The following is a 57531-nucleotide window of genomic DNA, read 5'->3' on the forward strand; positions in this document are numbered from 1 at the left end:
GACTCGGCCGAGTCGTAGTCCATCCCGGCGTCCTGCAACGCGGTGCGGACGGCGACCATGTCGTTCGGCTCGCTGACCACCTCGAAGGTGTCGCCGAGGTCGTTGACCTCCTCGGCGCCGGCCTCCAGCACCGCGGCGAGCACGTCGTCCTCGGTGAGGCCGTCCTTGGCGACGATCACCACTCCCTTGCGGCTGAACAGGTAGGACACCGAGCCCGGATCGGCCATGTTGCCGCCGTTGCGGGTCATCGCGGTCCGCACCTCGCTGGCCGCCCGGTTGCGGTTGTCGGTCAGGCACTCGATGAGCACGGCCACGCCGGAGGGTCCGTAGCCCTCGTACATGATGGTCTGCCAGTCGGCCCCGCCGGCCTCGGCGCCCGAGCCGCGCTTGACCGCGCGCTCGATGTTGTCCAGCGGCACCGAGGTCTTGCGGGCCTTCTGGATCGCGTCGAAGAGGGTCGGGTTGCCGGTCGGGTCACCACCACCGGTACGGGCGGCGACCTCGATGTTCTTGATCAGCTTGGCGAACATCTTGCCGCGCTTGGCGTCGACGACAGCCTTCTTGTGCTTGGTGGTGGCCCACTTGGAATGGCCGCTCATGCCCACTCATCTCTACTCTTCGCGCAAGCGCTCATCGCGTGTTCGCTCCGCTCCTCGGCGCCAGCGCGCCTGCGATGCTCACTCACTGCTCGTCCCTGCTCGTGGCGGGCGGCTGATCGGCCTCCCGCACCATCTCCAGAAAGTACCCGTGCACTCGCGCGTCACCGGTGAGCTCAGGGTGGAAAGACGTGGCCAGCAGGTGCTGCTGGCGAATCCCGACGACTCTACCCGCCGCCGGTCCGGACTTCACGCGAGCGAGGACGCGCGCCTGCGGGCCGACGTCCTCGACCCAGGGCGCGCGGATGAACACCGCGGTCACCGGGCCGCCCGGGATGCCCTCGACCGGCACCGGCTCCTCGAAGGACTCCACCTGCCTGCCGAAGGCGTTACGCCGCACGGTCATGTCGATGCCGCCGAAGGTGTCCTGGTCAGCGGCGCCGTCGAGGATCCGATCAGCCAGCAGGATCATCCCGGCGCACGAGCCGTAGGTGGGCATCCCGGCTGCGATCCGCTTGTGCAGCGGCTCGAACAGCTCGAAGGAGTGAGCCAGCTTGACGATCGTGGTCGACTCGCCGCCCGGTATCACCAGGCCGTCGACGGCTTCGAGCTCGGACAGGCGCCGGACCGGCAGCGCCCGCGCGCCGACCGCGCGCAGCGCGGCCAGGTGCTCGCGGACGTCGCCCTGCAGTGCCAGTACGCCGATCAGTGGCCCGGAATCGCTCACTCGTTATCGACTGGCCGTGGCGCGTGCCGGCAGCACCAGGCTGGCCAGCAACTCATCAGTGACCGCCGCGATCTGGGCCACCGCCGCGTCGAAGGCCTCGTGGTTGGCCTTGGACGGACTGCGCATCCCGGCGACCTTGCGCACGTACTGCAATGCCGCCGCTCGGCTGTCCTCGGAGGTGGCGTCCTCGGTGTAGGGCGGACGAAGCGTCTTGATGCTGCGGCACATGAGCGCTGCTCCCTGATCCTTGTCGCTGGTGGTCTCTACCAGCCGCGCTCGGCGAGCCGGTGCGGCTGTGGGATGTCCTCGACGTTGATGCCGACCATGGCCTCGCCCAGCCCCCGCGAGACCTTGGCCAGCACGTCCGGGTCGTCGAAGAAGGTCGTCGCCTTGACGATCGCCTCGGCGCGCTGGGCCGGATTGCCGGACTTGAAGATGCCCGAGCCGACGAAGACCCCCTCAGCGCCCAGCTGCATCATCATGGCGGCGTCGGCCGGCGTCGCGATGCCGCCGGCGGTGAACAGCACCACCGGCAGCTTGCCCAGCTTGGCGACCTCGGCGACCAGCTCGTACGGCGCCTGCAGCTCCTTGGCCGCGACGAACAGCTCGTCGGGCGACAACGACGTCAGCCGCCTGATCTCACCGCCGATCTTGCGCATGTGAGTGGTGGCGTTGGACACGTCGCCGGTGCCGGCCTCACCCTTGGACCGGATCATGGCCGCGCCCTCGGTGATCCGCCGCAGCGCCTCGCCCAGGTTGGTGGCGCCGCAGACGAAGGGAACCGTGAACCGCCACTTGTCGATGTGGTTGGCGTAGTCAGCCGGGGTCAGGACCTCGGACTCGTCGACGTAGTCCACGCCGAGCGCCTGCAGCACCTGCGCCTCGACGAAATGCCCGATCCGGGCCTTGGCCATCACCGGGATCGAGACCGCCGAGATGATCGAGTCGATCATGTCGGGGTCGCTCATCCGGGACACCCCGCCCTGAGCGCGGATGTCGGCCGGCACCCGCTCGAGCGCCATCACCGCCACCGCGCCGGAGTCTTCGGCGATCTTGGCCTGCTCGGCCGTGACGACGTCCATGATGACGCCGCCCTTGAGCATCTCTGCCATGCCGCGCTTGACGCGCGCGGTGCCAACGGAGGGGGTGCCCGGTGACGAGGTGCTGCTGTCGGCGCTGCCGTGCTGAGAAGTCATGCCCCGCATTCTACGGCCCCACGAGCCGGGTCACCGAGCGCTCCTTGCCACATCCGGCCTTTGGGCCGGGCCGGAGCCGCTCCCGCGCCGGGCCGGGCCGGGCCGGGCCGGCCTAAACCGGCGCCCCCTTGGCCGCGAGCACGACGTAGGCGCCGCCGGGCGCCAGCAGCAACGGCTTGCCCTTCAGGTCGGTGAACCTGGTCGGCGCGCCGGCTGAGGGCCGCGACCACTTGCCCTCGATCCGGTGCCCTCCTCGAAACAGCACCACCCGGCCGGATCCGACCGTCTTGGTGTGCTGCGAGGGATTTCCGGCCGTGTCGATGTTGCCGTAGTTGACCTCGACCTCGCACAGCTGCACCAGCACGTTGGGGGTGGCCACCAAAGCTCCGTCAGCGGTGTGGACGTGCCCGCCGCCTATCGTCCGGGCGTACTTGCCGATCGTCGGCTCCCAGTCGAAGCTGACCGGCGTGTTGCCGACCACGGTGCGCACGCCTGCCGTGGCGGGCGCCGTCCTCACCCGGGGGTCGGTCCTGGCCCACCTGAAGCCGACGTCACGAGAACCAGCGGTGCGCACCGCCGCGGCGACCTGGGCCAGGTTGGACTGCACGTTGTACGGGGCCGGCCGGTTGGCGTCGCGGGAGAAGCCCGGGGCCCCGCGGTCGAGGATGACGCCCTCGACGAGCGAGGCGTCCAGTCTGGCCACGGAGTCGGCGGAGCCACCGGAGGCGACCAGTGAGATGGCGCCGTACTGGCTGAGCAGCTCGGCGTCGTTGGGCCGGACGCTGCGGACGGGTTCCACCACCGGCTTGTGGGTGCCGAACACCGCGATCATCCGGGTCAGGCCGCCCTCGACCTGCTCGATGTAGACCACGTCGGCCTTGTCCAGGCCCACCGCGGGCCGGCCGTTGCCGGTGTCATCGATCTTGACCGCCAGGATCGGGCCCGCCGGCGGCTTGCCGACGCCGGTCAGCGGGTTGACCGCCGCCGCCGGCTTGGCGCTCGGCTTGGCGCTGGGCTTGGCGCTGGGCGTGCCGGTCGCCGTCGCAGTGGCGGAGGCCGAGCTGGACGCGGGCGCCGAGCTGACCGGCGCGACGCTGTCACCGCCGCGCAGCGCCATGGCCGACGCGCCGCCGATCACCAGGACCGCGACGGCGCCCCCGGCGGTCAGGGCTTGAGCCTTGGACAGTCCGGCGATCATTTCGGTGCTCCCTGCGGTCGAGGCTGGTTGTTCAGCCGTCATGGGACAAGTCAGGCGGTCAGGCGGTCAGGCGGTCAGGCGGTCGGTCGGTGATCGGTCGGTCGGTGATCGGTCGGTGGTCGGTCGGTGATCGGTGGGTCTGAGGGCCTGAGTCCGGTCGTGGGTCAGGGGGTGGCGCCCGGCCGCTGGTCGGGCGTCGGGCTCTCTGCGAACATGCTGGTGTCGTCGATGTCGAAGAACAACGGCAGTTCCCGGCGACCAGCCAGGTGTAACAACCGGGGCATTCTGCGCGCCCGCAGCGTACGAGTGTCGCGGACCGCGTCGTTGAAGAACCGCCGTGCGATCATCACCCGGGTCGCCGCCTCGGCCAGTTCGGTGACCGCCTCGAGCGGCAGCCGCGGGCGGTCCTGCTGCAAGCCGGCGATGGCGCGCCCGACCTGGTTCTCCACGACACCGCGGTCGGACTCCTGCCATTGCCGCACCGCCAAGGCCGACCGAGCCGTGTCGATCAGCTCCTCCGCCCGCCCGGGCGCCAGGCCGGAGTCCGGCCGCTCGGCCAGGTGCAGCAGCGCCGCGGCCCGCCGGACGAGCTGGGCGTCCAGCGCCGCCTGCGCCGCGTCCACCCGAGCGTGCAACCGATCCAGCCGGGTCAGCGTGAGGGTGACCCAGGCAGTCAGCAAGATCGCGACGAGGACCGCCGCGATCAGCCAGCCCGCCGATAGCACGGGGCCAGGTTACAAACTTCGACCCAAGCGCGCCGGGAGGCTCGCTAACAGCGGGTTTACGCCGCTCAGGTTCGGACGGTCGCGGCGATCGCGATCTCGTACACCCGCAGGATCTGGGCGGCGACCAGCTGCCAGTCATAGGGCCGGACCACCTCGGCGCCGGCGGCGGCAAGCTGGGAGCGCAGCGCCTGGTCTGACAGCGCGCGTTCCAGTGCCCGAGCCAGCCCGTCGGCGTCCCGGTTGCGAAACAGCAACCCGGCTCGCACGAGCTGGCCATCGGCCCGGTCCTCACCGCGGCGCCGCGGCGAGGACGCCCCGGAGCGCCAATCGGCCCGAGCCTGGCTGCCAGGCCGGGGCACTCCGGCCTGATCGGAGTCGGCTGGGTCGGCGGGGTCGAGCACCCGGCGAAACGCGGGCAGGTCGCTGGCCACGATCGCCGCGCCGGCGGCAAGCGCCTCCAGCAGGATGATGCCGAAGCTCTCGCCGCCGGTGTTCGGAGCGACATAGACGTCCACGCTGCGCAGCAACGCCGCCTTGTCCTGCTCGCTCACCATACCCAGCATCACCACCGAACCGCGCAGCGAGTCCGGCAGCTTGTCGAGAAAGTCCTGATCCTGCCCGCGGCCGGCCACCAGCAGCCGCACGCCCGGGCGGTGGCTGACCAGCTCGGTCATCGCCGCCAGCAGCACCGACATCCCCTTGCGGGGCTCGTCGTAGCGGCCGATGAAGCCGATGACACCGCCCAGCGCCGGGTCACGCGGATAGCCCGGCAGCGGCTGGGCTCGGGCGTAGGCGCTCACCGACACCCCGTTGGGGATCACCACGGCGTCCGACCCGAGGTGCTCCATGATCATCTTGCGGGCCGCCTGGGACACCGCGATCCGTCCCGACAGGCGCTCCAGCAGGGCCTGCACCGCGCTGTCGAACATCGTCAGGAACCGGGAGCGGCTGGAAGCGGCGTGAAAGGTGGCCACCAGCGGGGCGTCAGCGAGCAGCACCGTCAGCAGCGACAGGCTCGGCGGGGCCGGCTCGTGCACGTGCACCACGTCGAACTCGCCCTGGCGCAGCCAGCGGCGCACCCGGGTGGCCGAGACCAGCCCGAACTGCAGCCGGGCCACCGAGCCGTTGTACGGGATGGGCACGGTCTTGCCGGCCGCCACCACGTACCCGGGCAGGCTCGGCGAGTCCTCCTCCCCCGGCGCCAGCACCGACACCTGGTGACCCAGCCCGATCAGGGTCTCCGCCAGATCCCGCACGTGCGCCTGGACGCCGCCGGGGATGTCCCACAGGTAGGGGCAGACGATGCCGATCCTCATGCCGCGGCGGTCCTCACGACCGGCCGGCGACGAGCCGGGCCTGATCCAGGTCGGCGAGCCAGAGCCGTTGCAGCATGTGCCAGTCCTCAGGGCGCCGGGCGATGCGGGACTCGAAGGCGCTGGCCAGCGCCTGGGTGCCACGGTGCACCCTGGTTCGCAGCGACCCCTCACCGAGCTCGATCGGCTGGCCGATCCACTGCCCCCAACCGTCGCCGTCGAAGTACAGGTGCACCGGAATCAGCGCCGCGCCGGTGGTCGCGGCCAGCAGCGCCGGCCCGGCCGGCATCCGGGTCGGCTCGCCGAAGAACTGGACGTCGATCCCGTTCCTGGACAGGTCCCGGTCAGCGACCAGGCACACCGCCTCACCGGCCCGCAACCGCTCGGCCAGCACCTGCATCGGCGGCCGCGGCCCCCCGGTCAGGGGCAGCACCCGCATTCCCAGGCTCTCCCGGTAGGCCACGAACCGGTCGAACAGCGACTCGGGCTTGAGCCGTTCGGCCACCGTGCTGAACGGGTAGCCGCGCTGCACCAGCCACAGCCCGGCGATGTCCCAGTTACCGCTGTGCGGCAGCGCGAAGACCGCGCCCTGACCGGCGGCCATGGCCTGGTCGACGTTGGCCGCCCCGTCGGTGCGCACCCCGGCGATGATCCGGTCGACATCCATGCTGGGCAGCCGGAAGGTCTCTAACCAGTAGCGGGCATAGGAACGCATGCCGGCCCGGACCAGCCGGTCCAGCTCCGCCGGGCCTGCCTCAGGTCCGGCCACCCGGGCCAGGTTGCTGCGCAGTTGCCGCACCGACCGCCCGTTGCGGCGTACCGCCAGGTCCGCGGCCGCGGCGAACAACCGGCCGGCCAGTGGCGCCGGCAGCGCCCTGACCACTCGCCATCCGGCGGCGTAGCCGGCGGTGCTCAGCCAGCCACCGGCCGCCTTCACGCCGGCTGCGTCCGGGACTGCCGCCACACGGTCGCCAGCCGCTGGCCGACGGTGACCGCCGAGGCCGCCGCGAGCACCCAGAGGGCGATCGCCTGGGCGTAGGGCACCCCGAATGGCCACCCGGTCAGGCCGGTGCCCACCAGCACGATGATCAGCCGCTCGGTCCGCTCGGCGATGCCGACATCGCAGGTGAAACCGGCGCCCTCGGCCCGGGCTTTGATGTAGGAGGTCAGCGACCCCAGCACCAGGCACAGCAGCGACGCCGCAAGCAACGCCGGCTGGTCGTGCCGGGCGAACCACCAGGCCAACGTCGAGAACACCGCCGCGTCGGCGACCCGGTCGCAACTGGAGTCGAGCACGGCGCCGAAGCGGCTGCCGCGCCCGCCGGCCCGGGCCACCGCGCCGTCGACCATGTCGAACATCACGAAGGCCCAGACGAACAGCGTGCCGACGAAGAAATATCCCTGGGGGTAGAAGACCAGCGCCGACGCGGTGACGCCGATGGTGCCGACCACCGTGACCATGTCGGGGGTCACGCCGGCTTGCGCCAGTGACCGGCCCAGTGGCGCGATGGCCTTGCCGATCGGGGCTCGCAGCAGGTTCAGCACCGCTCAACTCTAACGGGCGCCCCGGCCAGAGCCCGGCGCCACCGCGAGCGGGCCGTCCCGGGCCTTGCCCGGCCGGCGGCGGCGGGTGTCAAATGCAAGCAGGGCCGCGCTTAGAGATCACTCCGCCCAGGCCCGGCCGGAGTCTTCGCCGCCCGGAAGAGGGGCTGTGAAGATGACAGTCAAGACAGCGGCCAGGACCCAGAGCCGGCTCGCCGCGGTGAGGGCAGACAGTGTCGAGCAGATCCGCAACGTCGCGCTGGTCGGCCATAGCGGAGTCGGCAAGACCACCCTCACCGAGCATCTGCTGGTCACAGCCGGAGCGATCCCGCGAGCAGGCGCGGTGGCCGAGGGCAACACCGTCTCCGACGCCGATCCGGTCGAGATAAGCCAGCAGCGCTCGGCCTTCCTGTCGGTCTGCCCGCTGCGCTATCGCGACGTGGTGCTCAACCTGCTCGACACCCCCGGCTCGCCGGACTTCGTCGGTGAGCTGCGCGCCGGGCTGCGGGGCGCGGACGCGGCGCTGTTCGTCGTCTCGGCCGCCGACGAGCTGGATGAGAGCACTCTGGCGCTGTGGGAGGAGTGCGCCGCGTTGGGGACCCCGCGCGCGGTGGTGATCAACCGGCTGGACGCCCCGCGTGCTGACCTGGCGCGGACGCTGGCGGCCTGCCGGCAGGCCTTCGGCGGAGTGGACGGCAACGCGGTGCTGCCGCTGTGCCTGCCGGCCGATCCGGCGCGACCGCTGGCGGGCGGGCTGGTCCAGCTGCTGGAGGCTGCCGACCCGGTCCATCAGCAGGACCGGTCGGCTCTGATCGAGGCGATCATCGCCGAGAGCGAGGACGAGTCACTGCTGGAGCGCTACCTGTCCGGTGATGACCTGGACCCCGCCGTGCTGGCCGCCGACCTGCACACCGCGGTGGGCCGCGGGCACTTTCACCCGGTGGTGCCGGTCTGCGGGGGCGGCGAGTCCGGCGCCTTCGGGCTGAGCGAGCTGCTGGATCTGATCGTCCGGGGCTTTCCCAGCCCGACCGAGCGCCCGCTGCCCGACTGCTGGACGCCGATCGGCGCGCCCGGTCCCACGCTGTCGTGCGACCCGGCCGGCCCGCTGGCCGCCGAGGTGGTGCGGACCTGGGTCGATCCCTATCTGGGCCGGGTGTCACTGGCCCGGGTGTTCTCCGGCGCCATCACCGGCGACACCGCGCTGCACGTCTCCGGCCACGGCGCCGCCGATCGGGGCCATCCCGATCACGACGCCGACGAGAAGGGCGCGACCCTGCTGGGCCCGACGCTGGCCCCGATCAACTCGGCGTTCGCCGGCGACTTCTGCGTGGTGGCCAGGCTGGCCAGCGCCGAGACCGGCGACACGATCTCCGAGCAGCGCCAGCCGCTGGTGATCCTGCCCTGGCAACTGCCCGAGCCGCTGCTGCCGATCGCCGTGCGCGGCGCCACCCGCAACGACGAGGACGCGCTGGGCAAGGCGCTGACCCGGCTGTCGGCGTCGGACCCGGCCGTCCGGATCGAGCGCAACGCCGGCACCGGCCAGCTGGTGCTGTGGTGTCTGGGCGAGGCGCATGCCGAGGTGGCGCTGGCCCGATTGCGCTCCGGCGGCGCCACCATCGCCACCGAGCCGGTCCGGGTGCCGCTGCTGGCGACCTTCACCGCGTCGGCGCGCGGGCACGGCCGGCAGGTCAAGCAGTCCGGCGGCCACGGCCAGTACGCCGTCTGCGACGTGACGGTGGAACCGCTGCCGCGCGGCTCGGGCGTGCGGTTTTCCGACCGGGTGGTCGGCGGGGCGGTGCCCAGCCAGTTCATCGGCTCGGTCGAGAAGGGCGTCCGCGCCCAACTGGCCCGGGGCGTGCAGGCGGGGGTGCCAGTGGTCGACGTGCAGGTGACGCTGCTGGACGGCAAGGCGCACAGTGTGGACTCCTCCGACGCCGCGTTCCAGATGGCCGGGGCGCTGGCGGTCAAGGACGCGGCCTCGGCGGGCGGGATCCAGCTGCTGGAACCGGTGGACTCGGTCCGGATCACGGTCGCCGAGCACCACATCGGAGCGGTGCTGTCAGACCTGTCCGGGCGGCGGGCTCGGGTCACCGGAACCGAACCGCTGACCTCAGACCGCCCGGGCAACCGCAGCGTGATCTCGGCAGAGGTGCCGGCGGTGGAGCTGTTGCGCTATCCGGCGGTGCTGCGGTCGCTGACCGGCGGGGCAGGCAGCTTCACCCGTGGCTACCTGCGCCATGACCCGGCCCCCGCGGCGGTGGCCGCCGCGCTGCTCGGCTGAGCCGAATCCGAGCACAGCCGAGGCGAAGCCGCGTAACCCCGGCAATCGTTCTTCGTTGGACGCCATGACGTGGCCGCCCATGAGGAAGCAGACCATGACCCAGCCGGAGAACCGCACCGCCGCCGAAGGTGAGCCCATGCCTCAGGGGCGCCACCGGGCGCCACACCTGCCGGTGCCCGCTCCAGCGCTGCCCTCCTGGCTGCCCCGCGCCGGCCTGGCCGCCGCGGTGGCCCTCGCGCTCGGGCTGGGCGTGCTGGTCACCAACGCCACCGGCGCCCCCACCCGGCAAGGCGCCCAGCCCACCGTCACAGCCGCCCAGGCGCCGGCGGTCAGCGGACCTGCCCGGCTGTCTCTGGGCGCGCCCAAGGGCGCGAAGCTGCTGCCGGCCCGACCTCGGCATGTCGCGCAGCCGGCGGCTGCCACCCCGGCTGCGATCAGCGGGCTGGCAGCCAACGGCATTCCCGCGGTGGCGTTGAACGCCTACCGCCTCGCGGCTGCCCGGCTGGCCTCGGCCCAACCCGGCTGCGGCCTGCAATGGTGGCTGCTGGCCGGGATCGGCCGGGTCGAGTCCAACCACGGCAGGTACGGCGGGGCGAGCCTGGACGCCAGCGGCGAGTCGAGGCCCCACATCATCGGCCTGGCCCTCGACGGCGTCGTCTATGACTACATCGCCGACACCGACGGCGGCCGGCTGGACGCCGACACCCGGTATGACCGCGCAGTCGGGCCGATGCAGTTCATCCCGTCGACCTGGGCCGCCTATGGCATCGACGGCAACGGCGACGGGATCACCAGCCCGTTCAACATCAACGACGCCGCCCTGGCCGCGGGCCGGTACCTGTGCGCCGCCGGCGGTGACCTTCGGACGGCGGCCGGGCGCACCCGCGCGGTGCTGGCCTACAACCACTCAGACGAGTACCTGGCGCTCGTGCTGGGCACCGCGGCCGCCTATGCCGCCGGCACGGCTGTCGACGCCCCGATCCAGGGCGTCACCGCCGGCGGGCTGCCGCCGGTCGACACTAGTTGGCTGCCCCCGGTGAACCCGGGCGCCCCGATCGGAGCCGGCTCGGGGCCGGTGACCAGTTCGCGCGGCGCGGGTTCCACGCCTGGCCGGTCGCCGGTCGCGGGCTCGCCGGGCGCCGGTCCCGCCAGCTCGTCAAGCCGGTCGCCTAGCCCTGGCTCCTCGGCTCCGGGCTCCTCAGGTCCGGGTTCCTCAGCTCCGGGCTCCTCGGCGGGCTCCTCAGGCCCGATCCGACCGGCGCCGACCAGCTCAGCGCCTGCCCAGCCCGGCGGTTCGTCCGCGCCCAGCAGCCCACCGGCGCCGACGCGGCCGCAGTTGCCGACGCTGAGCCCCCTGCCGACGTTGCCGGCGCCGACCGCGACCGCGGTGTGCGTCAAGACCGTGCTGGGCGTGGTGGTCACGGTTCCCTGCTCCACGCCCTGACCCCGCTGCTCGATCGATTCGCCCTGACACCGTGCGCATCACCTCGAACTGGTGTTTTCTCCTTATTCTGTAAGTTAAGTGAGCCATCGGACGATGCGATGCGACCCCTTCCGCTGGGTGCACGCAGGCGGTAGCGTCCGCGCATCGCTTGGCTCCCACGTCGGGGATAGGAACTATGGGCGCCGGACGAATCACGTGTGCCGTGCTGCCCATTCGTTCTCACCCCAGGAGAAGACCCGATGAAGAATGCTCTGAAGCGCTCACCCCTGGCCACCGTGGTGAAGGGAGCCGCAGTCGTCGCAGCCAGCGCCGTCCTCGCCTTCTCCAACACCACTCCCGCGCTGGGCGAGACCGGTTGGATCTACGTGCACGGCGGCAAGGCGCGGTGGGACAGCCTCAACCGGCTCCAATACTGCGACACCCTGGTGGACGGCAACCGGGTGCGGGTGCAGCTAGCCGCTTATGTGGGAGCGACTGTCTACTACAGCGGCTGGGCGCCGAGCGGGGGTTGCTACACCGAGGGTCACCCGACGTCGATCCAGGTGTTCCGGGTCTGCGCCGAGAACAACGGCTGCTCGGCCTGGTACCACCGCTGACGAGCCCTGCGCAGCTGCTGACGCGAGCTGGAAGTCATGGCTGGAAGTCCCGTCGGGCTGGCCGTCTCGTCGGGCTGGAAGTCCCATGAGTGAGACTTCGCACGGTGGCGCTGTCGCCGATGACGGCGTCACCGTGCGCATCCACGCCGCAGGCCTCGGACGAGGTGGGCGGGTTCGGGCCTAGGCCACCGAGTCGATGAACCGCAGGATCAGCCGGTCGTCCCGCGCTCGGAAGCCGATCCGCTGATAGATGGCGACCGGGTCGCGTCGTCGACGGCGCCGATCACGTCCGGCACGGCGACGCCGCGCTCGCGCAGCCCGGCGGCCAACTCGGTCTCGCTGCCCGGCGGCAGCTCCCCCAGCACCGCGGCGCGACCCGGCAGGCGCCGCCGATCGCCTTCCGGGCGGGCGCGGCGTGAAGCCGCGCGAGTCGTGGTCGCGAGCGTGCGAGTGCCGTCCAGGCTGGCGCGGCGTCTCGGAATCATGGCCGCCCGGGCCGGTTGGGACGTCTTTCGGTAAGTTCTACCCGCACGGTCCACCTGACTCCTCAACCCGAATGGAGCTACTCCGTGATCACACGTGACACCCGGTCGGAGGTCGCTGACGCTCTGCAGTCAGTGACCGGATCCGCCAAGTCTGCCGGCACGGCCGTGACCCTGAGTGCCAAGTCGGCCGGCACGGCCGTCACCGAGAACGCCAAGGTCGCGGCCACCAGCGCGGGGCAGGCGCTCAGCACAGCCGTAGGGGCAGCCAGCGGCGTCGTCACTGACGCCGTCGAGGCGGTCAGCGGCGCTGTGGAAACCGCCGGCGCTGCCGTCGAAGCGGGCGCCGCGGCGCTGGCGGCTCGTGGCCGGCAGGCTCGCAAGAGCGCCAAGGCAGAAGCCGCGGCCCGCCGCAAGCAGGCCCGCAAGGCCCGCCGGCGCGGCGGCCGGGCATTGGCCGGCGCGAAGGCTCAGGCAGTCGGACGGGCCGGCGCCGCGATGGCGGCGGTGCGGCTGGAGAAGCCGGCGCCCAGCAAGAAGCACAAGGCCGCGCGGCGGCTGCTGCTGCTCGTCGGCGGCGCGGCCGGTGTGGCCCACCTGATACGCCTCAACAGCAAGGTGGCGGCGACCAACCCGTTCACCAGCCAGCCCTCCACCCCACCCGCCGGCCAGTCGTCCAACCTCTGGAGCCAGCCGGCCCCCGAACCACCGACCCACGTCACTCTCAAGCCGGCGGTCGAGACCTCCACCCATGTCGCCCCGGGTCCCTCGGCCGAGCCGTCGACCCACCCGGCGGCCGGAGCGGGCACCGACCCCAGCTGAGCTGGGGTTCGTCGGCAGTCGCCCTCAGGCCACGCCTCAGGCCCGCGGCCAGTGCTCGGCTAACTGGTCGCGGGCCTCGGACAGCAACTGGGGAAGCACTCGGGTGTGGCCGATCACCGGCATGAAGTTCATGTCACCGCCCCACCGCGGGACGACGTGCTGGTGCAGGTGCGCCGCGATGCCGGCGCCGCCGACAGCGCCCTGATTCATCCCGATGTTGAAGCCCTGCGGACGGGTGGCGGCCCGCAACGCCGCCATCGCGCGTTGGGTGAACAGGGCGACCTCGGCCGCTTCAGCGGCAGTAAGGTCGGTGTAGTCACCGACGTGCCGGTAGGGCACCACCATCAGGTGACCCGGGTTGTAGGGGTAGAGGTTGAGCACGGCGAAGGCCAACTCGCCGCGGCTGATGATCAGCGCGTCGGCGTCTGAGCGGGCCGGCAGCTCGCAGAACGGGCAGTGCTTCGCGGCGTCAGAGACCGGCTTGCCCTCACCGCCGATGTACACCATCCGGTGCGGCGTCCACAGCCGCTGGAAGGCGTCCGGAGTGCCGGCGTAATTGTCCGCGGCCTCCAGCTCCGGACCCGTCACGGCTGCTCGGCAACCGTCGAGCCGTCCGCTTCCGCGACAGCGAAGTCGGCGAGCGAGGGCGAGTGGTTGGCCCGGCTCGCCACGAACGCCGCGATCTGATCCGCCGCCCGTTCGACCTTGACGCCGTTGAGCTGCTCGCCGTCTCGGAACCGGAACGACACCGCGCCGTCCTCGGCGTCCTTGCCCCCGGCGATCAGCATGAAGGGCGTCTTGGCCTGCTGCGCCGTCCGGATCTTCTTCTGCATCCGATCGGAGCTGGCATCCACCTCGACCCTGATCCCGCGGGTCTTGAGCAACGCCGCGATCCCGTGCAGGTAGCCGACCTGCTCGTCGCTCACCGGGATCGCGATGACCTGCACGGGCGCCAGCCATGCGGGGAAGGCGCCCGCGTAGTGCTCGATCAGCACGCCGATGAATCGCTCCACCGAGCCGAACTTCGCCGAGTGGATCATCACCGGCTGATGCCGGGTGCCGTCGGCGGCCTGGTACTCCAACCCGAAACCGGCCGGTTGGTTGAAGTCGTACTGGATGGTCGACATCTGCCAGGTGCGGCCGATCGCATCCCTGGCCTGCACCGAGATCTTGGGCCCGTAGTAAGCGGCGCCGCCAGGATCGGGGACGAGGTCGAGCCCGGACTCGGCCGCGACCACGTTGAGGATCGACGTCGCCGCTTCCCATTGCTCGTCGGTGCCGATGAACTTGTCCGGCTTGGAGTCGTCACGGGTGGACAGCTCCAGGTAGAAGTCCTCCAGCCCGAAGTCGCGGAACAGGCCGAGGCAGAAGTCGAGCAGGTGCTTGATCTCGGCCGGCGCCTGCTCAGGAGTGCAGTAGCTGTGCGAGTCGTCCATGGTGAGCCCGCGTACCCGGGTCAGCCCGTGCACCACGCCTGACTTCTCGAAGCGGTACACGTTGCCCAGCTCGAACAGCCGCAGCGGCAGCTCGCGGTAGGACCGCCCGCGTGCCCGGTAGATCAGGTTGTGCATCGGGCAGTTCATCGCCTTGAGCCGGTAGGCGGCATTCTCCAGCTCCATCGGCGGGAACATGCTGTCGGCGTAGTACGGCAGGTGGCCCGAGGTGTGGAACAGGCCTTCCTTGCTGATGTGCGGGGTGCTGACGAACTCGAAACCCTCCTCGGCGTGCCGCTGCCGGACGTAGTCCTCCATCACGCGGCGCAGGATGCCGCCCTTGGGGTGGAACACCGCCAGGCCCGACCCGAGCTCGTCGGGGAAGCTGAACAGGTCGAGCTCGGCGCCGAGCCTGCGGTGGTCGCGCTTGGCTGCCTCCTCCAGCAGCACCAGGTAGGCCTTGAGGGCGTCCTTGCTCGGCCAGGCCGTGCCGTAGATCCGCTGCAGTTGCTCGTTGTCCTGGTCACCGCGCCAGTACGCCGCGGCGGTGCGCATCAGCTTGAACGCCGGAATCCGCCGGGTCGTGGGCAGGTGCGGTCCGCGGCACAGGTCGGTCCAGGCCAGCTCGCCGTCGCGGTCGAGGTTGTCATACATCGTCAGCGCGCCGCCGCCGACCTGGGACATCTCCTCGGCGTCCAGCTCGGTCCCGGTGTGACTTGCGGCCTCCGAGCCCGAGTCGCCGGCCGCGCCGCCCTTGAGGCCGATCAACTCCAGCTTGAACTTCTCGCCGGCCAGCTCCGCGCGCGCCTGGGAGTCGCTGATCTCGCGTCGGGAGAAGCGCTGCGCTGCCTTGATGATCTCGGTCATCTTCTTCTCGATCGCCCCGAGGTCCTCCGGGGTGAACGGCCGGTCGGGCAGGAAGTCGTAGTAGAAGCCGTTCTCGATCGGCGGCCCGATGCCCAGCAGCGTGCCGGGGAACAGCTGCTGCACCGCCTGGGCCATCACGTGGGCGGTGGAGTGCCGCAGCACCGCCAGCCCGTCGGGTGAGTCGATCGCGACCGGCTCGACGTCGTCGGCGGCGGCGAAGGGCACGTCCAGGTCGCGCAGCTCACCGCGCGAGTCGCGCACCACCACCGCTCCGGAGGGCCCGTTGAGGTCGACGCCGGCCGCTTCGAGCGCGGCGCGCGGAGTCGTTCCGGCGGCGACCGCAACCGACGGCCGATCGGCCTGGACGGTGGACTGCGACACGACGCTGGACACGGATTGATCTCCTTCAGAGGGGTGGCTGTCGAGGTGTTAGGCGGGCCTGTTGAGGGATGCGACGCACTGCACCGTGCATGCTAGTGCGATGCTCCTGAACTCCCGAGGCGATATGGCCCTGGCCCTCACCGGCGCCGCCGGCCTAGTGCTACTGGCCGCGTGCAGCGGCTCGTCCACGCCGTCGAACTCGGCTTCGGTCAGCGCGAGCCAGCCCGGCTCGGCCTCGGTCAGCGCGAGCCAGTCCGGCTCGACTCCATCCGGCTCGGCCGGCCAGTCCGGTTCAGCCAGCCAGTCCGGTTCAGCCGGCCAGTCCGGTTCAGCCAGCGCGTCCAGCTCGGCGGCCGGCGGGGTCGTGCGGATCGGCTTGGCCGGCGACGTGCACTTCGCACTGCGCACCGCTGACCGGTTGGCCGCCAACCCGGCGAGCGTGTTCGGCCCGGCCGTGAAGGGGCTGTCCGCTCCTGATCTGACCATGGTCAACCTCGAGACGGCGATAGCGGTGGGCGGCGCCCCGGAGAACAAGAGCTTCACCTTCCAGGCGCCACCGTCGGCGTTCACGGCGCTCAACGCCGCTGGCATCGACCTGGTCTCGATGGCCAACAACCACGCCGCCGACTACGGCGCCGACGGCCTGGCCCAGACCCTGGACGCCATCAAGCGGACCCGCTTTCCGGTGGTCGGTCTCGGCGCCAACGCGACTGCGGCCTACGCGCCGTACTATATCGAGATCAACGGCGTGCGGCTGGCCTTCATCGCCGCCCACCAGGTGCGGGAGGAGACGCTGGCCAACTTCTCAGCCACCAGCACCAGTCCTGGCGTGGCCAGCGCCTACTCCGAACTGCTGCCGCTGGCGGTGCGCGCGGCCAAGGCACGCGCGGACGCGGTGATCGTGTACCTGCACTGGGGCACCGAGTACGTCCACTGCCCGAACACCGACCAGGTGGGGCTGGCGGACCGGCTGGCCGCCGAGGGCGCCAGCGCCGTGGTCGGCACCCACGCCCACGGCCTGCAGGGCGCCGGCTGGCGTCCGGACGGCGCCTACGTCGCCTACGGCCTGGGCAACTACCTGTGGTGGTACTCCTTCGGCGACGGGCGCGACGACACCGGCGTGCTTACTCTGACGCTGACCGGCAGCAAGGTCACCGCCGCGTCCTTCGCTCCGGCCAGGCTGGACGAGCGGGGCATCGCGGCGCCGGCCACCGGTGAGACGGCGAGCCGGATCAGGTCTGAGTTCGAGCAGTTCCGCCAGTGCGCCGACCTGCTGCCGGCGCCGCCTCGCTAGGCGGCGCAGCCGGGGTCGGGCTCATCCCCCCAGCGTCTGAGTCAGCCGCCGGCTCCCCCGCTCGCGCCCGGTCCTCGGCCGGAACCACGTGCGTTCCGGCGACGAGGTCGTGCAGCGCTCGGCCGTCCGAGCGACTCATCGCCAGCCCCACCGATGCCCCCGCCAGGGCCAGCGACAGCCCGAACCCGGCGGCCGCCAGCTTCGGCGCCCGGGCCACCCCGACTCCCACAGCGCGATTCACCGCCAGATGCGCCAGTTGCCAGGGCAGCAGTTTGACCGCTGTCCGGGCCAGCACACGACGGCGCCCGGGCCAGGTCTGGTTCGGCCCCAGGACCACCAGCCCGGCGGACCGCTTGCCCCGGCTGGCGTGCGCGCCGCCGGCTTCACCCGCCGCCAGATAGAGCACCGCCGGTAGCACCCCGGTGATGAACTGCGCGGCGTCGGCGGTGGCCCGACGGCGGAACAGCGCGGCATAACCGGTGCGCCGCAGCGCCGGAATCCGGGACAACGCCGCAATCGCGGCGAGCCAGGCCCAGATCGCCAGGAGGTCGACGGCCGAGGCCCGCATCCGGGCTGCCGGCGGCGCGCAGGGATGAGACAGCGGCAGGGCAGCAAGCGTGCGCGACGCGGATCGAGCGGTGGGTTCAAAATCCATGAGGGTCACAATGCCCGCATCGACGGGCAGAACTCTACGTATGACGAATTTTCGATCAAATGGTAGACACGCCTCACAGTGACTGCTAATTTCGCCCAAACCCCCACTTCTCCCACCGTTATTTCACATGGTTCACCCACGCCCTTCCCCACTCATTCCGTAGGGACAGTCATGCCATCTCCGAGCTCCCCGCTCGCCAACATCCGCCCCAGGCTGCGCAACGACGTCGTGTTCCTTCGGGTTGACACCGGCATCTACCTCCGGAGCTCGCAGATGTCGTGCGTCCTGAAGGGCCAGGGCGTCTATGACTGGATGGCCGCGCTCGGCCCCCGGATGACCGGCGAGTGGACGGTCGCCGAGCTGTGCGAGGGACTCGACGAGGCCCGGCGCCGCACCGCCGAGGGCCTCGTGCGCACGCTGCTGGACCGCGGCTTCGCGCGCGACGCCGTCGCGTCGGTGGACGCCGAGCTGTCCGAGCAGGTGCTGCGCCGGTTCGCTTCGCAGATCAACTTCGTGGAGCACTTCATGCACGCCACCGACCGCTCGCCCCAGGCGTGGTTCAGCCAGTTCCGGTCCTCGCGGGTGCTCGTGCTCGGGCCGATGACCGGCATCACCGACGCGGCCGTGCGCGGCCTGCTGCGCAACGGCCTCGCCGAGGTCTCGGTGACCGGCGGGCACACGGAGGCGGACTTCGCAGAGGATCTGGCCGAACTCGCCGCGGCGGGCACTGCGGCCGAGGTGGTGTCGCTGCCGCAGACGCCGCACGACGTGGGCGACTACGACGTGGTGATCTCCGCGGTGGACAGCGCGCACAGCGCGAGCCTGCTCGAGCTGACCCGGCGGGTGGTCGGCGCCGACCGGCCGAGCCCCCGGGTGTTGCCGGTGGTCATCCACGACGGGCGCGCGACCCTCGGCCCGGTCTGCGGGCCCGCGGAGCTTCCGTGCTGGGTCTGCGCCCAGCTTCGGCTGGCGGCCAACTCCGATCCGCGCAGCACTGCCGACTTTTGGCGTGGGCTGGCCCTGGGCGGACCGGCCGCGGCAGAGGCGCTCGACGATCCGGCCGCGACCGGCGGCGCCAGCCTGATCGCGCAACGCATGATCGGCAACGCGCTCGCCTTCGAGGTCTTCCGACTGCGCACCGGCCAGCTCGGCCCGCAGGAGGAGAACCACGCCGTGGTCCAGGACCTGACCATCCTGGAATCCAGTCGCGACCGGGTGCTGCCGCATCCGCAGTGCCCGCTGCCGCACGCGGTGCCCGCGTCGGCGGCCGAGCCGCTGACCCAGCAGGAGACCTTGGCCCGCGCCGGCGTCCTGGTGTCGCCGAAGCTGGGCCTGCTCGCCGGCTGGACCGACGAGACGGTGAAGCAGATCCCTGTCAAGACCGGACGGGTCCGGCTGGGCTACCCCGGATCGTTGGCCGCCGGCAGCAGGCAGATCGCGGCGTTCGACACCGACGTCATCCTGGACGCGCGGGCTCAGGCGGTGCTCGCCGCCGTCTCCACCTACATCGGCCGGCTCGGGCCGCTGCCCGGCTCCGGGTGGCACGGCGAGGAGGGCGCCGGGGACGGCGCCGAGGCGCCGCTCATCGAGGCACGCAGCCTCGACACGCACAGCGGGACCGAGCTGCCGGCAGGCCTGCGCTCGCTCCGATCGCTGCCGGTCACGTCGATGCACGGCGACGGCCCGCGGCGGGCGCCAGCGGCTGCGGTCTACCCGTTCTCGGCGGCCAATGCCGACCTGGAGTTCGAGCCGACCTCGGCAGGGTCGGCGGCCGGCTGGAGCGTGGCGGAGGTCCAGGAACGCGGGCTCTGCACAGCGCTGGCCTTCCGGGCCGCGCGCTCGGCGATCCGAGCCGGCGCACCGCTGGACCGGCTCGCCGACCCGGCACTGGCCGCCGACGACGAATCCGCCTTCCTGCTGGACAGCCTGCGTCATCTGGGCCGTCGACCGCGGGTGCTGGTGCTGCCCGGGGCCGGCCCTGCCTTCGCGGTGCTGGTCGTCATCGACGGCGCGAGCCCCGACGAGCCGGGCGAGTGGGCCATCGGTTCGGGGCTGTCACCGCTGGCGGCGGTCCGGACGGGCCTGCGCCAAGCGGTCGGCGCGGCGATGCTACGGCACTACGAGGGCACGCCGGCAGACCTGGGCGATCCCCTGCTCGGCGAGCTCGACCCCCGGGTGTTCGCCGAAGCGGACCCGGCCCCCGGCGGGGCCGCCAGCGACACTGCCTACCTCGATCGCCCGGCCGTGACCGTGGCCGAGGTGCTGACCGGCCTGGCCGCCACCGGCAGCCAGGCCTACTACGCCGACACCACCACGCTCGACTGCCGGTCAGTCGGAGGCCTGGTCGCCGGCGCCGTCCTGCTGGCCGCGCGGTAGTCGTGGCGCACCACGCTGACTCGAGCCGGCCGGATCCGCGGATCGGCCGGACCCCGCGCGGAAGCCTCGGCTCCAGCGCATCGTGACCCTCGGAGAGAAAGGCTTTCCGAGTAGCACAACAACCCAAGAAGGAGATCTGCATGAACAATCTGACCGTCGAGTTGAGCGCTCTCGAGAGCGCCACCTTCGAGATCGAGGAGATGACTGACCCGTCGATCGAGCTGGCCTGGTCGAGCTGCTCCTGTAGCACCAGCAGCTGCTGCTCCTGCAGCACGAGCAGCTGCTGCTCCTGCAGCACCAGCACCAGCTGATCTCAGATCAGCTGATCTCGAACCGGCGGACGCCGAAACCGACGCCCGCCGGCCCTGCACAGTCCATTACCGAACTGTGACGGCTGCGGCTGCTTGCGCTTCCTGCTGGCATGCGGTGCGCGCAAGCAGTCGTGGCAGCCACCTCCACTTTAAGTGAGCGAAGGGCCGAAGTGTCGAGTCTGAAGGCCGATCCCATCCTGGGCAGCGTCGACGTCGTGCGGAACCACCTGGCGAGCCTGCCGATGGGCGGCATCGTCCTCGACCTCGGCGTGCTCGGATTTCCGGGCGGCAACAGCCAGTTCCGCGGCGGTGAGCTGGCCTATCCGATCCGGCTGTACGCAGGCACTGCGGTGCTGGGCCCGCTGTACCGCACCGACGGTTCCAGCGCGCCCTGCGTCGAATGCCTGGAGCGGCGCTGGCTGTCTCTGCGTCCGGTCGAGGAACGCCGGGCGATCGAGGACGGCGCCGACTTCTTCACGCCGCACGAGGACGCGACCTGCGCGCCGTTCGTGCTGGAGCAGCTGGCCCAACTCGTCCTCGCTGAGACGGCCGCGGGCCTGCCGGCCTCCGGCCTGGGCCGGGTCGTGGAGCTGCGCTTCGCCGACCTGGCCGTCACCCGGCACGACCTGCTGCCCGACTCCGAGTGCCAACGGTGCGCCACTCCCGCCGCCGACACCGCCGAGGCGGCGGCGATGCCCTTGCGCTCACGCCCGAAGACGCATGCCAGCGACTACCGCGGCGCGAAGGTCTCGGAGCTGGCGTTGCCGCTCGGGGCCTACGTCAACAAGCTCTGCGGGTCACTGGCCAGGCAGACGGTGCAGGTCTACCAGTGCAGCGCGACGCTGCCGGTCAGTGGCTACTTCCGGGTGCGCAGCAAGTACGACTACCACGAGATGTGGTGGAGCGGGCAGTCCCAGAGCGTGGCCAGCAGCGAGCGGTACGGCGTCCTGGAGGGACTGGAGCGCTACGCCGGCCAGTTCCCGCGCGCGAGACGGACCAGCGTCCAGGGCTCCTACCGTGAACTGCGTTCCGACGCGCTGGATCCCGCCACCGTGGGGACCTACCAACCGGAGTTCTACGCCAACCACACCGAGTACTACGAGCCCTTCGACCAGGACACCCCGATGCGCTGGGTGTGGGGCTACTCCTTCGCCGAGCAGCGTCCGACGCTGGTGCCCGAGCAGCTGGTCTACTACCTCGACCGGCACCCGGACAAGAAGTTCGTCCAGGAGAGCTCCAGCGGTTGCGCCAGCGGCACCAGCGCCGAGGAGGCCCTGCTGCACGGCATGCTCGAGCTGATCGAGCGCGACGCCTTCCTGCTCAGCTGGTACGCCGGGGCCCGGCTGCCCGAGATCGACACCGCGACGTGCGCCGACGAGGAGATCCAGTTCATCCTCGACCGGGTCAGCCGGCTGGGCTATCGGATGCGGCTGTTCGACATGCGCGTCGACATCGGCGTGCCGGCGGTGATGGCCGTCGCCGAGCGGTTGGACGGCGGCCTCGGCCGGCTCTGCTTCGCCGCCGGCGCGAGCATGGATCCGATCGAGGCGGTGCGCTCTGCGATCTCTGAGACCGCCACCTACATCCCCGGGATGGACGAGCGGGTCCAGGCGCGGTTGCCCGAGCTGCAGGCGATGGTGCACGACTACAAGCAGGTGCACGAGCTGGCGCAGCACGCCCTGCTGTACGGGCTGCCCGAGATGGCGTCCGCGGCGGACTTCCTGCTCAACGCCGAGCCCGCGCGGTCGATGCAGTCGCTGTACGCGGACTGGCTCGAGCAGCGTCCGGCCACGCTGGACCTGGCCGACGACGTGCGGTTCCTGCTGGACCGACTCGCCGCGGTCGGCAGCGACGTCCTCGTCGTGGACCAGACCTGCCCTGAGCAGCATGGCGCCGGCGTGCACACGCTGGCGGTGATCACCCCGGGGCTGATCCCGATCGACTTCGGCTGGGAGCGCCAGCGGGCGCTGAGCCACCCGCGCCTGCACGCCTTCGTCGAGGGCCGGCTGGCCGAGATCTCCTCACGTGAGCACGGGTTCGGCCCCACCGGGCTGAACCTGCGTCCGCACCCGTTCCCGTAACCGGCGCCTGGCAGAAAGGAGGATCTGGCGATGACCGAGCAGAGCACCCAGGTGGTGCAGGACTACGTAGAGACCGTGTTCCGGCGCGGTCGGGAGCCGATGGAGCCGGTCGACTTCCAGCCGAACTTCGCTGACCAGCCGTCCCGGCACAAGACCTATCTCGGCGGCGTGGCGCGCTTTCCGCTGCCCGAGGGCGCCGGGGTCCGCCTGCGGCCGACCGCCGACGTGCTGTTCGCGCCGCCACCGGAAGAGGACGGCCAGCCGTGGACGATGGAGTCGCTGGCCACGCTGCTGCGGCTGTCCTACGGCCAGCTGGACCGCCGGCTGCGGGTGAGCTGGAACCAGGACACCGATGCGCGGGTGCTGTATCCGGAATCGCTGTGGGGCCGCGGCACGGCCTCCGGTGGCGGCATGTACCCGCTGGAGATCTACTGGGTGGCCGGCCCCGGCGCCCCCATGACCCCGGGGGTCTATCACTACTCCACCGCCCACCATGGCTTCGAGCGGCTGCTGGTGGGCGACCTGACCGAGGACGTGCGGGCCGCCTGCGACGATCAGCTAGGAACGGGCGTGGGGCCGGCTGACGGCTTCCTGCTCGTCAGCACCCGGTTCTGGAAGAACTCCTTCAAGTACAACAGCTTCTGCTACCACGTGGTCACCCAGGACTGCGGGGCGATCCTCGGCTCGTTCGAAGTGATCGCCCGCGGTCTGGGCCGGCGGCTGGGGCGGGTGCTGTGGTTCGACGACGAGCGGCTCAACGACCTGCTCGGGCTGGACACCATGGCCGAGTCGGTGCTCGCGGTGGTGCCGCTGCCCTTCGCCCCACGCCAGGACGAGCCTCGCGCGCCCGAGGCCGGACGCGGCGGTCTCATCGACCGCCCCAGCTTCGAGCGGTCACAGGTCACGATCGAGTTCGAGCAGGTCACGCAGGTGCATCGCGCGGTGCTGGCCGACCGCCGCCCGCGCCCGGACCGGGCCGCCGCGACCGGGTTGCGTCCGGTCCGGCCGACCGGACTGGCCGAACTGGCACTGCCCGATCCCCGCGCCGGTGACCTGGGCACCGACCTCGACCAGGCGCTGCGGACCCGGCACACCAGCTTCGGCTCGTTCACCGGCTCCCATCCGATGACCCTGCAGGAGCTGTCCACCGTGCTCGCCGGCGCCAGCTCCGCGCGAAACTACCCCTCGGACGTGGCGCCCACCGGAACCGGCTTCACCGGCTTGTACGTGCTGGCCAACCGGGTCACCGGGCTGGCCACCGGCAGCTACCGCTACGACCCGGACTCCCACTGCCTGCAGGTGGTGCAAGAGCGCCCAGTGTCCGACTTCCTGCAGCGCAACTACTACCTGAGCAACTACAACCTCGACCAGGTGGGCGCGGTGCTGGCGATCTCGGCGCGCTGGGTGAGCACCGTAGAGGCCTATGGCAACCGGGGTTACCGGGTGCTCAACGCCGAGGTGGGCGCGGTGGCGCAGACCGCCTATGTGGCGGCGAGCGCAGCCGGCGTCGGATGCGGCGCGGTGCTGGGCTTTGACAACCTCTCCATCGACGAGGCGGTCGGGCTCGACCGTTCGGACGAGCGCACCTTCCTGTTCGTGCTACTGGGTCACGAACGGGCCGACAGCGCGCACTTCGACTACCGACTGATCTGAGAGGCACACCTTGTCCAGCGCGTTGCTTGCTGACCAAACCCGAGTCGACCACATCGACTGGCACCTCGTACCCCGCTTCATGCTGCGAGTGGCCGGCCTGCCCTTCGGCGCAGCTGACCGGTTGGTCGGCGGCGGGAGCGCCGGCTGGGCCGACGAGGTGCTGGCTGGCGAGCGCAGGCTGGCGGCCGACGCGGCGGCCCTGGCCGACGAGCTGCAGGCCTTCGTCGGCGGCAACCTGCGCGATGACACCGCGCGCAAGCTGGTGATCAACCTGCGCCGGGACGTGTTCAACTTGCGGCTGCCACGGGGCCTTCAGGCCGCCGAGCAGTTGCTGCCGGCCGATCTGCTGGCTCACCTGCACGCCTGGCTCGCCGAGCGCGAGCGGCAGCAGGCGCTGCTGGCCGACGGCATGGCGATCACCGACGAGGAGATCTCGCAGGCACGCCGGGAGCTGCGCGAGATCGCCGGCTCGCACGAGCTGCGGTGCGGCATCCAGCTGTCCTCGCCGTCCCTGGACGAGCACCTGGACGGCTACCTGCGCGCCGATCCCGGCCGGCTGAACAAGCGGGAGCGCAGGATCGAGCGTTCACTGCTGGAGTACCTGTTCCGCACGGCGTGCAAGACCAGCCCGTTCGGCACCCTCACCCCGGTCGCGCTCGGCGCCGTCGCCGACGATGTCGGCCGAGCGGTGCGAGCCGACGTGCGCCACCTGCGCCAGGACAGCTCCACGCTGCTCAACGTCGGGGTGCTGTCCCGGTTGTCCAACCTGATGATGAGCACCCCCGAGATGCGCCGCGACCTGCCGGTGCGCCCGACCGGAGGCCTGCAGCTGGAGGCGAACCGGCTGCGTTACCTGCGCCGGCTGCAGACCGCCCGCGGCAACGACGACGCCGCGGTCAGCATGGACGCGATGCACGAGAGCCTGTTCTACCTGCCGTCCGGGCCGGCGCTGCGCGAGGTGCTGGATCTGCTCGGCGACACCGAGCCGATGCGCTACGCCGAGCTGGCACGCCGGTTGGCCGCCCTGGGCGAGGACCGGTCCGCCGAAGAGGTCGATGCCTACCTCTCGCACCTGCTGCGCCTGGGCCTGTTGGTCGTGCCGGACCTGCAGCTGGACCTGCACGACCGCGCGGTCGGCAGCTCCTACCAGGACGCGCTGCGTCGGCTCGGCAGCGAGTGGGCTGAGGACACCGCCGAGATCGTCGGCCGGATCGACGCGCACGTGGCCGAGTTCGCCGGCGCGGATCTGGTCCGCCGGCGCGCGCTGCTGGCGCGGATCCGTGGGGAGATCACCGAGGCTCACCGGGTGCTCAACCGGACCGACGTCGGCGTGCTGCGCACGCTGGTCTATGAGAACACCACGGTGCCTGGGGTCACGGTGACCGCCGACCGACAGGTGTGGACCGGCGACGCGACAGCCGGACTGCGCCAGCTCGCCACGATCCTGCCCGCCTTCGACGGCAACCTGGTGCGCAGGTTGGTGACCAAGGGGTACTTCGTCATCCGGCACGGCTCGGGCGGGCGGTGCGAGGACTTCCTGTCCTTCGCGCACGAGTTCGGCCAGGACTTCTATGACAATTACAGCCAGGGCCTGATGCGGCACCAGCGCTTCGACGGCACCGAGTTCCACGGGTATGACAACTGGTTCCGCCAGCCCGAGATCGGCCAGCTCGACCAGGCCAGGCTGACCGTGACCCAGGAGCTCGCTCAGCGGTACACCGAGTTGACCTCGCGCGCTGAGCCGGCCGAGGGCGCCGGCGCGGATCTGGAGCTCGGCGACGATTTCATCGCGGCCGTGTCGCAGCAGCTGCCGGCCGGGCTGGGCGCCCTGCAGCCGACATCGTTCTTCCTGCAGGTCGCCGACGACGGCGCGAACGAGCCGCTGGTCGTGGTCAACCGGGTCTACACCGGGCTGACCCTGCTGTTCTCCCGGTTCGCCCATCTGTTCGGCGCCGAGCTGCCCGCCGAGCTGCGCGGCGCGCTCGACGCGGTCACCCCCGAAGGCGCGGTGTTCGCCGAGCTGAAGGGCGGCGCCGATGCCACCAACCTCAACCTGCATCCGATCGTCACTCCGTACGAGATCGTCTCCCCCGGTGAGGTGAGCTTCCGTCCGGCGGCGGAGCAGATCCCGGTCGAGGACCTGATCGTCGAGCACGACCCGGTCGCCGACCGGCTGCTGCTGCGGTCCCGGCGCCTCGGAGTCGAGGTGATCCCGGCCTACCTGGGCTTCCTGCTGCCGATGGCGCTGCCCGAGGTGCAGCAGGTGCTGCTGAACTTCTCCTACGCCAGCCTGGCATCGCTGGACCTGTGGGCCGGGGTGGACCTGCCGACCGATCGCATCATCGAGCTGCCGCGCATCAGGCTCGGCAACGTGGTGGCGCAGCGCCGGACGTGGCGGATTCCGCCGGCCGAGCTGCCCGCCGATGTGGACGGTCGCGGCGAGCACGAGTGGTACCTGGCCTGGCGGCGTTGGCAGCGGGCGGCCGGACTGCCGCGCCGGGTCTTCGCCAGCCTCGGCGGCGAGCACAAGCCGCTCTACGTCGACTTCGACTCCTACTTCTCGGTGCAGTTGCTGCACACCGCGACTCGAGGCGCCACAGCCACGGCCGTGCTGACCGAGATGCTGCCGGGGCCTGAGGAGCTGTGGCTGCGCAACGGCGAGGATCGCTACGTCACCGAGTTGACGGTCGAATTCAACGGAATGCGGATGGAGCGGCGATGAACGACAACCAGTCGGGGCAGGGCGTGCTCGACGACGGCGACAGCTGGATCAGCCTGCACGTGTTCTACGCCGCGAACTCCAATCCCGTGCTGGTGCACTGCATCGGCCCGCTGGTGGCCGAGCTGCGCGAACGCGGCCTGCTGAGCAAGTGGTTCTTCATCCGGTACTGGCTGGAGGGCCCGCACACCCGGATCAGGCTGTTGCCTGCCCCGGACGCCGATCCCGACGAGGTGCGCAGGATCGCCGAGAGCGCCATCGCGGCCTACCTCAAGCGACGTCCGGCGCTGTACGAGGAGGATCGCAACAACAGCGACGACCTCTACAAGAACATGTTCCTGGCCGAGTACAGCCAGGAGCGGTGGGACGAGCTGTACGGCGAGGACGGGAGAATGCCGTTCCGCGACAACAACAGCGTCGCCGAGATCGCCTACGAGCGCGAGTACAGCCGCTACGGCGGCCCGGTCGGGATGGCTCTGGCCGAGTCCCACTTCGAGCGTTCCAGCGATCACGTCCTGTCGCTGCTGGCCAGCACGAACGTGCACGTGCGCACCGTGCTGCTCGGGCAGGCCGCGCAGCTCACCCTGACGCTGTGCCTGACCTTCCTGCCCGACGAGGCGGCCGTCGCTCAGTTCCTCGTCCGGTACCGCACGATGTGGGAGACCTCCTACCAGGAGCCCAGCGACTCCCAGCACGAGAAGTTCGACAACAGCTACGACCGGATGTCGGAGAGGTTCGTCCAGCGGCTGCGCCAACTGCGGGCCGTCGCCCGGGGCGAGCAACCGGCGCCGACGCCCGCGGAGCAGTCCTGGCTGGCGCACTGCGTGGAGCTGCGCGAGCAGACACTGCGCCATGCCGAGGCTGGTGAGTTGAGCTTCCGGGACGGCGTGGTGACCGACCCCCAGGCCGCCCTGGCGATCGTGCTCAGCTCGTACGTGCACATGACGAACAACCGGCTCGGAATCAGCATCCTGGACGAGATCTACCTGTCCTATGTGATCGTCAAGGGCCTGGCCGAGCTGGCGCCGGCGGCGGTCGCCTCGTGACGGCCACCGGCTACCAGCTGCCCCGGCTGCGGCCGGAGGTCGTGCTCGGCCCCGCGCTGCGCGCAGGTCCGGACGTCGTGCATCACGTCAAGGATCCGGCCACCGGGACCTACTACCGGATCGGGCATCGCGAGCACTTCATCCTGCGGCGGATGGACGGCGCGCACACGCTGGAGGACATCGGCGCCGAGTACGCCCAGCACTACGGCCGCCGGCTCGGCGAGGACAGCTGGCGGCAGCTGTTCACCCTGCTCGGGCAGCGCCAGCTGCTCGACGGCCACGCCGACGAGGCGGCCCTGACCCGGTTGAAGGCCGCTACCGAGGCCAAGCAGGCCGTCCAGAGCTCGTGGGCGCACCGGAGTTGGGTGCTGCTGCATCCGGACGAGGTCTGCACCCGGCTGGCGGAGGCGTTCGGCTGGGCCTTCCGCCGGGCGTTCGTGGCGCCTGCGCTGCTGGTGATGCTTGCCCTGCAGGTCTTCGTCTGGACGCACGTTCGGACCCTGGCTGCCGATGCGACCGACCGCACCTGGTGGCCGTTGACAATCTCGCTCTCGCTGCTGCTGCTGCTGCTGATCACGGCGCTACACGAGCTCGGCCACGGCGTGGCCTGCAAGCACTACGGCGGCGAGGTGAACGAGATCGGGTTTCGCTGGCGGTTCCCCAGGCTCGAGCCCTACTGCCGCACCGACGACATCGTGCTGTTCCACCGCCGGTCCGCGCGGGTGGTCACCGCGTTCGCGGGCACCTTCGTGACCCTGCTGGCGCTGCTGCCGCTGCTCGCGGTCTGGGCGCTCATACCCGGCTGGCAGCTCGGGCAGTCGATCGCCGCGGGCCTGCTGCTGTTCGGCAGTTTCGGCGCGGTGGTCAACCTGGCCCCGTTCCTGCAGCTGGACGGCTACGCGATGCTGGGACATGCCCTGAACCAGGCCGACCTGCGCCGCGATTGCCTGCGGTTCTGGCGGCTGCGGCTGGGCCGGCGTGGGCCCGAGCGCGCTGAGCGCTTGGGCGCCTATCCGACCCGGGAGCGATGGATCTACACCGTCTACGGCATCAGCGCGGTGCTGGTGCTCGGCGCGGGCTACGCGACCCTGATGTGGTTGTGGTACCACAGCCTGCGCCGGTGGATGTCAGGCCCGTACGCGGTGACGATCCTGGCGGCCGAGACGGTCTTGGTGGTGGTGCTGCTCGGCTTCGCGGCCCGGACTCGGACAACCCGGCTGGCCGCGGCCAAGGCCGCCGGGGTCTCGGCTGCTGCGGCGCCGGTTCCTGCGGCGTCGGTTCCTGCGGCGCCGGTCGCTGCCGCCCCGACCGCCCCGGCAGGAATCCGCCATGGCTGACCTGGCGATCCAGGCGACCGGGCTGACCAAGCAGTACCGTCCCGGCACGGGCGTGTTCGACCTGGATCTGTCCGTCGGCGTCGGGGAGATCTTCGGCTTCCTCGGCCCGAACGGCGCCGGTAAGACCACCACGATGCGGATGCTGGTGGGGCTCGTGCGTCCGAGCGCCGGCGCCGTCTCGGTGCTCGGCCATCCGGCCGGTAGCAGGCAGAGCCTGGCGGGAGTCGGCGCGCTGATCGAGTCCCCCGCGCTCTATCCGCACCTGGGTGGCCGGGACAACCTGCGCATCCTCGCCCGTTACGCCGGGCTGCCGATCAAGCGGGTGGACGAGGTGCTGGCCGAGGTCGAGATGACCGATCAAGCCGACGTGCCCTTCCGCACCTGCTCGCTGGGCATGAAGCAGCGGCTGGGGGTCGCCGTGGCGCTGCTGAAGGATCCGGCGCTGCTGATCCTGGACGAGCCGACCAATGGCCTGGACCCGGCCGGCATGGCCAGCATGCGCGCGCTCATCGCAGAGTTGCGTCGCGGCCGGCGCACCGTCCTGCTGTCCAGCCACCTGCTCGCCGAGGTCGAGCATCTGTGCGACCGGGTGGCCGTGATCAGCCATGGCCGGCTGGTGGCCACCGGCACCGTCGACGAGCTGCGCGGCGGGGCGGGGACCGGTCGGCTGACGATCCGGGTTGACTCCGTCGAACACGCGGCCGAGCTGGTGCGCCGGCATCCGGCGGTGCGGTCGGCGCTGGTCGTCGAGGGACGGCTTGAGGTGTCGGTGGCTGCCCACCAGGCGGCGGCCATCAACCGGCTGCTGGTCGAGGCGGGCCTGGACGTGCACGATCTGCGCCAGGACGAGGCGACCCTGGAGGACGCGTTCTTCGAGCTGATAGCGGGCGAGCAGGCCGAGGTGGCGGTGTGATGACCGATGTGCTGCGCGCCGAGCTGCTGGCGACGCGTAAGCGTCCGGGCGCCTGGATCATCGGCGGCGCCTGGGTAGTCCTCGCCGTGGGCTTCGGCATGCTGGTGCCCTATCTGGTGTACCTGGCGCTGCGCGGCCGGCCGAGCAGTTCCGCCGGCGACACCGAGAAGCTGCTCACCGGGGTCCTGCCCGAGCAGTTCGTCTCGACCTCGGTGGCGCTGTACCCGCTGTTCGGCAGCGCCCTGATGCTGATCTTCGGCGCGGTGCTGATCGGCGGTGACTACCGGTGGGGCACCCTGGGGACGCTGCTCACGCAGCGGCCCGGCCGGGTGGCGATGATGCTCGGCAAGGCCGCGGCGTTGGGGCTGGCGCTGCTGGGGGTGACGGTCGCGGTGGTGCTCGCGACCGCCGCGACCAGCGCGGTGATCGCGGCGCTCGCGGGTCGAGCCAGCCGCTGGCCTGGCCCGGTGACGCTGCTGGAGGGGATCGGCAGCGCCTGGCTGGTCAGCGCCGCGGCGGCGAGCCTCGGCGCGTTCCTGGCCGTGCTGCTGCGCAACACCGCCGCCGCGATCGCGGTCGGGCTCGTGTGGTTGCTGGCCCTGGAGAACCTGGTGTCGGGCATCGCGAGCACGGTGCCGGCGCTGAAGGTGGTGCAGCGGCTGCTGATCGGGCCCAGCGGCGGCTCGCTGGCCACGTCCCTGGGCTCGGAGACCCAGTCCGACGGCGGCATGCCCGGGGTGGTCGCGGTGTCGGGCTCGCTCACCGCCGTCGTGGTGCTCTGCTGCTATATCGCGGTGTTCCTCGGGTTGGCCACGGCGCTGACCGTCCGTCGCGACCACTCCTGAAGCACGCACCGACCCGCCAGGCAGGCATCAGGGGGCAACGCCTCACCGCTGACCCCTCATCACTTGCGTGCCAGAATTGGTCACTCTAGAGTAACCGTTGCTCATGAGTAACCATTCAGCGGCTGAGGCCGCCCTCGACGCGCTCGGTGACCCGATGCGCCGCCGGCTGCTGGAGCTGCTGCACGCCGGCCCCCGCCCGGTCGGCGAGCTGGCCGCGGAGCTGCCGATCGGGCGTCCGGCCGTCAGCAAGCACCTGCGGGTGCTCGAAGGCGCCGGCTTGGTGCGCCACCGCAGCGAAGGCACCCGCAACCTCTACGCCCTGGCACCCGAGGGCCTGACCGACGTCCAGCAATGGCTGGTCGGCGTGTGGGACACCGCCCTGGCCGCCTTCGCCAGCTACGTCGCCGCCGCCAGCACGCCACCCGCCGACAGCACGCCACCCGAACAGCACGCCACCCGTCCAGCACGCCACCCGTCCGGCCCAGGAGGCTTGAGGACATGACCGAACCCGCGCCCATCCGTCGCGAGGTGGTAGTCGCCGCGCCGCCGGCCACCGCCTTCGCCCTGTTCACCGCCCACATCGGATCGTGGTGGCCGCTGGCCAGCCACAGTGTCTTCGGCGCGGACGCCACGGTCGCGTTCGAGGGCGACCAGCTGGTCGAGCGGTCGGGCAACCAGCGCACGGTGTGGGCCGAGGTCATCGAGCTCGACCCGCCGCGCAGCCTGCGGCTGAGCTGGCATCCCGGCCACGACGCCAGCCGCGCCACCGAGCTGTCGGTGCGGTTCACCGACCGCGACGGCTCGACGGTGGTGAGCCTGGAGCACCTCGGCTGGCAGCGGCTCGCCGACCCGCAGGGCGCGCGCGCTGAGTACGAGCTGGGCTGGCCACTGGTGCTCGGGGCCTTTCAGCAGCAGCTTGATCCGCCGGTCCCACCGCCGGCAGCCACCGACTGGTACGTCCTGCTGCACCAGCCCGGCCCGGCCGTGGCGCCCGGGCAATCCCTGTCCGAGCACCCGGACCTGATCGAGCACCTGGCGTTCTTGCAGCGGCTGGACGAGCAGGGCCTGCTGGTGGCGGCCGGTCCGCTCGCCGACAAGATCGGCTCAGGGATGACGGTGATCAGGGCCGCGCCTGACCTGGACATCCAGCGGCTGGCCACCGAGGACGACCTGAGCGTGGCGCGCGGCGTGCTGAGCGTCCAGGTCGCGCCGTGGCTGGTGCAGGTCACCGGCGACTGGATCGTCCAGGCCCGGGGCTAGCCTGAGCAGGCGGGTCGGCGCCGTCATCTGACCCGCACGTCCCACCGACCTCGACGCAGGAGTTCGCAGATGCCCATCGCGACGACCAACCCCGCCACCGGCGAGGTGATCACCACCTTCGAGGCGTTGACCGACGCCGAGATCGACACCCGGCTCGAAGCGGCCGCCCAGGGCTTTCAGACCCTGCGCCGGACGAGCTTCGCCGACCGGGCCGGCTGGATGCTCGCCGCCGCTGACATCCTCGACGCCGAGCAGGACCAGATCGCGACCATGATGACGACCGAGATGGGCAAGACGCTCGCCTCGGCCAAGGCAGAGGTGGCCAAGTGCGCCAAGGCCTGCCGGTTCTACGCCGAGAACGCCGAGTCGTTCCTGAGCAGCGAGCAGGTCGAGCCGGGCAAGGTCAACGCCACCCAGGCCTACGTCCGCTACCAGCCGCTCGGCCCGGTGCTGGCGATCATGCCGTGGAACTTTCCGCTGTGGCAGGCGATGCGCTTCGCCGCCCCGGCGCTGATGGCCGGCAACGTCGGCCTGCTCAAGCACGCCTCGAACGTGCCGCAGACCGCGCTGTTCATGCAGGACCTGTTCAGCCGGGCCGGCTTTCCCGACGGCTCGTTCCAGACGTTGCTGATCAGCGCCAGCCAGGTCGAGGCCGTCCTCGCCGATGACCGGGTGGCCGCGGCGACGCTGACCGGCAGCGAGGCGGCAGGGCGGTCGGTGGCCGAGGCGGCCGGGCGCAACCTGAAGAAGACCGTCCTGGAGCTCGGCGGCAGCGACCCATTCGTGGTGATGCCCTCGGCTGACATAGAGAAGGCGGCCAAGGTGGCGACCACCGCGCGCTGCCAGAACAACGGCCAGTCCTGCATCGCGGCCAAGCGCTTCATCGTGCACGCCGACGTCTACGACGCCTTCGCCGCCGCCTTCGTCGAGAACATGAGCGCCCTGACGATCGGCGACCCGATGGACAGCGACACCGACATCGGCCCGCTGGCCACCGAGCAGGGCCGCGACGACGTCACCGGCCAGGTTCGCGACGCCATCGACAAGGGCGCCAAGGTGCTGTGCGGCGGCGAGCCGATCGACCGGCCCGGCTGGTGGTACCCGCCGACCGTGGTCGCCGAGCTCAGCCCCGAGATGGAGATGTACGCCGAGGAGGTCTTCGGGCCGGTGGCCGGGCTGTACCGGGTGCAGTCCTACGACGAGGCCATCGCGCTGGCCAACAGCACCACCTTCGGGCTGGGCTCCAACGCCTGGACCACCGACCCGGACGAGCAGGAGGCCTTCGCCCGCGACCTGGAGGCCGGGGCGGTGTTCATCAACGGCATGACCACCTCGTTCAACGAGCTGCCCTTCGGCGGGATCAAGAACTCCGGCTACGGCCGGGAGCTGTCGGTGCAGGGGATCCGGGAGTTCTGCAACGCCAAGGCGGTCTGGGTCGGCGACACCGAGCCCGGACGCGCCGGCTCGCACAGCGAGTAGTCGCCGGGGCGGCGTGTGACCCTTTGATCGTTGGCTCCGTAGCAGCGACGACACGCCGATCCGGGCCTGCTCAGGGGCCAACGATCGGCAGGAAAGTCGCCGTAGGCCTACGGGGCCGGCTCGGTCGCGGCCCAGCCGCGGTAGGCGTCGACGTCGATCGTGAGCACCGGCCCGTCCGGACGCTGCTCGCGGTACTGCGGGTACTTGGCTGCCAGCGCGTCAATGGCCCGGTTCGTTTCGTCGGCGTCGTGCAGTTGCCCGCCGTGGCCGTCGAGGCGAACCCACCACAGCCGGGACCAGTCCTCGTCGTAGTGGTCGACCAGCAGGCACGCCTGCCCGGTGGCGCGCAGGTTGGCCGTCCGGCGCAGCTCGGCGCCGCGCTTGGGCTTGTGGTCGATCGCGATGTGCACCCGGTCGCCGTGCCCACCCTCGCCGCGTTCACTGTCAGCGCTGTCGAGGACGAAGCAGACCGGCACCAGGTGCGGACGGCCCTCGGCGTCCACGGTGGCCAGCCGGGCGACCCGGGCGGTCTCGACCAACCGGCGCATCACCACCGGGTCCAAGTCAGGCATCGCAGACTCCTCCATCCTCAGCGCGGGTCGGGATAGCAGTCGACCTCGGTGGCCTTGGCGCTGAGCCACACCGGCGAGCCGGCGGCCAGGTCGAGTTCGGCCACCGCGTCCGGGGTGACGTCGACCAGCGCCGGCGGGCTGCCGCTGACCTGGACGCGCACCCGGTCGGTGAGCAGCTCGACGCCGGTGACGGTTCCCGGCCAGACGTTGCGCGGGCTGGCGTGCCGTGGCCGCTCGGTGTGCAGCGAGATCGCGCTGGGCCGCAGGGCCACCAGCACCGGGCCGGGAGGCGTCGGCGCGCCCGACTGCCCCCCGGCTTCACCGCCGCCGTGGGCATGCAGCACGCCGCCGCCGGCGTCGCTGTCCAGGGTCACCGCCGCGTCCGCGCCGAGCGTCCCCCGGTAGAGGTTGAGCCCGACCAGCCTGGCCACGTACTGGCTGGCCGGGCGGCGCGCCACCTCGGCCGGGGTGCCCTGCTGCACCACCCGGCCGCCCTCGATCACCAGCAACCGGTCGGTGAGCACCATCGCCTCCAGCGGATCGTGGGTGACCACCAGGCTCGGACCGCCGAAGGAGCTCAGGTGCCGGCGCAGCTCGGCGCGCACCTCGAGCCGGGTGCGGGCGTCCAGGGCGGCCAGCGGCTCGTCCAGCAGCAGCAACCCGGGGTCGGCGGCCAGCGCCCTGGCCAGCGCGACCCGCTGCGCCTGCCCGCCGGACAGCTCGGCCGGCTTGCGGCCGGCGAACTCCGACAGCCCCAGCCGGCGCAGCCAGTCCTCGGCCCGCTGCCGGGCCGGTCGCCGGGCCGCGCCACGCGCCCGGGCGGCGAAGGCCACGTTGTCCAGGACGCTCAGGTGCGGAAACAGCCGGTAGTTCTGGAACACCAGCCCGACCGGCCGGCGCTCGGGCGGCGTGAACAGCTGCCGGTCCACGTCGTCCAGCACGGCGCCGGCCAGCTCGATCCGTCCCCGCGACAGCGCGCCCAGCCCCGCCAGCGTCCGCAGCAGGGTGGTCTTGCCGGCCCCGTTCGGGCCCAGCACGCCGAGCACCTCACCGGGCGCGACCGTGAACTCCAGCGCCAGCCGAAACCCGCCGCGCTCGATCTCGCCCGCCACCCTCAGTCCGGCCACTTCCAGCCCGGCTGCTTTCAGCCCGGTCACGGCGGGCCGACCGGGCGCAGCCAGCGGTCGCGCAGCAGCGCCAGCACCGTCGCGGCGGCCAGCAGCAGCACCAGGCTCAGCGCGATCGCCGGCTCCGGGTCGGTCTGCAGGGCGTTGTACACGGCCAGCGGCATGGTCTGGGTGGCGCCGGGAGAGTTGCCCGCGAAGGTGATGGTGGCCCCGAACTCCCCCAGCGCCCGCGCCCAGCACAGCACCGCGCCTGCCAGCAGCGACGGCGTCACCAGCGGCAGCGTGATCCGGGTGAACACCGTCAGCCGGCTGGCGCCCAGAGTGGCGGCGGCCTCTTCGAGCTCGCGGTCGGCCGAGCGCAGCGCGCCCTCGACGGTGACCACCAGGAACGGCATCGCCACGAAGGTCTCGGCCATCACGACCCCGGCGGTGCTGAACGGCAGGGTGAGTCCGAACCAGGCGTCCAAGTGCCGGCCGATGAGGCCGTTGCGCCCGAAGGCCAGCAGCAGCGCCAGGCCGCCGACCACCGGTGGAAGGACCAGCGGCACCGTGACCAGCGCGCGCAGCGCCGACAGCCCCGGAAACCGCGCCCGGGCCAGCACCCAGGCAAGCGGCACGCCCAGCACCACAGAGACCGCGGTCGCCGCGGTGGCGCACAGCAGAGACAGCCGCAGCGCGGTCAGCGCCGTCGGGTCCGACAGCAGGCCGGGCAGCCCGCGCCACGGCGCCCGCACCAGCAACGCCAGCAGCGGGATGAGCAGGAAGCAGAACCCGATGGCGGCGGGCACGGCCAGCACCGCGGGCGCCCCGCGTCCGGAGCTCACCCGGCGCGACGGCAGCCGTTGGCTCGGCGAGGCGTCCACAGCGGGCCGTCCGGCCGGGTCCACGGCGGGCCGTCCGGCCGGACTCACGGCGTGGTGAAGCCGGCGGCGGACAGCACGCGGCGACCCTCGGCGGACAGGACGTAGGCGGTGAATGCCTCGGCGCCGGCTCGATTGCGGGCCTCGCGCAGGACGCCGATCGGATACCTGACGCTGGTGTTGAGGGCGGGCGGGATCGCGATGCCGCGCACCGTCGCGCCGGCCGACCGGACGTCGGTCACGTACACCAGGCCGGCGTCGACCTCGCCGGTGCGCACCTTGGTCAGGGTCGCCCGCACGTCCGCCTCCAGGGTGACCGGCGTGACCCGCAGGCCGGCCTTGCCGAGCACCGCGACCGCGGCGGCGCCGCACGGGACCTGGGCCTGGCACAGCGCGACCTTGACTCCGGGCCGGGCCAGGTCGGCCAGCCCCTGGACTCGGGCCGGGTTGCCCGCGGGGACCGCGAGCTGCAGGGCGTTGCCGGCGAAGTCGCGCACGCCGCTCACCGCGCCGGCCCGCGCCAGCTGATCCATGTTGACGGTGGCCGCTGAGGCGAAGACGTCCGCCGGGGCGCCTTGGGTGATCTGCAACGCCAGGGCGGAGCTGGCGCCGATGTTGAGCCTGACCCGCGTCCCGGGGTGCTTGGCCTGGAACTGCCGGGCCAGCGTGCCGAACACCTCGGTGAGCGAGGCGGCCGCGAACACCGTCACCGTGCCGCCGAGCGCGCTGCCGTCGGCCGCTCCGGGGGCCGCGGCCGGCGTCGTCGCGCAGCCGGCGGTCAGCGCCAGCGCGGCGGCCGTCGCCGTGAGCCAGCCTCGGGCCCGGCTCCCCCGTTCAGGTACCGACTGCTCGCGAACCGACTGCTTACGAACCGACTGCTCACGAACCGGCGGCTCAGCACCCGACTGATCGCGAACCGGCTGATCGCGAACCGGCCGCTCAAGCATCGGTGGGCACCTCGATGACGACGTTGGTCGCCTTGACCGAGGCGACCGCGAGGCTGCCCGGCTGCAGGCCCAGCTCGTCAGCGGCCTCGCGGCTCATCAGCGAGACGATCCGAAACGGCCCGGCCTGCATCTCGACCTGCGCCATCACCGTGTCGCGCACCACCCGGGTGACCAGGCCGACCAACCGGTTGCGCGCGGACTCACTGGCCATCGCGCGGATTGCCGGCCGCTCTGCGGTCGCGGCCAGCTCGGTGGCGAACCGGGCCAGCTCAGCGCCCTCGATCGCCAGCCGCCCGCCTTCGGTGACGGTGGGCACCCGTCCGGCCTCAGCCCAGCGCCGCAGCGTGTCGTCGCTGACGCCGAGCAGCTCGGCGGCTTCCCTGATCCGAAAGACGGCCATGCGATCACTCTAACCGCAGTTGCGGCTCACACAGCCTTCTTTAGCAGCAACTGCGTTCATGGTGACCCGGGATTCGCGCACTGGCTCGGCGACGCATCAGGCCTTTAGCTGAGCAGGTGCACCGGCACCTCGTCGCCGGCCTCGACCCTGCGACCGTCCTCGACCTGCGCCAGGCCGTCGGCGGACGCCGAGGCCGAGAGCTGGTGGGAGTCCTGGCCGCTGACCGGCCGCGCGTGCAGCCGACCGTCGGGGCCGAACCGGCAGCTGACCCGCAGGTAGGCGGTCCGGCCGTCCCCGTGCGGGCGTGGCAGCGGCGCGTCGGCCACCCCCAGCACGACGCGGCCGTACGGGTCGGCATGGCCCATCATCTGGCGCAGCGCCGGCCGGGCCAGCAGCTCGTAGCTGACCAGCGCCGACACCGGGTTGCCGGGCAGTCCCAGCACCGGCACCGGGTGCCGGGGGCCGGGCAGCACTCCGAACGCGAAGGGCTTGGCCGGCCGGATCGCCACCTGGAGCCAGTTCAGCCCGCCGAACCGGTCGAGCACGGCGCGCACCGGGTCGGAGTCACCCATCGACACGCCGCCGGAGGTCAGCACCGCGTCGCAGCGCTCCAGGGCGGAGCTGAGCCGGGACTGCAGATCGGTGACGTCGTCGCCGGCCACTCCCAGATCCACCGGCTCGCAGTTGGCCCGCCTCAGCAGCGCCAGCAGCATCGCCCGGTTGGACTCATAGATCTGGCCGGGACGCAGCTCGGCGCCGCCGGTCACCAGCTCGTCGCCGGTCACCAGGACGCCCACCTGCAGCCGCCGGTAGCCCGAGACCTGCCAGGCGCCGACGCTGGCCAGCACCCCCAGGTGCGCCGGTCGCAGCACGGTCCCGGCGCCCAGCACCAGCTCACCGGCCCGCACGTCGCTGCCGGCCCGGCGGGTGCCCGCCCCCGCGGCCACCTCGCTCAGCACCTCGACCACGTCCCCGGCCGTCCCCAACTGCACGGTCCGGGTGGCCGAAGTCCTCTCCACCATCACCACCGCGTCGGCGCCCTCGGGCACCGGAGCGCCGGTCATCACCTTCCAGGTTTGGCCCGGCCCGACCGGCCGGTCGGCCACCGACCCCGCCATCACCGACCCGAGCACGTCCAGCCGCACGGGGCTGCTCTGGGCGGCGCCCGCGACGTCGGCCGCGCGCACCGCGTAGCCGTCGACGCTGCTGTTGTCGAACGGCGGCACGTTGCCGGGCGCGATCACATCGGCGGCCAGCACGCAGCCGTCGGCATCGTCGGAGTCGAGTCCGACCGGTTCCAGCAGCGGGCAGGCCGCCAGCAACACCCGACGGGCTTCGGCCAAGTCGATCATCGGCACACCTTACGACGCCGGCAGCGGCCTGCGCCTGTCCTCGGCGCCCGGCACGCGCACGGGCCCTCCCCTGCGGCCGGCCCCGGGGTGCCGTCCCCCGCCTCGACCGGGGCGCCTGCCCGGGAGTAAGTGTGGAAGGCATGCAGACTCGCGAACTTCCCAAGCTCGGCCGTGCGGTGTCGGTGATCGGTCTGGGCACCTGGCAGTTGGGCGCCGACTGGGGCAGCGTCGACGACACCGAGGCGATGAACGTCCTCCACGCCGCGGTCGAGGCGGGTGTCACGTTCTTCGACACCGCCGACGTCTACGGCGACGGCCGCAGCGAGCAGGCGATCAGCGCCTTCCGCAGAGCCCACCCCGGTCTTGAGCTGACGGTCGCCACCAAGATGGGCCGCCGGGTCGAGCAGGCGCCCCAGGCGTACACGCTGGAGAACTTCCGCGCCTGGACCGACCGGTCGCGGGCGAACCTGGGCGTGGATGTGCTGGACCTGGTGCAACTGCACTGCCCGCCGACCGAGGTCTACGCCAGTGACGCGGTCTTCGACGCCCTGGACACCCTGGTCGGCGAGCAGCGGATTCTCGGCTACGGGGTCAGCGTCGAGACCTGCGGCCAGGCGCTGACCGCGATCGCCCGGCCCGGCGTGGTGAGCGTGCAGATCATCCTCAACGCCTTCCGGCAGAAGCCGCTGGACGAGGTGCTGCCGGCGGCCGCCGCGGCCGGGGTGGGCATCATCGCGCGGGTGCCGCTGGCCTCTGGCCTGCTGTCGGGCAAGTACCGCCACGACACCGTGTTCGCCGAAGACGACCACCGCAACTTCAACCGGACCGGCGCCGCCTTCGACGTGGGCGAGACCTTCGCCGGGGTGGACTTCGACTCCGGCGTGGACGCGGCGATCGAGTTCGCCGGCCTGGTCGGCGCCGGAGTCTCACCGGCCGCCGCGGCCCTGCGCTGGGTGATCGACCAGCCCGGTGTCACGACGGTGATCCCCGGCGCCCGCACGCCTGACCAGGCCCGGGCCAACGCCGAGGTGGCCGCGCTGCCCGAGTTGCCGGGCGAGACGATCGCCGCCATCGGATCGCTGTATGACCGGGTGATCCGGCCGCAGGTCCACCACCGCTGGTGAGCCAGGTCCCTTCGAGCATGCCTGGCTGGTGTCGCGTCACTCACCGTCGGGCATGCTGAGCCAATGTCGTTCGCGCAGCCACCGCCCGTAGCGTCGGGCGCCACTGGCCCGGACGAACCGGGCGAGCCGCTGGCCCAGGCCGAGTCGCAGGAGCCGGCCGAGTCGCAGGAGCCGGCCGAGTCGCTGGCCGCCGATGAGCCGGCCCGTTCGGTGATGCGGCGGGGCCCGTTGCGCGGCCTGCCGGTCGAGGTCGGGGTGCTGTCGACGGTGGCGTTCTTCGTGGCCGCGGGCTTCGGCATCGTCGCTCCGGCGATCCCGGTCTTCGCCCGCAGCTTCGGAGTGTCGCGCACCGCGGCAGGGGCGGTGATCAGCGCTTTCGCCCTGATGCGGCTGATCTCGGCGCTGGGCTGCGGCCGGTTGGTCAACCATTTCGGCGAGCGCTTGGTCCTGGGCGCGGGCATCACCATCGTGGCCCTCAGCAGCGCGCTGGCAGGGCTGTCTGCCAACTACGGCCAACTGCTGACCTTGCGGGGCGTCGGCGGGCTCGGCTCGGCGATGTTCTCGGTGTCGGCGAGTTCGCTGCTGCTCAGCGTCACCCCCTCCGGCCAGCGCGGCCGGGCGATGGGCGCCTACATGGGCGGCTTCCTGCTCGGCGGCATCGCCGGCCCGGGACTGGGCGGGCTGGTGACCGGCTGGTCGCTGCGAGCCCCGTTCTTCCTGTACGCCGTCACCCTGGCCGCGGCCGGCGGAGTGGGCCTGGCGCTGCTGCCGCGTCGGCTCAGCAAGCACGAGCAACCGGCCACCCAGTCCGACGAGCCGCCGCTCACCCTGCGGGAGGCCTTCGGGCTACCCGCCTTCCGGGCTGCGGCCGGGGTGAACATGGCCGACAACTGGGCCGCGATCGGCGTGCGAGCGGCGCTGGTGCCGCTGCTGGTGGTCGAGGTGCTGCACCGGTCCCCCATCTGGACCGGGATCGGACTGACGGTGTTCACGGTGGGCAACATCATCACCCTCACCCTGGGCGGCCGGCTGGCCGACCGACGGGGCCGGCGTCCGCTGCTGCTGAGCGGCTGCCTGATCAGCGCGGTGGGCACGTCGTTGCTGGTGCTGCCCCAGACGCTGCCGCTGTTCCTGGTGGCGATGGCGGTGTTCGGCCTGGGCAGCGGCCTGCTCAGCGTGGCGCCCGGGGCGATGCTCGGCGACGTGGCCGGCGGCCGCGGCGGCACGCCGGTGGCGGCCTATCAGATGATCGGCGACCTGGGCAGCCTGACCGGGCCGGTGCTGGCCGGGGCGCTGGCCGACAGCGCCGGTTTCTCGTCGGCCTTCGCCCTGTCCACAGCGGTGCTGGTGGCCGCCGCCGTGGTCGCGTTCCGCGCGCCGGAGACCCTGCGCCGGGCGTGATGCGTCCCTGCCGCTGAGCTGCCCGATATAACACTCACTATGACCCGAACGCTGACCGTGACGGACGCCAAGGCCCGGCTCTCGGAGTTGGTGGCCATGGTCGAGCAGACCCAGGAGCACATCGACATCACCCGCAACGGCGAGCCGGCAGCCGTCCTAATCTCACACGCCGAACTCCAAGCCATGCGGGAGACCATCGCGATCTTGTCCGACCCGACGTTGGTCGGGGACATCCGTCAGGCCGAGGCGGACATCGCGGCTGGCGACACGGTGAACGCTGAGAGCCTCCGCGAGTCCATGCAGGCGCGGCGTCCCACCCGCGCGAGCTTTCCAACCCCTTGACGTGCCTGCCTCCCGCGCCAAGGTGGACATCGTCTGGGTGATGCCCTCATCACGGGCGCTGTCGCGACGTGCGCTTATTCGCCTCTGATCGGCTTCTCGTCCATCGGCTCGGCCGTAGCCAGCGTTTCGGGCGCGAGGACCGCGCGGGCTCCGAGGATCTCGATCTCAAGCAGGTGACCGCTTGCGGAGAACCCAAGGTAGATGTCGGCGCCCGGCCGCTCGACGTGGACATCCTCAGTGATGGCACCGTCTGGGATGTGCGATACCAGGGTCACGTTCGCGATGTCATCCTGTGGCCCGTACTCGATTCTCATCTAGCGTCCCTTGTTCCCTCCGCAGTCTGACGCCACACCCGGGCCTGGTGAGGACGATCCAAACATGCAGCCGCTGTGTCGTTATCGTTGCCGCCGCTCAGTGGTCGGCTGACGCAGAACGCTCCAGCTGCGCTCATGCTGGCCCCCGACTAGCCGTGCGTATCGACGGTTACCGAGCACTGTCCGCGGCAGGAATCCGGTGGGAGGCCCAGCGAGGACGTCGGCCTGCCTGCTAGGACTCCAGGAAGGTGCGAACGCGGTCCTTGGGGCGGCCGATGATGGCGCGCTCGCCCTTGATCAGCACCGGGCGCTGCATCAGGCGCGGATGCTCGACAAGCAGATCAGCCACCGCCTCGGGCGTGACGAAGTCATCGGCGTCGAGGTCGAGCTGAGTGAAGTAAGGATCCTTGCGAACCAGGTCCGCCGGCGGATCTTCTAGTTTGCCGATCAGGGCCAGCAGCGCGGCGCGGTCGAGCGGCGTCTTGAGGTACTGCACGACCTCGATGGCGGTCCCGCTGTTGTCGGCTTCGGCCAACGCGTGCTTCGACGTCGAGCAGGCAGTGTTATGCAAGATCGTGACGGCCATGCTCGGCAGAGTACTGGGCTGGCAGACCTACCAAAATATGCCTTGCGTGGCCAGCGGTTCGGGCGCGAGCACCACGCAGGTAGGTTGAACCGTGGTGTCCGAATCTCCGTTTGCACTCGGACCTCAATTGATGATTTCGCCACTCTCACTTGAAAGAAGCACCGATAGACGCTCCCGCCATGTCTCCAGCTGTTCGGGGGTTAGTCGCCTCCACTCGGTGATCTCACCTACGACCCGCAGTGGGGCGCTACTGCGGTACGAGCGGGTGGGGTTACCGGGGAACTTCTTGTCGGTCACGTTCGGGTCGTTCTCGAACGCCCCCGTTGGCTCTACTGCATACACTTTCGGAACCGCTTCACCCTCCGCGAGTTCTGCAGCGATCTCCGCAGCGAGGCCGGCTCCATCAACAAGGGCGGTGAAGTAGATGTGGTTCATGACGATCTCGGGACGGTAGTTCGATGGGCGGCCCGCCGTGAGGAACTCACCCACGTTCAGGGCCGCGATCGTGCCATGGAAGAACGGGCCCTCATCGAGCGGTCTGGACACCTGAAACCCTTCTGCCTACCTGGGTGCACGCGACTCCGACGCGCCAGCTGGCCTTGCCGGAAGCCGCCGCCCGCGCCCTAATCCTAAGCTGGAAAGAACGCCGCGAGCGTCGCTGGGAGACGACGGATATCCGCACGCCCGCAGATGGGACACGGGCCGACGCGATATCGGGGTTCCAACGTCTGTGCACCTGTTGGGACTCTAAGTCTGCGCACCTGTTGGGACAGCTTTCACACCCTAAAGTCACCTCGGCCTCGGTCGGTAGATCATCGAGCGACGCATACCGCCGATTCTGTCGCACACCATGTCGCACTTCCACCACTTCTGAGTCGGCAATATGTTCGACTGGCCCTCATCATGTCTTTCGGCCACCTGCATGACGCAGCTGAGGTTCGCCTTGACAGGGCGCAATTCCTTGTCGCGCAAAGGGAACAGAATGGTTCTGCTCGCTTAGCCAACCGCAGGGCCGACGTCGGTTATTGGCGCTAGGGCGCAGGAGCCGAGGGTCCGATTGGGTTGCCGAGCGAAGCCGCGAGTTCGAGTGCGAAGCTTGAGTACCCGCGGCGGATCGTGGCCTTCCTAGTGTCTCGACCAGATGGAGACAGCTGCAGCAGAACACTGCCCCGGCTTCTGGTCAGCGCTACATAGAAATTCCTCCGTTCTTCCTCAAGCTTGTCTCCCCGAAGGCGCGTGGGGGACCAGGGCGTACCACCCCACGGAGGTACGGCGCCCTCGGTCAGCCCCGGTAACACCACTGCCGTGAACGTCCTGCCCTTCGCGTTGTGGTAAGTCGAAAGAACCACCTTCCCTGTGCCTGCGGTGTCCGAGGCGAGGTCGGTTAACAGAAGCTCGTCCGTCGCCGAGGTCAGCGAGTCGATCTCTTTAGATGTGCGCGGGTCACCTATCGCGGCCGCAAGTTCGCGCAGGTCGAGATCGGTTGCCACGCGGCTGGCCCAAGTCTTCACACTTGTCGCCGGTGTTGGTGTGGGGCCCAACAGGGTGCGGTGCAGGGCAGTGACCCGTACCAACCAGGGGTCCGGGCTGCGTGGGCGACCCGCTACCCGTCGGAAGGAGTCGAGCCGGTCTAGAAGGACGCTCACTCCGAACGGAGGTGGGGCGGCGCTATTCGATCCAGGAGTTAGACACGTCGCATATAGCGCCGCGCCTTCGAGCCATCGGCCCAACTCAGTCGATGGTGCCGTGTCAAACCGCACTGCCACGCCGTTGTTCGTTAGGTGCTCTTCGATGAGCGGCCCCAACGGTTGTCGGTACCGAAGAAGCACGGCGATCTCATGCGGTGGCACGCCAGCAGCTAGGAGCGTCGTGACAGCCGTGGCGGCTTCGTGCGCTTGCTCCTCGATGTCGCCATCGACGACCTGGAACTCCAAAGTTCCAGGGTCCTGTCGATGCGGGTCGGGTTGCCAGCCGCGCTCTTTTGCCAAGACGAGTTCGGCTGCTGCGACCACGGCCGAACCGCAGCGGTAGTTCGTGATCAGTCGTTGCACCGTGAAATCGCCCCGCGCGCAGAGTGCGTCCAGATATTCGGGAGCCCCTCCGGCCCATCCGTAGATGCTCTGGTCAACGTCACCTACGGCAGTTATCTCGACGCCGGCGTCGAGCAGGGTTTCAACGAGCCTGTGGAGCCCGGCACCGAGATCCTGGTACTCGTCGATCATGACAGTCGGAAAGCGAGCCTTTACGACGTTGGCGACCTCTGGATGCTCGCGAAGGAGGCGGACCGCAGCCAGGACGATGCCCTCGAAGTCCCAGATCTGCTCACGCTCGCACACGGCCTCATAGCGTTGTACTGCCCGCACATACTCCTGGCACTGGTCGCTGACGTCGTCGCCTGCGGCGAGACGGCGGCGAAGGGAGGTGAATACCGCGCGTAGCGCCCAGTAGTTGGCGCCTTCGTCGTCGGCGCACTCCTGAACAAGATCCTTCTCCTCCTGGTCATTCATCAGTGCGTCGAGTCCTGGCAGTTCGATGTCGAGCAGGTGCGCGTAAGGGAGCACGTGTGCAAGGCAGAATGCGTGCAAGGTCCCCGCAAAGAGTCGGTCGGGTTGGACCACTCCGAGCCGCGCGAGACCTTCCTTGAGCTCAGCTGCCGCCTGATTGGTGTACGTGATCGCAGCGAGTCCACGCAGCGGACTGATCCGCATTGAGAGCAGGTAGCCAGCGCGTGTGACGACCGTCCGAGTCTTGCCGCTTCCCGGACCGGCGACGATGACCAGGTTCCCTTTTGCGACGAGCGCAGCTCGCTGGTGGCGGTCGAGTTCCTCGATGCCTTGAGCAAGCAGCAGGGGGAGGCCTCGATGAACCACACTCTCAGTCGGCATCCACTGGGCCTTCGGCTCCCAGGAGCGGCATCTCCCGTGCTTGCTGGCTGGCCCATTGAAGTGCACGAAGGCATGCGCGAGCTGACCCCGCGTCTGCGAACAACTCCTCGCTGATCCCGTCGGCGTCGGTGTCGGCGTCCAACACACCGGCGGCCTCAAGAAGGTAGAACAGGTTGGCCCGTAGGTCGGTCTTTGCAATGTGACTGGACCAGCGCTGTGCGAACCGGCCCTTACCGACTCCCTCGATGCGGTCTAGGACACGTTTACGCCGGGGTCTGTCACTGGAGCCGCTGCCGGTTGGTTCGGCATCCGCAGCCTCGACGCGCTTCTTGGTTGCGGCAGATAACACCTCGGCCAGGTCGTCCGTCCCGAGGATCGCCGTGACGTCGCGCGCCATGTTGGCGGACTTCTTCTTGCGCGAGAGTTCAGCGAACGCCTCAATCAGCTCGTCACCGAGAAGGGGGAGAAGATCGAGCTCGAGGGTCTGATCGCCCACGTAAACGTTCTCCAGCGCGCAGACGTCCTGAAGCTCGGCCCGGAGCTTGGCGGCATCGGCGTATTTCTCCTCCTCTTCCAGCTCGACCAGTTTGGCGGCGCCATTTCTGATTTGGTTTCGAGCCTGGTCATCAACAAGCAGGGCGGCAGCGCGTTTGAGGCCCTGCTCACCGAGGCTGACCGAGTCGCGCAGCGGGTCTCCATCGGTTAGCACGGCAAAAGGAAGATCGAGCCCGTCCGGACCAAGAAGTCGACAGTACGGCGCGAAGTCAGTGCCGACCACGTTGACGATGACTACGCCGTACTCGTCCAGGTCGAAGCCAGCCGCCTCGGCGATCGCCGGCAGCAGGAATGTTTCGGCGGTGCCTTCGACCAGTAAGACGTAGCGGGCGAACAGTATCTCCGCCCGGCTCACATCGAGATACCGGCTGATGTCCGCGCTCTCGAACTCGTCGAGATCGGCGTTCAACGTTGTGGTAGCGATTGTTTGCGAACCGATCCTCCGGAGTAGAAGCAATGACTCTAGTGGAGCAACTGCGGCAACGTGTGGGCTGTGCGTTGTCAGAAGCATCGCTGGCTCGGTAGCGAGGAGATGGCGGAAGAGGCGCCGCTGGATTGCCACGTGGAGATGTGCCTCCGGCTCTTCGACACCGAGGATTGTCGTAACAAACGCGCTCGCGGCTCGCCGCACGGCTAGCGCTTCCATGAGCATGCCTAGGTAGAGCACGTTGGCTGCGCCGAGGCTCGTATCGGCAACCGTGCGCGTCCGAGCCGCGTCCACGAACAGACGTAGTCCTCGGAGCAAGGAGTCCGGGTCCGTCGAGGCGATGCCGACTGTCGGATCGACTGGGAGCTGCGGGCCGACGAGGTTCTTTAGGCGCACGGCGAGGCGTTTCTGTAGTCCATCGACCTGCGGCTCTTTGGCCAGCTTGTCTGCGACGGCGTCGATGTCCGTTGCGACCGCGCCAAGCTTGACCGGGTCGAGCTTGAGTTCTTCCAAAAGTGTGCGCAAAGGGCTGCGATTCCAGCGGCCCAGGTCGCCCTCGGCATCGCGCAGTGCAGGCAATACCCGCAGGCTGATGTAGCGACGTACCCGACCAGCGTCTGTCGTCGCGATATCGGCGCCCTGGGTGAGGTCGAAGTCGTAGTCCGCCGGGCTGTGAGTTGTGTCGATGTCCGGCCGGTCTTCGATCTCATCGGTGTCGGGGCGTACGTCGAGCCTGGTCCTAGGTGCGAAGCGGTACGTGAGGCGTGCTCGTTTGGGCGTTGAAACGTCTACCAGAGCTCCCGAGAGAATCGAGATCGCTTCTTCGTCTTCGTCGAAGCCGCTCAGTTCAACCTCGATGAGCACCTCGGCTCCGCCTAACAGCCCTGTTCCTGAGGGCCCGACTGCGCCGTCGTGAATGTCCTCTGGGCGGAGTCGCCGCGCGGAGTCCGGTAGCTCGGGGTCAAGCACGAGACGAAGGGCGTGGAGCAAGTTGCTCTTGCCGACACCGTTCTCGCCGACGATCACCGCGGGCGCCGGGAAGGGGTCGATCTCGCAGTTCGCGAAATTCCGGAAATTCCGGATGTGAAGCCGGCTAATGTGAAGCGCCACCAAGTTCCGCCTTTGCTGATTTGGCACCCGAGGGACCGAAGGTATCTGCCAACTGGCCCAATTGTCCCCGAAACGGTTGACCGTGCCTAACAATCGAAATGCCCGCCGGCACCGCTGATGCCGGGGTGCTCGATATCGGCCGTTCGCCACGCGACATGCGGTCTCCGTACAGCTACCGTGCGCCTATGTTCACCTTCGGTGTTGACATTGGGTCGGTGTGACGGACCGGAGGATTCTCGTGGGCGGCTATAGACGACGAGGGCCACCAGCAAAATGCTGGCAAGGACAAATCCTAAAGCGTTGGCCGAGGCTGTTGCCAACCGCTAGCGAATACATGTATCGCCAGCGTCTCATGCCGCATGGTTGGCGGCCGACGGTGTCGGAATCACAACGTTGTGCACCTGTGGGGCTCCAAACCCGAGCACTCAGCGGAAGCCGGCGATCGAGTGCGGCCGATACCCGCTCTCCAGCCGCTCGACCTCATCGTCGCTGAGCGAGACGTCCACCGCGGCGAAGGCGTCCTCCAGGTGCTCCACCCGGGTGGCCCCGACGATCGGCGCGGCCACCACCGGATTGCGCAGCAGCCAGGCCAGCGCGATCTGCGCCCGTGACACCCCGCGCTCGGCGGCCAGCTCGGCGACCCGCTCGACGATCACCCGGTCCTCCTCCAAGTACAGGGACTTGCCGAACTCGTCGATCTGGCTGCGCGCGGTGTCGGCGTCCCAGTCGCGGGTCAGCCGGCCCCGGGCCAGCGGGCTCCACGGGATCACCGCAACGCCCTGATCGGCACACAGCGGCAGCATCTCGCGCTCCTCTTCGCGGTACAGCAGGTTGTAGTGGTTCTGCATGGTGGCGAACCGGGTCCAGCCGTTCCGATCGGCCAGGTGCTGGGCCTTGGCGAACTGCCAGGCGTACATCGACGAGGCGCCCAGGTAGCGCACCTTGCCCGAGCGCACCGCGTCGTGCAGCGCCGACATGGTCTCGGCGATCGGGGTGTTGTCGTCCCACCGGTGGATTTGGTACAGGTCGATGTAGTCCACACCCAGCCGGCGCAGGCTGGCGTCCAGCTCGGACAGGATCGCCTTGCGTGAGAGCCCCGCGCCGTTCGGGCCCGGGCGCATGCGGCCGTGCACCTTGGTGGCCAGCACGATCTCGTCCCGGTCGCCGAACTCGGCCAGCGCCCGGCCCACGATCTCCTCGCTGGTGCCGTCGGAGTAGACGTTGGCGGTGTCGAAGAAGTTGACGCCGGCCTCGATCGCCCGCCGGATCAGCGGCCGGCTGCGCTCGGAGTCCAGGGTCCACTCGTGATTGCCGCGGCCGGGGACGCCGAAGCTCATGCAGCCCAGGCAGATCCGCGAGACGTCCAGGCCGGTCGAGCCGAGCTTGGTGTAATCCATCCCCCGACCCTATGCGCAGCAGGTGACGCGGCGCGGCGAAGCCGTCCTCATTCGCCCCGCACAGCCTGATACGCCACTATCTCCTGATGCATGCAGACCTGCTGGACCTGGCGCTGATCGTGCTGGCGCTGCTGTCGGCGCTGGCCGGCTACCGCCGTGGCCTGATCTGCTCGATCACCTCGTTCGCCGGTTTCGTCGCCGGCGCGGCGATCGGCGTCCAGGCCGCCCCGGCCATCGCCCGGGCGGTGCTCAAGGCGCCCAGTGACGCGGGGACAGCCGATCAGGCGGTCGGTCAACGGTTGATCACGCTGCTCGCGGTGTTCGTGATCGCCATGATCGGCCACTTCCTCGGCCAGGCCATCGGGATGCGGCTGCGCGCCGTGATCCACCGAACCCCGCTCGGACCGGTGGACGGCGCCGGCGGCGCGGTCATCTCGGTGGCCACCCTGCTGGTGTTCGCCTGGCTGCTGGGCCTGGCCCTGGCCTACACCCCCGCGACCTCGCTCACCCGCCAGATCCGCAACAGCACCGTGCTGCAGACCGTCGACCGGGTGATCCCGGGCGAGGGTCAGCAGGTGCTGGCCAGCCTGCTGCGCCAGGTGCAACGCCACGATCTGCCCGCGGTCACCGGCCCCTTCGCGACGCTGCTGGCGCCCTCGGTGGCCCCGCCCGACCCGGCCGTGGTGCCGGCTGCCATCCGGGTGGCCGGGGCCTCGATCGTCAAGATCACCGGCGAGGCGCCGTCCTGCCGCCGGTCCATCGCGGGCACCGGCTTCGTCTTCGCCCAAGACCGGGTGATGACCAACGCCCACGTGCTGGCCGGGGTTGCCAACCCCCGGGTCACCGCTCCCGGCGGGGGCACGCTGACGGCCCGGGTCGTGGTCTATGACCCCAACCGCGACATCGCCGTCCTGCTGGTGCCGGGGCTGAACCGGCAGCCGTTGCGCATCGCCGGCGCGGCGCCCAGCGGCACGGCGGCGGTGGTCGCCGGGTACCCGCAGAACGGCCCGTTCACCGCGTTGCCGGCCCGGGTCGCGGCCCGGACCAAAGTCACCGGCCCGAACATCTACCAGAACCGCACCGTCACCCGGGAGGTCTACACGGTCCGCGGCCAGGTGCGGCCGGGCAACTCCGGCGGCCCGCTGCTGAGCACCACCGGCCAGGTCTATGGGGTGGTCTTCGCCGCCAGCGTCGACCAGTCCCAGGTCGGCTACGTCCTGACCAACGCCGAGGTGGCGCCGGACCTGCGGGCCGGACGCACCGCCACCGCGACAGTCAGCACCCAGGGTTGCGACTGACCGCTAGCTGTGACTGACCGCTAGCCGCGAGCCCGGCTGGCGTAGCGCACCACGGCCGCGGTGCAGGCGTCCTCGATCAGCGCGCCGGGCAGGTCCTTGCCGAACCGCCGGCTGGCCGCCTGCCGCCAGGACACCCCGAGCAGGCTCCCGGCCCCGGCCCCGGCCAGGCCGAGCGAGGCGGCCAGCGCGGTCCGGCCGCGGCTGCCGCCCTCACGGTGGGTCAGGACCGCTCCGGCCAGGGCCCCGAAGGCCAGCCGTGGCACCAGGCCCTCGGGCCGCAACCGGCTCGGCGCCTGGGGCAGCTTGTCACCGAGCAGCTCACCGGCGGCCGCGACGCGGGCCAGCCGACGGGCCCAGGGGCTGCCCAGCGGGCCCGCGGAGGAGTTGCCGGTGAGGGTCAGGGCGGCCAGGCCGGAGGTGCTGCGGCTGCCGGTGGCCAGGCCGAGCAGGGCTGCGCGAGTGAGTGCGGACATCTCTGCACCCTATGCGTCCGGCCTGCCTGCGGCGCGTGGCGGCTCCGATGCCCTATCAATGACCGGTGGCCATCGAGCGCAAGCACCAGGTGCACCCTGGCGAGCCCCGCTTGCCGGCCGCGCTGGCGGTCCTGGTCGCCATCGCGCTCTACAGCCTGCTGCCCAACAAGCTGCTGATCGTGCCGAGATTCGCGGTCCCGGCGCTGGAGCTGCTGCTGTTCATCCCGCTGGTCGCCGCCAACCCGCGCCGGATGACCCGCGGCAACCGCGAGCTGCGCCGGCTGGCGATCGCGCTGATGCTGCTGATCGCGTTCAGCAACGGCGTCGCCCTGGTGCTGCTGATCCGCCAGCTGGTCGGCGGCGAGGGCGAGCACGAGGCAGCCACCCTGCTGCTGGCGGCCGGTCAGGTGTGGCTGACCAATGTCCTGGTGTTCGCGCTGGCCTACTGGGAACTCGACCGGGGCGGCCCGGTCAGCCGGACCCAGGTCGCGCGGCCTCGGTTGCCGATCGCCGACTTCCGGTTTCCGCAGGACGAGGACCACGACGCCGTGCCCGAAGTCGCCAAGCGGTCCTCGGGCAAGTCTGGCTGGGCGCCCGGATTCGTCGACTACCTCTACATCTCGGTGACCAACTCCTCGGCGTTCAGCCCCACCGACACGATGCCGCTCTCACCGCGCGCCAAGACGCTGATGGCCTTGGAGTCGGTGTCGGCGTTGGTGCTGTCGGTGCTGGTGATTTCTTACGGCGTCGGCCAGTTGAAGTAAGGCGAAACTGGCACTAGTCCACAGGGCTGGCTCAGCGCCGCCGACGCTGGCCCGCTCGTCGGTTACTGTGGCCAGGCACCTCGGCAATGGCAGGTGTGGCGTAACCGGTCCGTTCAACCCTGTCTGCCGGTCGCCTCGGGATGAGCCTTCAAGACAGGGGCGGGGAACCCACAACGCGACGCCCTGGGCGTCTTGGGGTAAAGCCGGGCTTATCACCCGGCCGGACACCGATCGTCCGAATCCGACAGCTAACCCCGCAGACGGTGGATCGGGAGGATCCATGTCCGCAACCAGGAAATACGTCGGCTGCCATCGAGCGGTGACCACGACCGCCCCACGTGCCCGCCTGGCACTGGCCGGCTCGCTCACCACAGCCGCGATGATCTCGCTGACCGCCCTCAGCCCCAGCGCCGAAGCAGCGCCGGCCCACAACTGGGACGGTGTGGCGCAGTGTGAGTCCAGCGGGAACTGGTCGATCAACACCGGCAACGGCTACTACGGCGGCCTGCAGTTCAGCTACAGCACCTGGCTGGCCTTCGGCGGCGGCGCGTACGCGCGGCGGGCCGACCTGGCAACCAAGGCACAGCAGATCGTCATCGCCGAGCGGACCCTGATCGGCCAGGGAGTCGGCGCCTGGCCGACGTGCGGCAGGTACCTGCGCGCCAACACCGCCCCGGTCCTCAACCGGACCAAGCCGGCTGCCAAGCCGGCCGCCAGGCCTGCGGCCAAGCCTGCCGTCAAGCCCGTCGCCAAGCCGGTGGCGCGTTCGACGCGCGTCTACACGGTCCGCTCCGGCGACACCATGTACAAGATCGCCGTCGCCCACCGCATCGCCGGTGGCTGGCAGGCGCTGGCCCGGATGAACCCCCAGGTCAAGAACCCGAACCTGATCTACGTGGGTCAGCGGCTGGGCGTCTGAGCCGACTCGCCACGCACATGACCGCGCCGCGGTGGCCCGAGCTGGGGCACCGCGGCGCGGGCTCGCTCAAGGCCGGGTCGCCGTGGCCCGCCTGAAGCCCTGAGTCAGCGTCCCGGGTCTGCCTCGGGAGCTGCCAGCTCAGCCAGCGCGGCCGGCAGCGGCCGGCTGTGCAGGATCCGCAGCCGCTGGGTGGAGCGGGTCATCGCCACGTACAGGTCGCTGGGCCCCCGGCTGGACCCGGACAGGATCGCGGCCGGCTCGACCAGCACCACCACGTCGAACTCCAGACCCTTGGACTGAGCCGGTGACAGCACCGCCAGCCGCTCATCGGCCCACGGCTGCTCGCTGAGCGCCTCGGCCAGCTCCGGCTGCGTTCGCGCGGCGGTGATCACGGCCAGCCGGCCCTCACCCAGGGCGGCGCGCTCGGCCTCGACAGCCCGGACCACCGCCTGCCCCAGCTCACCGCGGACGGGCTCGGCGGTGGGCGGCCAGTCGCCCTCGCGGGCCGAGGTCATCGCCGTCGCGGCGACTCCGGACTCGGCCAGCGCCGCGGTGGCCACAGCCATGATGCGGCCCGGGGTGCGGTAGTTGACGGTGAGCTCGGTCAGTCGCCACCGGCCCTCGACATAGGGGTCCAGCATCTGGCCCCAGGACCTCGCGCCCGCCGGTGAGCCGGTCTGGGCGGTGTCGCCGACCACCGTCATCGACCGGGACGGGCACCGGCGCATCAGCAGCCGCCACTGCATCGCCGAGAGCTCCTGCGCCTCGTCGACCACCACATGCCCGAAGGCCCAGCTGCGGTCGCTGGCCGCCTCATCCACCAGCACCCGCCGGGCCGCCGTCGCCTCGTAGCGCTCGGCCAGGGCGTCGGCGGTCGTCATCTGGGGCGCGTCGGGCTCCATCTCGGCGATCATGTCCAGCACCCGGCCGGCGTACTCGACCTCGTGGGCGCGTTCGGCCGCCGCCGCTCCGGCCGCCTCGTCGGCATGGGCCTCGTCGGCGCCCAGCAACTCCGCGGCCTCGTCGAGCAACGCGACGTCGGCCGGAGTCCAGGGCGCGGACCGGGGCCGGTACAGCGCTCGGCGTTCAGCGCCTGAGAACCGCGGCGCGAGCTCGGCGAGGGCGTCGGGGTCGGCGTAGAGGTCGCGCAGCAGCCGCTCGGGGGTCAGCGGCATCCAGCACAGGTTGACCTCGCGCCGGACGTCGGCGGACTCGCGCAGCGCGTTGACCAGCTCCGCCCTGGTGTCGGCGTCCAGATCGGTCTTGAGCTCCTTGGCCAGCCGTCCGGCCAGGCGCTCCAGCAGGTCGCCGACGAACCGGACCCGGGCCACGTTGTGCGGCTTGCGCGACTGCTGCGCCCGGCTGCGGGCCTGCTCCACGTCGCGCGGGTACAGGGTGACGGCGCTGCCTTCGACCTCGAGCCGCCGCGGGCCGGCCGGCACCCGTTGCCGCGCCTTCACCGCCGCGGCCAGTAGCCGGGTCATCCGCAGGTCGCCCTTGATGCGCGCCGCATCGGGGCTGTCGACGCCCTGGGCGTCGATCCCGGGGAACAGCTGGCCGGCGGTGGCCAGCACGACGCCGGTCTCGCCGAGGCTGGGCAGCACCTGCTCGATGTAGCTGAGGAACCGGGCGTTCGGCCCGACCACCAGCACTCCGCTGCGGGCCAGCCGGTCGCGATGGGCGTAGAGCAGGTAGGCCGCCCGGTGCAGTGCCACCACGGTCTTGCCGGTGCCCGGACCGCCCTGCACCACCAGCACGCCGGCCAGCGGGGCCCGGATGATCTCGTCCTGCTCGGCCTGGATGGTCGCCACGATGTCGCGCATCCGGCCGGTCCGGTTGGCGTTGAGCGCCAGCATCAGCGCGCCGTCGGCCGACAGCGTCGCGGTGCTGGCGTGTGAGGCGGTGAACCGGTCGAGGTCGAGCACCTCGTCGGAGATGCCGGTGACCTTGCGCCCGGTGGTGCTCAGGTGCCGCCGGCTGACCACGCCGTCCGGCGCGGCGGGGGTGGCCCGGTAGAACGGTTGCGCGGCCGGCGCCCGCCAGTCCAGCAGCAGCCGGACGCCGTCGACGTCGGTCAGCCCGATCCGGCCCACATAGCGGTCGGCGCCGTCGGCCATCTTCAGCCGGCCGATGCACAAGCGCTGCTCGACCGCTGCCAGCCGCTGCTGGTTCTGGGCGTTGAGCGCCAGGAAGGCGTCACGTTCGACCCGGGCGGCCGGGGTGCCCGCCGTGCCGGAACTGCGCAGCTGGGCCAGCGTGCGGGCCGTCTCGATCCGCAGCTCGTCCAGGCGGGCGTAGCGGATGTCGAGGTCGGCCTGTTCGGCGCGCAGCAGCTCAGCCATCGCCGCGTCGGTCACTCAGGCTCCCTGTGCTATGCCGAGTAAGAAGTGCTCGCCCGGGTACGAGTCGCACTCCGGGGATTGCCACAGGTGTGCCCCCGCCTGCCCTGCCGCCCATCGATCTTGCCCTACCGGCCGCGGGGCTGGGTCAGCGGGACGCCTCACCCGGTCAGCGGGACGCCTGACCCGGTCACCTGTCAGCCGAACCCGCGTGCGCTAGCCGCCGGGCACTCGCTGCCGCGCCGGCTGGTCGGTGTCGACCTTGCCGAGCTGGATGACCGAGGCGCCCAGCAGCGCCAGCAGGGTGATGAGGCCAAGGCCCGACCACGGACCGCGGTGGATGTGCTCGTCATAGACCAGCACCCCCACCACGATGCTCAGCAGCGGATCGACGGTGGCGATCGCCGGCAGGCTGGCTGTCAGCGGGCCGGCCTGAAAGGCCAGCTGGCTCAGGAACAGCCCGATCGCCCCGACCACCACCACGGTGTAGAGCTGCCAGCTGGTCACGGCCGCCCACGGCCCCTGCGCCACGTGCTCGCTCAGGCTCTTGAGCAGGGCGGCGGTCGCGGCGTAGACGACGCCGACGGCCACCCCGATCAACGCGGCGGCGCCGGCGGCCGGGCGACGGCGTTGTGCCAGCACCAGGCAGGCCAGCGCCAACCCCACCCCGGCCGCCGCGGCCACCGCGGCCGGCAGCCGGTCAGGGCCGTCGCCGCCGGCGCCGGGATCAGTCCCGACCAGGGACAGGAAGGCGACCAGGCATCCGGTCAGCACCAGCGCCCACCGGATCTCCGCGCCGCTGACCGGGCGGCCCTGCCTGCGGCGCAGCAGCAGCGAGAACAGCAGCCCGCTGATCAGCAGCGGCTGCACCACCGCCAGCGCGCCCCGGTGCAGGGCCAGCACCTGCAGGCTCAGGCCGACGGCGTCGGCCAGCACCCCGGCCAGCCACAACCGGTGGCTGAGGGTGGCCGCCACGAACCGGGCCACCGCGCCGACCCGCAGCAGGCTGACCTGGGGCGCCTGGGCCGCGCTGGAGTGCTTGAGGTTGGTGGAGATGGCGAAGGCGAGCGCGGAACCAAGGCTCAGGACGACGACGTGCCAGTGCACGGACATCCACAGCTCCGTTTCCGCCTGTGCCAGACGACTCAGGGCGCCCCCGTCCCTTCCCGGCCTGCGAAGGGTAACCGAGCCCCGGATGAGGCTTGGCGGTCGGCTGCGGCGAGCCGAAAGCCGCGCCGAGCCCCAGCGAGCCCCAGCGAGCCCTGGCGAGCCCCGGCGAGCCGCGTGGAGCCGGCCGGCAGGAGTTCTCGCGCGCCGTGGCGCTACGGCGAGGGCGTCCTCGGTACGATCCGAAAGATGTCATCAGCCTCTTGTCCCGACCCGCCCCCAGCCGCCCGGCGACCTGCCGGCGGTCGGCGACCCGGTTCGGACAGCCGGCAGGCCGGTGGCCCCGGCGGATGAGGATCGCGCACGTCACCGACTGCTACCTCCCCCGGCTGGGGGGCATCGAACGTCAGGTGCAGGGGCTGGCCACTGCCCAACTGGCGGCCGGTCACCAGGTCACGGTGATCACCTCGGTGCCGGCGAACGCCTCGCTGCCTGCCCCGGCAGAGCCGGGCGAGCTGACGGTGCTCAGGCCGGCCGAGTCCAGCGGGCGTCCCGGCTCGATTCGCTACCTGAGCAGCCTGCGTGGCCGGCAGGCGGTGCGGCGCGGCGGGTATGACCTCGTGCACGTGCACGCCTCGACCTTCTCGCCGCTGGCCTACCTGGCCGCCGGCGCCGCCAGCAGGTCCGGCATGGCGACCGTGGCGACGTTGCACTCGCTGTGGTCCTACGCCACGCCGATCTTCCGGGGCGCCGACGCCGCGCTGGACTGGCGCGCCTGGCCGATCACCTGGACGGCGGTGAGCACCGCGGCGGCCGACTCGCTGTCGCAGGTGCTACGACCGGGTGTGGAGATCTCGGTGCTGGCCAACGGCGTGTCTCCCGAACGCTGGCGGCTGCCCCCTCGGCCCAGGGACCCGGAACGGGTGGTGATCGTCAGCGTGATGCGGCTGGCGGCCCGCAAGCGCCCGATGCAGTTGCTCAAGGTCCTGCGCGCGGTCCGTGCCCAGGTGCCGGCCGGCATCAGCGTCCAGGCCCAGATCATCGGCGCCGGCCCGCAGCGGGACGCCATGCTCGCCTACTTGCGGCGGCACCGGATGACCGGCTGGGTCGAGCTGACCGGCCAACTGGATCAGCCGGCGATCCGCGACCGGTTCGCCGACGCCGACCTCTACGTCTCCCCGGCCACCCTGGAGTCCTTCGGCATCGCCGCCCTGGAGGCGCGCTGCGCGGGCCTGCCGGTGCTGGCCTTCGCCGGAACCGGGGTGTCGGACTTCATCGAGCACGGGCACAACGGACTGCTGGTGCGCAGCGACGACCAGCTGGCGACCGCGCTGGCGAGGCTGGCCTGCTCGCCGGCTGAACGGGCCAGGCTGTCGGGCCCCACGCCGCCCGGCGCCGGGGGCGGCAGCGAGTCCGGCTACACCTGGGACCAGGTGCTGCAGACCTGCGAGCAGGTGTACCGGCGGGCTTGTGAACAGGCCAGCCGCCCGATGCCGCCCGCTCTGGTCCCTGGGTCGCTGCCCGCGCTGCCTTCCCCATGAGCTTCTGCCTGGTGTCCTTCCACGCCCATCCCGACGACGAGGCGCTGCTGACAGCGGGCGTCCTGGCACGGGCCGCGGCCGAGGGGCACCGGGTCGTCCTGGTGGTCGCCACCCGAGGT

At 71.0% G+C, this 57531-nt stretch carries 53 protein-coding genes and 1 riboswitch (1 of these 54 only partly in view); of the genes, 25 read left to right on the plus strand and 28 right to left on the minus strand.

What is annotated here, in order from left to right; genetic code table 11:
• The 9 genes from VGB75_16400 to VGB75_16440 all read right to left on the minus strand — a co-directional run.
• Window positions 1-599, minus strand: a 599-nt coding sequence (locus tag VGB75_16400; GenBank protein HEY0168627.1) for a YebC/PmpR family DNA-binding transcriptional regulator, incomplete at its 3' end; no start/stop codon positions are given.
• 82 nt (window positions 600-681) lie between these two features.
• A complete protein-coding gene (gene pdxT, locus VGB75_16405) occupies window positions 682-1323 on the minus strand; it encodes a pyridoxal 5'-phosphate synthase glutaminase subunit PdxT (GenBank protein HEY0168628.1) in 642 nt (213 codons plus the stop codon).
• A 3-nt stretch (window positions 1324-1326) separates the two neighbouring features.
• A complete protein-coding gene (locus VGB75_16410; protein HEY0168629.1) occupies window positions 1327-1551 on the minus strand; it encodes a DUF2277 domain-containing protein in 225 nt (74 codons plus the stop codon).
• Between the two features lie 35 nt (window positions 1552-1586).
• Window positions 1587-2519, minus strand: coding sequence for a pyridoxal 5'-phosphate synthase lyase subunit PdxS (gene pdxS, locus VGB75_16415; GenBank protein ID HEY0168630.1), 933 nt, complete (start codon window positions 2517-2519; stop codon window positions 1587-1589).
• 112 nt (window positions 2520-2631) lie between these two features.
• Entirely contained in the window at window positions 2632-3717 is a 1086-nt protein-coding gene (locus tag VGB75_16420; GenBank protein HEY0168631.1) for a DUF3048 domain-containing protein, read from the minus strand.
• A gap of 164 nt (window positions 3718-3881) precedes the next feature.
• Complete coding sequence (locus VGB75_16425; GenBank protein HEY0168632.1) at window positions 3882-4442, minus strand: NUDIX hydrolase; 561 nt, start codon at window positions 4440-4442, stop codon at window positions 3882-3884.
• Window positions 4443-4507: 65 nt separating this feature from the next.
• A complete protein-coding gene (locus tag VGB75_16430; GenBank protein ID HEY0168633.1) occupies window positions 4508-5758 on the minus strand; it encodes a glycosyltransferase family 4 protein in 1251 nt (416 codons plus the stop codon).
• 13 nt (window positions 5759-5771) lie between these two features.
• Window positions 5772-6719: a phosphatidylinositol mannoside acyltransferase gene (locus VGB75_16435; GenBank protein ID HEY0168634.1), complete on the minus strand. Its 948-nt coding sequence runs from the start codon at window positions 6717-6719 to the stop codon at window positions 5772-5774.
• On the minus strand, window positions 6689-7300 hold the full coding sequence (locus tag VGB75_16440; protein ID HEY0168635.1) for a CDP-alcohol phosphatidyltransferase family protein: 612 nt from the start codon (window positions 7298-7300) through the stop codon (window positions 6689-6691). The genes VGB75_16435 and VGB75_16440 overlap by 31 nt, the downstream gene beginning before the upstream one ends.
• A gap of 172 nt (window positions 7301-7472) precedes the next feature.
• Between VGB75_16440 and VGB75_16445 the strand changes: the two genes are divergently transcribed.
• From VGB75_16445 to VGB75_16455, 3 genes are all read left to right on the plus strand, one after another.
• The gene (locus VGB75_16445; GenBank protein HEY0168636.1) at window positions 7473-9578 is read left to right on the plus strand and encodes an elongation factor G-like protein EF-G2; all 2106 of its coding nucleotides are present in this window, start codon (window positions 7473-7475) and stop codon (window positions 9576-9578) included.
• Between the two features lie 94 nt (window positions 9579-9672).
• Window positions 9673-11022, plus strand: coding sequence for a lytic transglycosylase domain-containing protein (locus VGB75_16450; GenBank protein HEY0168637.1), 1350 nt, complete (start codon window positions 9673-9675; stop codon window positions 11020-11022).
• A 239-nt stretch (window positions 11023-11261) separates the two neighbouring features.
• A complete protein-coding gene (locus VGB75_16455; GenBank protein HEY0168638.1) occupies window positions 11262-11618 on the plus strand; it encodes a hypothetical protein in 357 nt (118 codons plus the stop codon).
• A gap of 209 nt (window positions 11619-11827) precedes the next feature.
• Here VGB75_16455 and VGB75_16460 read toward each other — a convergent pair whose 3' ends face one another.
• Window positions 11828-12103, minus strand: coding sequence for a hypothetical protein (locus VGB75_16460; GenBank protein ID HEY0168639.1), 276 nt, complete (start codon window positions 12101-12103; stop codon window positions 11828-11830).
• An 84-nt stretch (window positions 12104-12187) separates the two neighbouring features.
• On the opposite strand from VGB75_16460, the gene VGB75_16465 reads away from it, so the two are divergent.
• Window positions 12188-12922 (plus strand): hypothetical protein, encoded by a 735-nt coding sequence (locus VGB75_16465; GenBank protein ID HEY0168640.1) that lies wholly within the window; start codon window positions 12188-12190, stop codon window positions 12920-12922.
• 36 nt (window positions 12923-12958) lie between these two features.
• Here VGB75_16465 and VGB75_16470 read toward each other — a convergent pair whose 3' ends face one another.
• Window positions 12959-13510: an HIT domain-containing protein gene (locus VGB75_16470; protein ID HEY0168641.1), complete on the minus strand. Its 552-nt coding sequence runs from the start codon at window positions 13508-13510 to the stop codon at window positions 12959-12961.
• Window positions 13507-15615, minus strand: a complete 2109-nt coding sequence (gene thrS, locus VGB75_16475) for a threonine--tRNA ligase (GenBank protein HEY0168642.1) — start codon at window positions 15613-15615, stop codon at window positions 13507-13509. Before thrS ends, VGB75_16470 begins: the two co-directional genes overlap by 4 nt.
• Window positions 15616-15703: 88 nt before the next feature.
• On the opposite strand from thrS, the gene VGB75_16480 reads away from it, so the two are divergent.
• Complete coding sequence (locus VGB75_16480; protein ID HEY0168643.1) at window positions 15704-16897, plus strand: CapA family protein; 1194 nt, start codon at window positions 15704-15706, stop codon at window positions 16895-16897.
• Here VGB75_16480 and VGB75_16485 read toward each other — a convergent pair.
• Window positions 16836-17552 carry an RDD family protein gene (locus tag VGB75_16485; protein HEY0168644.1) on the minus strand — a complete coding sequence of 239 codons (717 nt, stop codon included), beginning with the start codon at window positions 17550-17552 and terminating at the stop codon, window positions 16836-16838. The genes VGB75_16480 and VGB75_16485 overlap by 62 nt on opposite strands.
• A 171-nt stretch (window positions 17553-17723) precedes the next feature.
• Here VGB75_16485 and VGB75_16490 point away from each other — a divergent pair, with 171 nt between their 5' ends.
• From VGB75_16490 to VGB75_16545, 12 genes are all read left to right on the plus strand, one after another.
• Window positions 17724-19928 (plus strand): TOMM precursor leader peptide-binding protein, encoded by a 2205-nt coding sequence (locus tag VGB75_16490; GenBank protein ID HEY0168645.1) that lies wholly within the window; start codon window positions 17724-17726, stop codon window positions 19926-19928.
• A 140-nt stretch (window positions 19929-20068) separates the two neighbouring features.
• On the plus strand, window positions 20069-20239 hold the full coding sequence (locus VGB75_16495) for a hypothetical protein (protein HEY0168646.1): 171 nt from the start codon (window positions 20069-20071) through the stop codon (window positions 20237-20239).
• A gap of 170 nt (window positions 20240-20409) precedes the next feature.
• Window positions 20410-22320 (plus strand): TOMM precursor leader peptide-binding protein, encoded by a 1911-nt coding sequence (locus tag VGB75_16500; protein HEY0168647.1) that lies wholly within the window; start codon window positions 20410-20412, stop codon window positions 22318-22320.
• Between the two features lie 30 nt (window positions 22321-22350).
• Window positions 22351-23973: a SagB family peptide dehydrogenase gene (locus VGB75_16505; protein ID HEY0168648.1), complete on the plus strand. Its 1623-nt coding sequence runs from the start codon at window positions 22351-22353 to the stop codon at window positions 23971-23973.
• Window positions 23974-23983: 10 nt separating this feature from the next.
• Complete coding sequence (locus VGB75_16510; GenBank protein HEY0168649.1) at window positions 23984-26695, plus strand: lantibiotic dehydratase; 2712 nt, start codon at window positions 23984-23986, stop codon at window positions 26693-26695.
• On the plus strand, window positions 26692-27738 hold the full coding sequence (locus VGB75_16515) for a lantibiotic dehydratase C-terminal domain-containing protein (protein ID HEY0168650.1): 1047 nt from the start codon (window positions 26692-26694) through the stop codon (window positions 27736-27738). The genes VGB75_16510 and VGB75_16515 overlap by 4 nt, the downstream gene beginning before the upstream one ends.
• Entirely contained in the window at window positions 27735-29075 is a 1341-nt protein-coding gene (locus tag VGB75_16520; protein HEY0168651.1) for a hypothetical protein, read from the plus strand. Before VGB75_16515 ends, VGB75_16520 begins: the two co-directional genes overlap by 4 nt.
• A complete protein-coding gene (locus VGB75_16525) occupies window positions 29068-29988 on the plus strand; it encodes an ABC transporter ATP-binding protein (protein ID HEY0168652.1) in 921 nt (306 codons plus the stop codon). Before VGB75_16520 ends, VGB75_16525 begins: the two co-directional genes overlap by 8 nt.
• Window positions 29988-30833, plus strand: a complete 846-nt coding sequence (locus VGB75_16530; GenBank protein HEY0168653.1) for an ABC transporter permease subunit — start codon at window positions 29988-29990, stop codon at window positions 30831-30833. The genes VGB75_16525 and VGB75_16530 overlap by 1 nt, the downstream gene beginning before the upstream one ends.
• A 103-nt stretch (window positions 30834-30936) precedes the next feature.
• Window positions 30937-31335, plus strand: a complete 399-nt coding sequence (locus VGB75_16535) for a metalloregulator ArsR/SmtB family transcription factor (GenBank protein HEY0168654.1) — start codon at window positions 30937-30939, stop codon at window positions 31333-31335.
• Window positions 31332-32093: an SRPBCC domain-containing protein gene (locus tag VGB75_16540; protein HEY0168655.1), complete on the plus strand. Its 762-nt coding sequence runs from the start codon at window positions 31332-31334 to the stop codon at window positions 32091-32093. The genes VGB75_16535 and VGB75_16540 overlap by 4 nt, the downstream gene beginning before the upstream one ends.
• A gap of 69 nt (window positions 32094-32162) precedes the next feature.
• Window positions 32163-33572, plus strand: coding sequence for an NADP-dependent succinic semialdehyde dehydrogenase (locus tag VGB75_16545; GenBank protein ID HEY0168656.1), 1410 nt, complete (start codon window positions 32163-32165; stop codon window positions 33570-33572).
• 107 nt (window positions 33573-33679) lie between these two features.
• Here the strand turns inward: VGB75_16545 and VGB75_16550 are convergent, their stop codons facing one another.
• The 6 genes from VGB75_16550 to glp form a co-directional block, all read right to left on the minus strand.
• On the minus strand, window positions 33680-34144 hold the full coding sequence (locus VGB75_16550; GenBank protein HEY0168657.1) for a TIGR03668 family PPOX class F420-dependent oxidoreductase: 465 nt from the start codon (window positions 34142-34144) through the stop codon (window positions 33680-33682).
• Between the two features lie 17 nt (window positions 34145-34161).
• Complete coding sequence (locus VGB75_16555; protein HEY0168658.1) at window positions 34162-35301, minus strand: ABC transporter ATP-binding protein; 1140 nt, start codon at window positions 35299-35301, stop codon at window positions 34162-34164.
• Window positions 35298-36182, minus strand: a complete 885-nt coding sequence (locus VGB75_16560; GenBank protein HEY0168659.1) for an ABC transporter permease — start codon at window positions 36180-36182, stop codon at window positions 35298-35300. The genes VGB75_16555 and VGB75_16560 overlap by 4 nt, the downstream gene beginning before the upstream one ends.
• Window positions 36179-37078 (minus strand): molybdate ABC transporter substrate-binding protein, encoded by a 900-nt coding sequence (modA, locus tag VGB75_16565; protein HEY0168660.1) that lies wholly within the window; start codon window positions 37076-37078, stop codon window positions 36179-36181. The genes VGB75_16560 and modA overlap by 4 nt, the downstream gene beginning before the upstream one ends.
• Window positions 37071-37478, minus strand: a complete 408-nt coding sequence (locus VGB75_16570) for a TOBE domain-containing protein (GenBank protein ID HEY0168661.1) — start codon at window positions 37476-37478, stop codon at window positions 37071-37073. The genes modA and VGB75_16570 overlap by 8 nt, the downstream gene beginning before the upstream one ends.
• 104 nt (window positions 37479-37582) lie before the next feature.
• A complete protein-coding gene (gene glp / locus VGB75_16575) occupies window positions 37583-38830 on the minus strand; it encodes a gephyrin-like molybdotransferase Glp (protein ID HEY0168662.1) in 1248 nt (415 codons plus the stop codon).
• 140 nt (window positions 38831-38970) lie between these two features.
• Between glp and VGB75_16580 the strand changes: the two genes are divergently transcribed.
• The 3 genes from VGB75_16580 (at window position 38971) to VGB75_16590 (ending at window position 41697) form a co-directional block, all read left to right on the plus strand.
• On the plus strand, window positions 38971-39954 hold the full coding sequence (locus VGB75_16580) for an aldo/keto reductase (GenBank protein ID HEY0168663.1): 984 nt from the start codon (window positions 38971-38973) through the stop codon (window positions 39952-39954).
• Window positions 39955-40017: 63 nt separating this feature from the next.
• On the plus strand, window positions 40018-41355 hold the full coding sequence (locus tag VGB75_16585; protein ID HEY0168664.1) for an MFS transporter: 1338 nt from the start codon (window positions 40018-40020) through the stop codon (window positions 41353-41355).
• Window positions 41356-41394: 39 nt separating this feature from the next.
• Window positions 41395-41697 carry a type II toxin-antitoxin system Phd/YefM family antitoxin gene (locus VGB75_16590; GenBank protein HEY0168665.1) on the plus strand — a complete coding sequence of 101 codons (303 nt, stop codon included), beginning with the start codon at window positions 41395-41397 and terminating at the stop codon, window positions 41695-41697.
• Window positions 41698-41771: 74 nt separating this feature from the next.
• On the opposite strand, the gene VGB75_16595 is transcribed toward VGB75_16590, so the two are convergent.
• The 6 genes from VGB75_16595 to VGB75_16620 form a co-directional block, all read right to left on the minus strand.
• Entirely contained in the window at window positions 41772-42011 is a 240-nt protein-coding gene (locus tag VGB75_16595; protein HEY0168666.1) for a DUF2283 domain-containing protein, read from the minus strand.
• Window positions 42012-42243: 232 nt separating this feature from the next.
• The gene (locus VGB75_16600) at window positions 42244-42597 is read right to left on the minus strand and encodes an ArsC/Spx/MgsR family protein (GenBank protein ID HEY0168667.1); all 354 of its coding nucleotides are present in this window, start codon (window positions 42595-42597) and stop codon (window positions 42244-42246) included.
• A gap of 123 nt (window positions 42598-42720) precedes the next feature.
• Entirely contained in the window at window positions 42721-43143 is a 423-nt protein-coding gene (gene arr, locus VGB75_16605; protein HEY0168668.1) for an NAD(+)--rifampin ADP-ribosyltransferase, read from the minus strand.
• A 485-nt stretch (window positions 43144-43628) separates the two neighbouring features.
• Window positions 43629-45482, minus strand: a complete 1854-nt coding sequence (locus tag VGB75_16610; GenBank protein ID HEY0168669.1) for an ATP-dependent helicase — start codon at window positions 45480-45482, stop codon at window positions 43629-43631.
• A complete protein-coding gene (locus VGB75_16615; GenBank protein ID HEY0168670.1) occupies window positions 45472-47574 on the minus strand; it encodes an AAA family ATPase in 2103 nt (700 codons plus the stop codon). Before VGB75_16615 ends, VGB75_16610 begins: the two co-directional genes overlap by 11 nt.
• Before the next feature lie 425 nt (window positions 47575-47999).
• Window positions 48000-48971, minus strand: a complete 972-nt coding sequence (locus VGB75_16620) for an aldo/keto reductase (protein ID HEY0168671.1) — start codon at window positions 48969-48971, stop codon at window positions 48000-48002.
• 86 nt (window positions 48972-49057) lie between these two features.
• Between VGB75_16620 and VGB75_16625 the strand changes: the two genes are divergently transcribed.
• Window positions 49058-50269, plus strand: coding sequence for a MarP family serine protease (locus VGB75_16625; protein ID HEY0168672.1), 1212 nt, complete (start codon window positions 49058-49060; stop codon window positions 50267-50269).
• A gap of 20 nt (window positions 50270-50289) precedes the next feature.
• On the opposite strand, the gene VGB75_16630 is transcribed toward VGB75_16625, so the two are convergent.
• Window positions 50290-50742, minus strand: a complete 453-nt coding sequence (locus VGB75_16630; protein HEY0168673.1) for a hypothetical protein — start codon at window positions 50740-50742, stop codon at window positions 50290-50292.
• A gap of 65 nt (window positions 50743-50807) precedes the next feature.
• Here VGB75_16630 and VGB75_16635 point away from each other — a divergent pair, with 65 nt between their 5' ends.
• Window positions 50808-51506, plus strand: coding sequence for a hypothetical protein (locus VGB75_16635; protein ID HEY0168674.1), 699 nt, complete (start codon window positions 50808-50810; stop codon window positions 51504-51506).
• Window positions 51507-51634: 128 nt separating this feature from the next.
• Window positions 51635-51786: riboswitch (cyclic di-AMP (ydaO/yuaA leader) on the plus strand.
• Window positions 51787-51825: 39 nt separating this feature from the next.
• Complete coding sequence (locus tag VGB75_16640) at window positions 51826-52425, plus strand: transglycosylase family protein (GenBank protein ID HEY0168675.1); 600 nt, start codon at window positions 51826-51828, stop codon at window positions 52423-52425.
• A 104-nt stretch (window positions 52426-52529) separates the two neighbouring features.
• Here the strand turns inward: VGB75_16640 and VGB75_16645 are convergent, their stop codons facing one another.
• Both VGB75_16645 and VGB75_16650 read right to left on the minus strand, forming a co-directional pair.
• A complete protein-coding gene (locus VGB75_16645) occupies window positions 52530-54782 on the minus strand; it encodes a DNA/RNA helicase domain-containing protein (protein ID HEY0168676.1) in 2253 nt (750 codons plus the stop codon).
• A gap of 198 nt (window positions 54783-54980) precedes the next feature.
• Window positions 54981-55877, minus strand: coding sequence for a DMT family transporter (locus tag VGB75_16650; protein HEY0168677.1), 897 nt, complete (start codon window positions 55875-55877; stop codon window positions 54981-54983).
• Between the two features lie 344 nt (window positions 55878-56221).
• On the opposite strand from VGB75_16650, the gene VGB75_16655 reads away from it, so the two are divergent.
• A complete protein-coding gene (locus VGB75_16655; protein HEY0168678.1) occupies window positions 56222-57412 on the plus strand; it encodes a glycosyltransferase family 4 protein in 1191 nt (396 codons plus the stop codon).
• Window positions 57409-57531, plus strand: the start of a protein-coding gene (locus VGB75_16660) for a PIG-L family deacetylase (protein ID HEY0168679.1). The gene runs 669 nt beyond the window's last position; only the first 123 of its 792 coding nucleotides appear in the window; the start codon lies at window positions 57409-57411; its stop codon lies beyond the right edge, outside the window. Before VGB75_16655 ends, VGB75_16660 begins: the two co-directional genes overlap by 4 nt.

The organism is Jatrophihabitans sp., assembly GCA_036399055.1.
Taxonomy (GTDB): Bacteria; Actinomycetota; Actinomycetes; order Mycobacteriales; family Jatrophihabitantaceae; genus Jatrophihabitans_A.

Coding starts and splice junctions, on each gene's coding strand:
- VGB75_16410 (HEY0168629.1), bottom strand. CDS start 1,551: ATGTGCCGCAGCATCAAGACGCTTCGTCCGCCCTACACCGAGGACGCC.
- pdxS (HEY0168630.1), bottom strand. CDS start 2,519: ATGACTTCTCAGCACGGCAGCGCCGACAGCAGCACCTCGTCACCGGGC.
- VGB75_16420 (HEY0168631.1), bottom strand. CDS start 3,717: ATGATCGCCGGACTGTCCAAGGCTCAAGCCCTGACCGCCGGGGGCGCC.
- VGB75_16430 (HEY0168633.1), bottom strand. CDS start 5,758: ATGAGGATCGGCATCGTCTGCCCCTACCTGTGGGACATCCCCGGCGGC.
- VGB75_16445 (HEY0168636.1), top strand. CDS start 7,473: ATGACAGTCAAGACAGCGGCCAGGACCCAGAGCCGGCTCGCCGCGGTG.
- VGB75_16450 (HEY0168637.1), top strand. CDS start 9,673: ATGACCCAGCCGGAGAACCGCACCGCCGCCGAAGGTGAGCCCATGCCT.
- VGB75_16455 (HEY0168638.1), top strand. CDS start 11,262: ATGAAGAATGCTCTGAAGCGCTCACCCCTGGCCACCGTGGTGAAGGGA.
- VGB75_16460 (HEY0168639.1), bottom strand. CDS start 12,103: ATGATTCCGAGACGCCGCGCCAGCCTGGACGGCACTCGCACGCTCGCG.
- VGB75_16480 (HEY0168643.1), top strand. CDS start 15,704: ATGCTCCTGAACTCCCGAGGCGATATGGCCCTGGCCCTCACCGGCGCC.
- VGB75_16485 (HEY0168644.1), bottom strand. CDS start 17,552: ATGGATTTTGAACCCACCGCTCGATCCGCGTCGCGCACGCTTGCTGCC.
- VGB75_16490 (HEY0168645.1), top strand. CDS start 17,724: ATGCCATCTCCGAGCTCCCCGCTCGCCAACATCCGCCCCAGGCTGCGC.
- VGB75_16495 (HEY0168646.1), top strand. CDS start 20,069: ATGAACAATCTGACCGTCGAGTTGAGCGCTCTCGAGAGCGCCACCTTC.
- VGB75_16505 (HEY0168648.1), top strand. CDS start 22,351: ATGACCGAGCAGAGCACCCAGGTGGTGCAGGACTACGTAGAGACCGTG.
- VGB75_16515 (HEY0168650.1), top strand. CDS start 26,692: ATGAACGACAACCAGTCGGGGCAGGGCGTGCTCGACGACGGCGACAGC.
- VGB75_16525 (HEY0168652.1), top strand. CDS start 29,068: ATGGCTGACCTGGCGATCCAGGCGACCGGGCTGACCAAGCAGTACCGT.
- VGB75_16530 (HEY0168653.1), top strand. CDS start 29,988: ATGACCGATGTGCTGCGCGCCGAGCTGCTGGCGACGCGTAAGCGTCCG.
- VGB75_16535 (HEY0168654.1), top strand. CDS start 30,937: ATGAGTAACCATTCAGCGGCTGAGGCCGCCCTCGACGCGCTCGGTGAC.
- VGB75_16540 (HEY0168655.1), top strand. CDS start 31,332: ATGACCGAACCCGCGCCCATCCGTCGCGAGGTGGTAGTCGCCGCGCCG.
- VGB75_16545 (HEY0168656.1), top strand. CDS start 32,163: ATGCCCATCGCGACGACCAACCCCGCCACCGGCGAGGTGATCACCACC.
- VGB75_16550 (HEY0168657.1), bottom strand. CDS start 34,144: ATGCCTGACTTGGACCCGGTGGTGATGCGCCGGTTGGTCGAGACCGCC.
- modA (HEY0168660.1), bottom strand. CDS start 37,078: ATGCTTGAGCGGCCGGTTCGCGATCAGCCGGTTCGCGATCAGTCGGGT.
- VGB75_16570 (HEY0168661.1), bottom strand. CDS start 37,478: ATGGCCGTCTTTCGGATCAGGGAAGCCGCCGAGCTGCTCGGCGTCAGC.
- glp (HEY0168662.1), bottom strand. CDS start 38,830: ATGATCGACTTGGCCGAAGCCCGTCGGGTGTTGCTGGCGGCCTGCCCG.
- VGB75_16580 (HEY0168663.1), top strand. CDS start 38,971: ATGCAGACTCGCGAACTTCCCAAGCTCGGCCGTGCGGTGTCGGTGATC.
- VGB75_16585 (HEY0168664.1), top strand. CDS start 40,018: ATGTCGTTCGCGCAGCCACCGCCCGTAGCGTCGGGCGCCACTGGCCCG.
- VGB75_16590 (HEY0168665.1), top strand. CDS start 41,395: ATGACCCGAACGCTGACCGTGACGGACGCCAAGGCCCGGCTCTCGGAG.
- VGB75_16595 (HEY0168666.1), bottom strand. CDS start 42,011: ATGAGAATCGAGTACGGGCCACAGGATGACATCGCGAACGTGACCCTG.
- VGB75_16600 (HEY0168667.1), bottom strand. CDS start 42,597: ATGGCCGTCACGATCTTGCATAACACTGCCTGCTCGACGTCGAAGCAC.
- VGB75_16610 (HEY0168669.1), bottom strand. CDS start 45,482: ATGCCGACTGAGAGTGTGGTTCATCGAGGCCTCCCCCTGCTGCTTGCT.
- VGB75_16620 (HEY0168671.1), bottom strand. CDS start 48,971: ATGGATTACACCAAGCTCGGCTCGACCGGCCTGGACGTCTCGCGGATC.
- VGB75_16625 (HEY0168672.1), top strand. CDS start 49,058: ATGCATGCAGACCTGCTGGACCTGGCGCTGATCGTGCTGGCGCTGCTG.
- VGB75_16630 (HEY0168673.1), bottom strand. CDS start 50,742: ATGTCCGCACTCACTCGCGCAGCCCTGCTCGGCCTGGCCACCGGCAGC.
- VGB75_16650 (HEY0168677.1), bottom strand. CDS start 55,877: ATGTCCGTGCACTGGCACGTCGTCGTCCTGAGCCTTGGTTCCGCGCTC.
- VGB75_16655 (HEY0168678.1), top strand. CDS start 56,222: ATGAGGATCGCGCACGTCACCGACTGCTACCTCCCCCGGCTGGGGGGC.